General features: G+C 65.2%; 56 protein-coding genes and 1 tRNA gene (1 of these 57 cut by a window edge). 24 read left to right on the top strand and 33 right to left on the bottom strand.

All coding sequences use genetic code 11. The features are described 5' to 3' along the window. Window positions 1-5 precede the first annotated feature (5 nt). Window positions 6-662 carry a CinA family protein gene (locus tag LV476_RS01690; protein ID WP_250072645.1) on the bottom strand — a complete coding sequence of 219 codons (657 nt, stop codon included), beginning with the start codon at window positions 660-662 and terminating at the stop codon, window positions 6-8. Between the two features lie 72 nt (window positions 663-734). Between LV476_RS01690 and mutS the strand changes: the two genes are divergently transcribed. Genes mutS through LV476_RS01670 form a run of 4 tightly spaced genes read left to right on the top strand, consistent with a single transcriptional unit; the run spans window position 735 to window position 5,661 of the window. Beyond that, the gene (gene mutS, locus LV476_RS01685) at window positions 735-3,392 is read left to right on the top strand and encodes a DNA mismatch repair protein MutS (RefSeq protein WP_250072644.1); all 2,658 of its coding nucleotides are present in this window, start codon (window positions 735-737) and stop codon (window positions 3,390-3,392) included. A gap of 33 nt (window positions 3,393-3,425) precedes the next feature. Further along, entirely contained in the window at window positions 3,426-3,881 is a 456-nt protein-coding gene (locus LV476_RS01680; protein ID WP_250072640.1) for an NUDIX domain-containing protein, read from the top strand. Continuing rightward, window positions 3,878-5,005: a tRNA 2-thiouridine(34) synthase MnmA gene (gene mnmA / locus LV476_RS01675; RefSeq protein WP_250072638.1), complete on the top strand. Its 1,128-nt coding sequence runs from the start codon at window positions 3,878-3,880 to the stop codon at window positions 5,003-5,005. Before LV476_RS01680 ends, mnmA begins: the two co-directional genes overlap by 4 nt. A 29-nt stretch (window positions 5,006-5,034) precedes the next feature. Then, window positions 5,035-5,661: a lysogenization protein HflD gene (locus LV476_RS01670; protein WP_250072637.1), complete on the top strand. Its 627-nt coding sequence runs from the start codon at window positions 5,035-5,037 to the stop codon at window positions 5,659-5,661. Window positions 5,662-5,738: 77 nt separating this feature from the next. Here the strand turns inward: LV476_RS01670 and LV476_RS01665 are convergent, their stop codons facing one another. From LV476_RS01665 to LV476_RS01550, 24 genes are all read right to left on the bottom strand, one after another. After that, window positions 5,739-6,056 carry a DUF2818 family protein gene (locus tag LV476_RS01665; RefSeq protein ID WP_250072635.1) on the bottom strand — a complete coding sequence of 106 codons (318 nt, stop codon included), beginning with the start codon at window positions 6,054-6,056 and terminating at the stop codon, window positions 5,739-5,741. Window positions 6,057-6,084: 28 nt separating this feature from the next. Continuing rightward, complete coding sequence (nuoN, locus tag LV476_RS01660) at window positions 6,085-7,521, bottom strand: NADH-quinone oxidoreductase subunit NuoN (RefSeq protein ID WP_250072634.1); 1,437 nt, start codon at window positions 7,519-7,521, stop codon at window positions 6,085-6,087. A 10-nt stretch (window positions 7,522-7,531) separates the two neighbouring features. Further along, window positions 7,532-9,052, bottom strand: a complete 1,521-nt coding sequence (locus LV476_RS01655; protein ID WP_250072632.1) for an NADH-quinone oxidoreductase subunit M — start codon at window positions 9,050-9,052, stop codon at window positions 7,532-7,534. A gap of 35 nt (window positions 9,053-9,087) precedes the next feature. Beyond that, window positions 9,088-11,049, bottom strand: coding sequence for an NADH-quinone oxidoreductase subunit L (nuoL, locus tag LV476_RS01650; RefSeq protein ID WP_250072631.1), 1,962 nt, complete (start codon window positions 11,047-11,049; stop codon window positions 9,088-9,090). 4 nt (window positions 11,050-11,053) lie between these two features. Next, on the bottom strand, window positions 11,054-11,359 hold the full coding sequence (nuoK, locus tag LV476_RS01645; RefSeq protein ID WP_058575727.1) for an NADH-quinone oxidoreductase subunit NuoK: 306 nt from the start codon (window positions 11,357-11,359) through the stop codon (window positions 11,054-11,056). After that, window positions 11,356-12,012 carry an NADH-quinone oxidoreductase subunit J gene (locus LV476_RS01640; protein WP_250072630.1) on the bottom strand — a complete coding sequence of 219 codons (657 nt, stop codon included), beginning with the start codon at window positions 12,010-12,012 and terminating at the stop codon, window positions 11,356-11,358. The genes nuoK and LV476_RS01640 overlap by 4 nt, the downstream gene beginning before the upstream one ends. A gap of 117 nt (window positions 12,013-12,129) precedes the next feature. Beyond that, complete coding sequence (gene nuoI, locus LV476_RS01635) at window positions 12,130-12,618, bottom strand: NADH-quinone oxidoreductase subunit NuoI (protein ID WP_058575725.1); 489 nt, start codon at window positions 12,616-12,618, stop codon at window positions 12,130-12,132. Window positions 12,619-12,630: 12 nt separating this feature from the next. Continuing rightward, window positions 12,631-13,686, bottom strand: coding sequence for an NADH-quinone oxidoreductase subunit NuoH (gene nuoH / locus LV476_RS01630; RefSeq protein WP_434062807.1), 1,056 nt, complete (start codon window positions 13,684-13,686; stop codon window positions 12,631-12,633). Beyond that, complete coding sequence (gene nuoG, locus LV476_RS01625) at window positions 13,683-16,076, bottom strand: NADH-quinone oxidoreductase subunit NuoG (RefSeq protein ID WP_250072628.1); 2,394 nt, start codon at window positions 16,074-16,076, stop codon at window positions 13,683-13,685. Before nuoG ends, nuoH begins: the two co-directional genes overlap by 4 nt. A gap of 28 nt (window positions 16,077-16,104) precedes the next feature. Continuing rightward, window positions 16,105-17,412, bottom strand: coding sequence for an NADH-quinone oxidoreductase subunit NuoF (gene nuoF, locus LV476_RS01620; RefSeq protein WP_250072626.1), 1,308 nt, complete (start codon window positions 17,410-17,412; stop codon window positions 16,105-16,107). Window positions 17,413-17,416: 4 nt separating this feature from the next. Continuing rightward, window positions 17,417-17,914, bottom strand: a complete 498-nt coding sequence (gene nuoE, locus LV476_RS01615) for an NADH-quinone oxidoreductase subunit NuoE (RefSeq protein WP_250072624.1) — start codon at window positions 17,912-17,914, stop codon at window positions 17,417-17,419. Then, window positions 17,914-19,167, bottom strand: a complete 1,254-nt coding sequence (locus LV476_RS01610) for an NADH-quinone oxidoreductase subunit D (RefSeq protein WP_250072622.1) — start codon at window positions 19,165-19,167, stop codon at window positions 17,914-17,916. Before LV476_RS01610 ends, nuoE begins: the two co-directional genes overlap by 1 nt. Window positions 19,168-19,170: 3 nt before the next feature. Beyond that, the gene (locus tag LV476_RS01605; protein WP_250072621.1) at window positions 19,171-19,866 is read right to left on the bottom strand and encodes an NADH-quinone oxidoreductase subunit C; all 696 of its coding nucleotides are present in this window, start codon (window positions 19,864-19,866) and stop codon (window positions 19,171-19,173) included. 34 nt (window positions 19,867-19,900) lie between these two features. Further along, window positions 19,901-20,380 carry a NuoB/complex I 20 kDa subunit family protein gene (locus LV476_RS01600; protein ID WP_058575719.1) on the bottom strand — a complete coding sequence of 160 codons (480 nt, stop codon included), beginning with the start codon at window positions 20,378-20,380 and terminating at the stop codon, window positions 19,901-19,903. After that, on the bottom strand, window positions 20,371-20,727 hold the full coding sequence (locus LV476_RS01595; protein WP_250072620.1) for an NADH-quinone oxidoreductase subunit A: 357 nt from the start codon (window positions 20,725-20,727) through the stop codon (window positions 20,371-20,373). Before LV476_RS01595 ends, LV476_RS01600 begins: the two co-directional genes overlap by 10 nt. Window positions 20,728-20,863: 136 nt before the next feature. Continuing rightward, window positions 20,864-20,948, bottom strand: a tRNA-Leu gene (locus LV476_RS01590). Window positions 20,949-21,003: 55 nt separating this feature from the next. After that, complete coding sequence (gene secG, locus LV476_RS01585) at window positions 21,004-21,426, bottom strand: preprotein translocase subunit SecG (protein ID WP_250072619.1); 423 nt, start codon at window positions 21,424-21,426, stop codon at window positions 21,004-21,006. A gap of 3 nt (window positions 21,427-21,429) precedes the next feature. Further along, window positions 21,430-22,194 carry a triose-phosphate isomerase gene (gene tpiA, locus LV476_RS01580; protein ID WP_250072618.1) on the bottom strand — a complete coding sequence of 255 codons (765 nt, stop codon included), beginning with the start codon at window positions 22,192-22,194 and terminating at the stop codon, window positions 21,430-21,432. A 112-nt stretch (window positions 22,195-22,306) separates the two neighbouring features. After that, window positions 22,307-22,810: a 2-C-methyl-D-erythritol 2,4-cyclodiphosphate synthase gene (gene ispF / locus LV476_RS01575; RefSeq protein ID WP_250072617.1), complete on the bottom strand. Its 504-nt coding sequence runs from the start codon at window positions 22,808-22,810 to the stop codon at window positions 22,307-22,309. After that, on the bottom strand, window positions 22,803-23,582 hold the full coding sequence (gene ispD / locus LV476_RS01570; protein ID WP_284047392.1) for a 2-C-methyl-D-erythritol 4-phosphate cytidylyltransferase: 780 nt from the start codon (window positions 23,580-23,582) through the stop codon (window positions 22,803-22,805). The genes ispF and ispD overlap by 8 nt, the downstream gene beginning before the upstream one ends. After that, a complete protein-coding gene (locus LV476_RS01565) occupies window positions 23,575-23,937 on the bottom strand; it encodes an FtsB family cell division protein (protein ID WP_250072615.1) in 363 nt (120 codons plus the stop codon). Before LV476_RS01565 ends, ispD begins: the two co-directional genes overlap by 8 nt. A gap of 22 nt (window positions 23,938-23,959) precedes the next feature. Beyond that, window positions 23,960-25,237 (bottom strand): phosphopyruvate hydratase, encoded by a 1,278-nt coding sequence (gene eno, locus LV476_RS01560; RefSeq protein ID WP_250072614.1) that lies wholly within the window; start codon window positions 25,235-25,237, stop codon window positions 23,960-23,962. 93 nt (window positions 25,238-25,330) lie between these two features. Further along, window positions 25,331-26,179: a 3-deoxy-8-phosphooctulonate synthase gene (kdsA, locus tag LV476_RS01555; RefSeq protein ID WP_250076200.1), complete on the bottom strand. Its 849-nt coding sequence runs from the start codon at window positions 26,177-26,179 to the stop codon at window positions 25,331-25,333. A 2-nt stretch (window positions 26,180-26,181) separates the two neighbouring features. After that, complete coding sequence (locus tag LV476_RS01550; protein ID WP_250072612.1) at window positions 26,182-27,831, bottom strand: CTP synthase; 1,650 nt, start codon at window positions 27,829-27,831, stop codon at window positions 26,182-26,184. Window positions 27,832-28,109: 278 nt separating this feature from the next. Here LV476_RS01550 and LV476_RS01545 point away from each other — a divergent pair, with 278 nt between their 5' ends. From LV476_RS01545 to LV476_RS01505, 9 genes are all read left to right on the top strand, one after another. Further along, window positions 28,110-28,562 (top strand): MarR family winged helix-turn-helix transcriptional regulator, encoded by a 453-nt coding sequence (locus LV476_RS01545; protein WP_250072610.1) that lies wholly within the window; start codon window positions 28,110-28,112, stop codon window positions 28,560-28,562. A gap of 127 nt (window positions 28,563-28,689) precedes the next feature. Continuing rightward, the gene (locus LV476_RS01540; RefSeq protein WP_250072608.1) at window positions 28,690-29,244 is read left to right on the top strand and encodes a DUF2062 domain-containing protein; all 555 of its coding nucleotides are present in this window, start codon (window positions 28,690-28,692) and stop codon (window positions 29,242-29,244) included. A 393-nt stretch (window positions 29,245-29,637) separates the two neighbouring features. Beyond that, window positions 29,638-33,333, top strand: coding sequence for a methionine synthase (gene metH / locus LV476_RS01535; RefSeq protein WP_250072607.1), 3,696 nt, complete (start codon window positions 29,638-29,640; stop codon window positions 33,331-33,333). Window positions 33,334-33,433: 100 nt separating this feature from the next. After that, window positions 33,434-34,213, top strand: coding sequence for a cell division protein ZapD (gene zapD / locus LV476_RS01530; RefSeq protein ID WP_250072605.1), 780 nt, complete (start codon window positions 33,434-33,436; stop codon window positions 34,211-34,213). A 52-nt stretch (window positions 34,214-34,265) separates the two neighbouring features. After that, a complete protein-coding gene (gene minC, locus LV476_RS01525; RefSeq protein ID WP_250072603.1) occupies window positions 34,266-35,063 on the top strand; it encodes a septum site-determining protein MinC in 798 nt (265 codons plus the stop codon). A gap of 148 nt (window positions 35,064-35,211) precedes the next feature. Then, window positions 35,212-36,027, top strand: a complete 816-nt coding sequence (gene minD, locus LV476_RS01520; RefSeq protein ID WP_250072601.1) for a septum site-determining protein MinD — start codon at window positions 35,212-35,214, stop codon at window positions 36,025-36,027. Window positions 36,028-36,030: 3 nt separating this feature from the next. Then, a complete protein-coding gene (gene minE, locus LV476_RS01515) occupies window positions 36,031-36,318 on the top strand; it encodes a cell division topological specificity factor MinE (protein ID WP_250072599.1) in 288 nt (95 codons plus the stop codon). A gap of 142 nt (window positions 36,319-36,460) precedes the next feature. Continuing rightward, window positions 36,461-36,982, top strand: coding sequence for a YeeE/YedE family protein (locus tag LV476_RS01510; RefSeq protein ID WP_250072597.1), 522 nt, complete (start codon window positions 36,461-36,463; stop codon window positions 36,980-36,982). A 3-nt stretch (window positions 36,983-36,985) separates the two neighbouring features. Then, a complete protein-coding gene (locus LV476_RS01505) occupies window positions 36,986-37,411 on the top strand; it encodes a DUF6691 family protein (RefSeq protein WP_250072595.1) in 426 nt (141 codons plus the stop codon). Between the two features lie 13 nt (window positions 37,412-37,424). On the opposite strand, the gene LV476_RS01500 is transcribed toward LV476_RS01505, so the two are convergent. Next, complete coding sequence (locus LV476_RS01500; RefSeq protein ID WP_250072588.1) at window positions 37,425-38,090, bottom strand: glutathione S-transferase family protein; 666 nt, start codon at window positions 38,088-38,090, stop codon at window positions 37,425-37,427. A 92-nt stretch (window positions 38,091-38,182) separates the two neighbouring features. Between LV476_RS01500 and LV476_RS01495 the strand changes: the two genes are divergently transcribed. The 3 genes from LV476_RS01495 (at window position 38,183) to LV476_RS01485 (ending at window position 39,652) form a co-directional block, all read left to right on the top strand. After that, window positions 38,183-38,611 carry an RNA-binding S4 domain-containing protein gene (locus LV476_RS01495; RefSeq protein ID WP_250072586.1) on the top strand — a complete coding sequence of 143 codons (429 nt, stop codon included), beginning with the start codon at window positions 38,183-38,185 and terminating at the stop codon, window positions 38,609-38,611. Between the two features lie 92 nt (window positions 38,612-38,703). Next, entirely contained in the window at window positions 38,704-39,306 is a 603-nt protein-coding gene (locus LV476_RS01490) for a nitroreductase family protein (protein WP_250072585.1), read from the top strand. A gap of 133 nt (window positions 39,307-39,439) precedes the next feature. Further along, window positions 39,440-39,652, top strand: a complete 213-nt coding sequence (locus LV476_RS01485) for a hypothetical protein (protein WP_250072583.1) — start codon at window positions 39,440-39,442, stop codon at window positions 39,650-39,652. Between the two features lie 88 nt (window positions 39,653-39,740). On the opposite strand, the gene mltF is transcribed toward LV476_RS01485, so the two are convergent. Then, window positions 39,741-41,135 (bottom strand): membrane-bound lytic murein transglycosylase MltF, encoded by a 1,395-nt coding sequence (gene mltF / locus LV476_RS01480; protein ID WP_434062806.1) that lies wholly within the window; start codon window positions 41,133-41,135, stop codon window positions 39,741-39,743. A 108-nt stretch (window positions 41,136-41,243) separates the two neighbouring features. Here mltF and LV476_RS01475 point away from each other — a divergent pair, with 108 nt between their 5' ends. After that, window positions 41,244-42,452 carry an APC family permease gene (locus LV476_RS01475; RefSeq protein ID WP_250072581.1) on the top strand — a complete coding sequence of 403 codons (1,209 nt, stop codon included), beginning with the start codon at window positions 41,244-41,246 and terminating at the stop codon, window positions 42,450-42,452. Between the two features lie 584 nt (window positions 42,453-43,036). Here LV476_RS01475 and LV476_RS01470 read toward each other — a convergent pair. The 4 genes from LV476_RS01470 to LV476_RS01455 form a co-directional block, all read right to left on the bottom strand. Next, the gene (locus LV476_RS01470) at window positions 43,037-43,663 is read right to left on the bottom strand and encodes a phosphoribosyltransferase (RefSeq protein ID WP_434062805.1); all 627 of its coding nucleotides are present in this window, start codon (window positions 43,661-43,663) and stop codon (window positions 43,037-43,039) included. 47 nt (window positions 43,664-43,710) lie between these two features. Further along, window positions 43,711-44,052 carry a zinc ribbon domain-containing protein YjdM gene (locus LV476_RS01465; protein ID WP_250072580.1) on the bottom strand — a complete coding sequence of 114 codons (342 nt, stop codon included), beginning with the start codon at window positions 44,050-44,052 and terminating at the stop codon, window positions 43,711-43,713. Between the two features lie 82 nt (window positions 44,053-44,134). Continuing rightward, window positions 44,135-45,586: an HDOD domain-containing protein gene (locus LV476_RS01460; protein WP_250072574.1), complete on the bottom strand. Its 1,452-nt coding sequence runs from the start codon at window positions 45,584-45,586 to the stop codon at window positions 44,135-44,137. Window positions 45,587-45,697: 111 nt separating this feature from the next. Next, entirely contained in the window at window positions 45,698-46,651 is a 954-nt protein-coding gene (locus LV476_RS01455) for a LysR family transcriptional regulator (RefSeq protein ID WP_250072572.1), read from the bottom strand. A 441-nt stretch (window positions 46,652-47,092) separates the two neighbouring features. On the opposite strand from LV476_RS01455, the gene LV476_RS01450 reads away from it, so the two are divergent. Beyond that, window positions 47,093-48,760, top strand: a complete 1,668-nt coding sequence (locus LV476_RS01450; RefSeq protein ID WP_250072570.1) for a proton-conducting transporter transmembrane domain-containing protein — start codon at window positions 47,093-47,095, stop codon at window positions 48,758-48,760. Window positions 48,761-48,817: 57 nt separating this feature from the next. After that, window positions 48,818-51,289 carry a YbcC family protein gene (locus LV476_RS01445; protein WP_250072569.1) on the top strand — a complete coding sequence of 824 codons (2,472 nt, stop codon included), beginning with the start codon at window positions 48,818-48,820 and terminating at the stop codon, window positions 51,287-51,289. A gap of 101 nt (window positions 51,290-51,390) precedes the next feature. Here the strand turns inward: LV476_RS01445 and LV476_RS01440 are convergent, their stop codons facing one another. Beyond that, window positions 51,391-51,792 carry a hypothetical protein gene (locus LV476_RS01440; RefSeq protein WP_250072568.1) on the bottom strand — a complete coding sequence of 134 codons (402 nt, stop codon included), beginning with the start codon at window positions 51,790-51,792 and terminating at the stop codon, window positions 51,391-51,393. Between the two features lie 185 nt (window positions 51,793-51,977). Here LV476_RS01440 and LV476_RS01435 point away from each other — a divergent pair, with 185 nt between their 5' ends. Next, window positions 51,978-52,724, top strand: coding sequence for a carbonic anhydrase (locus LV476_RS01435; RefSeq protein WP_250072567.1), 747 nt, complete (start codon window positions 51,978-51,980; stop codon window positions 52,722-52,724). A 110-nt stretch (window positions 52,725-52,834) separates the two neighbouring features. On the opposite strand, the gene cynS is transcribed toward LV476_RS01435, so the two are convergent. Beyond that, the gene (gene cynS, locus LV476_RS01430) at window positions 52,835-53,278 is read right to left on the bottom strand and encodes a cyanase (protein WP_250072566.1); all 444 of its coding nucleotides are present in this window, start codon (window positions 53,276-53,278) and stop codon (window positions 52,835-52,837) included. Between the two features lie 367 nt (window positions 53,279-53,645). On the opposite strand from cynS, the gene LV476_RS01425 reads away from it, so the two are divergent. From LV476_RS01425 to LV476_RS01405, 4 genes are all read left to right on the top strand, one after another. Further along, a complete protein-coding gene (locus tag LV476_RS01425) occupies window positions 53,646-54,209 on the top strand; it encodes an OsmC family protein (protein WP_250072563.1) in 564 nt (187 codons plus the stop codon). Window positions 54,210-54,313: 104 nt separating this feature from the next. Further along, window positions 54,314-55,465 (top strand): acyl-CoA dehydrogenase family protein, encoded by a 1,152-nt coding sequence (locus LV476_RS01420; protein ID WP_250072561.1) that lies wholly within the window; start codon window positions 54,314-54,316, stop codon window positions 55,463-55,465. A gap of 5 nt (window positions 55,466-55,470) precedes the next feature. Further along, the gene (locus LV476_RS01415) at window positions 55,471-55,647 is read left to right on the top strand and encodes a hypothetical protein (RefSeq protein ID WP_250072558.1); all 177 of its coding nucleotides are present in this window, start codon (window positions 55,471-55,473) and stop codon (window positions 55,645-55,647) included. Further along, window positions 55,634-55,724: the beginning of an FAD-dependent oxidoreductase gene (locus LV476_RS01405; RefSeq protein ID WP_284047390.1), read on the top strand. It continues 1,316 nt past the right edge of the window; 91 of the gene's 1,407 nt are visible here — the first part of the coding sequence; its start codon is at window positions 55,634-55,636; its stop codon lies beyond the right edge, outside the window. The genes LV476_RS01415 and LV476_RS01405 overlap by 14 nt, the downstream gene beginning before the upstream one ends.

The raw sequence follows: 55,724 nt of genomic DNA, 5'->3' as shown, positions 1-55,724 counted from the left end.
AGCTCCTACATTTTCAGGCCGGCGGTGGGCCAGAACGCTTTCGACCAGCGAGCGGCCGCCGCCTCGTCCCATGTCTCGCCGGAAAGGTGTGCGCACAGGCCGCGAAGCGCCACGTCCACGGCGGACTCGCGCACGGCAGCACGATCGCCATCGAAACGGAAACGGGCCGCGAACGTGCTCAGCGGTTCCCGATGCCCCCCGTCGGCAGCGGCCGGCGACCAGTAGCCCCAGCCGATCCAGACGGTGCCGACCGGCTTGGCCTCGCTGCCGCCCGAGGGGCCGGCCACGCCGCTGATCGCCACCGAGTAGGACACATCCGCCCGACGGATCGCCCCGACGGCCATCGCGGTGACTACCTCACGAGAGACCGCGCCCACCTCGGAGAACAGCGCGCCGGGCACATTCAGGTCACGCTGCTTGGCGCGATTGCTGTAGGTAACCCAGCCGCCCTCGAACCAGCCCGAGCTGCCGGACTGTTCTGTCAGGGTCGCCGCCAGCAGACCGCCGGTGCAGGACTCCGCGACGGCCAGCCGCCGGCCGCGCGCCTCGAGGGCATCACCCAGACGAGCCACGCGAGTCGTGCGGTCCATGCCTACCTCGGTCATTCGCTCGGTCGACCAGCTTGGTGGTGTCTCCCCCGCCCCGGTATCGCGTTGACTCATTCGGCGGTGCTCCCTGCCCCGAGCTCCCCACGGCTCCCCGTCGAAAGCCCGCTTTTGGTTACAATGCGGCCCATGACGACGCAGCCTCAAACCCGCCCGGACCGGACCGGCGAAACCGACGCCTTTGCCGCACATACGCCCATGATGCAGCAGTTTCTCCGGATCAAACAAGAATACCCGGACGTGCTGCTGTTCTACCGCATGGGGGACTTCTACGAGCTGTTCTTCGAGGATGCGCGTCATGCAGCACGGCTGCTCGACCTGACCCTGACACAGCGCGGGACCTCCGCCGGCGAACCCATCCCGATGGCCGGTGTGCCCGTGCATGCCTACGAGTCCTATCTCGCCCGACTGCTCAAGGCCGGCGAGTCGGTCGCCATCTGCGAGCAGGTCGGCGACGTGCAGGCCAAGGGGCCGATGAAGCGCGAAGTGGTCAAGGTGGTCACCCCGGGCACGGTCACCGACGAGGCGCTGCTCGAGCAACGCCAGGCGCACCGGCTGGTGGCCGTCCACCGCCAGCGAAAGCGCGGTCGCGAACGCCTCGGGCTCGCGCACCTCGATCTGTCCAGCGGACGCTTTGCCATCATGGCGCCGGCCGGGCCCGACGAACTGGCCACCGAACTCGCCCGGGTCGATCCGCGCGAGCTGTTGCTGGCCGAAGGGCTGAACCTCGAGACCCTGACCGACAGCCTGTTTGCCGATCGCGGACTGTCGCGCCAACGCCCGGTCTGGCACTTCGCCGCCGACACGGCTGTGGAGCAGCTCTGCGCCCAGTTCGGCACGCGCGATCTCGCCGGCTTCGGCGTGCACGCCGACAACCGCGAGGCGCTTGATGCCGCGCTCGGGGCCGCCGGTGCCCTGTGGCAGTACGTCAACGACACGCAAAAGACCCGCATCGGCCATATAAACGGGCTGTCCGTCGAACAGACCAACGATGCGCTGCTGCTCGACGTGCACACCCGCCGGCACCTGGAGCTGTTCGAGGACAGCCAGGGGCGCCCCGAGGGCGCGCTGATCGGCCTGCTCGACCGCACTGCCACCGGCATGGGTGCCCGGCGGCTGCGCGAATGGCTCGCCAGGCCGCTGCGCGAGCACGGCCGGCTGGCCGCCCGCCACCAGGCGATCACCGAACTGCGCGAGCGCGACCTGCCCGCCCCGTTGTTCGAGGCGCTGCGCCAGGTCAACGACATCGAGCGGATCACCACCCGCATCGTGCTCGGCACCGCCCGCCCCCGGGACTTGGCCGCCCTGCGCGACTCGCTGCACCAGCTTCCCGAACTGACCGCCACCCTGTCGGCCTGCCAACAGCCGCTCCTGACCGGACTGGTGGAGAACCTCGCCGATCTGCCGGAGGTGCGCGAACTGCTGGATGCCGCCATCGCCGAGAAGCCCTCGGTGTGGCTGCGCGACGGTGGGGTGATCGCCAGCGGCTTCGACGAGGAGCTCGACCGGCTGCGCGGGCTGTCGGAACGCGCCGACACGACGCTCACGGCCATGGAGGAGGATGCCCGCCGCCAGTCCGGCATCGAGAACCTCAAGCTCGCCTACAACCGCGTTCACGGCTACTACTTCGAGGTGCCGCGCAGCCAGTCGGCGCGCATGCCCGAGACCTTCACCCGCCGCCAGACGCTCAAATCGGTCGAGCGCTACACCAACGAGACCCTCAAGACCTTCGAGCAGGAAGTACTGACCGCCCGCGACAAGGCGCTGGCCCGCGAGCGCGAGTGCTTCAACGATCTGCTTCACCGACTGACCACCTGCCAGGCCGAGCTACGCCGTCGCGCGGATGCCCTGGCCGACCTCGACACGCTCGCCGCGCTGAGCGATGTCGCCGAGCGCCAGCAGTGGACCGCGCCACGCTTCTGGGACGAGGTCGGCATCGAGATCGTGCAGGGCCGTCACCCGGTGGTCGAGGCCAACAGCGACGCCGTGTTCGTCCCCAACGATGCGGGTCTGGGCCCCGACCGGCGCATGCTGTTGATCACCGGCCCGAACATGGGCGGCAAGTCGACCTACATGCGCCAGACCGCGCTGATCGTGCTGCTGGCGCATGCCGGCGCCCACGTGCCGGCCCAATCGGCGACCATCGGTCCGATCGACCGGATCTTCACCCGCATCGGTGCCTCGGACGATCTGGCCTCGGGACGATCGACCTTCATGGTCGAGATGACCGAGACCGCCGAGATCCTGCATCACGCCACCGATCGCTCACTGGTGTTGATCGACGAGATCGGCCGCGGCACCTCGACCTTCGACGGGCTGGCGCTCGCCTGGGCGGTCGCCGAGCACCTGCTCAACAAGAACCGGGCGATGACGCTGTTCGCTACCCACTACTTCGAGCTGACCACACTGGCCGAGCAGTTCGAGACACTGGTGAACGTGCATCTGGAGGCGATCACCCACCAGGGCGAGCTGGTGTTCCTGCACGGGGTGAAGGACGGCCCGGCAAACCAGAGCTACGGCATCGATGTCGCCAAGCTCGCCGGGCTGCCCCGTCCCACCATCCGCCGGGCGCGCGGGCTGCTTGAAAAACTGGAATGGCAGTCCCATGCCGGGACCGAGGCGCCGCAACTCGACCTGTTCGCCGCCGAGCCGGTCGCGGAGACCGTCGAGCCGGAACCCGACCCCTTGCTCGAGGCGCTGGACGAGTTGGATCCGGACGGTCTGACCCCGAAGGCGGCACTGGACCTGCTCTACGACTGGAAGGCCCGCCGCGAGCAGGACCTCTGACCCGCCCTCTTCCCCGGACGATATACTGATCTCATGCCTGTATCCGCCGACCGCCCGCTCGTCTCGCTAACCGTCGCCGGCATCGCCCGCCGCGACGACGAATACCTGATCGTCGAGGAGACCGTCCGTGGCCAGCGCTACCTCAACCAGCCCGCCGGCCACGTCGAGCCCGGCGAGACCCTGATCGAGGCGGTAATCCGCGAGGTACGCGAAGAGACCCGCTTTGCCTTCGAGCCGACCGAACTGCTCGGGCTGTACCACGACAACCCCGGGGAGGGGCGACGCGTGCTGCGCGTGGCCATCGTCGGCGAGATCGGCGAGGCGGACGACGAGCCGCTCGACGAGGGCATCCTCGCTGCCCACTTCATGGGACGCGAGGCGATCGAGCGCTCGGCCCTGCCGCATCGCTCGCCGTTCGTCACCGCGGCAATCCGCGACTTCGAACAGGGGCGCCGCTACCCCCTCGACCTGCTGCACTCGATCCGATGACCGACACGACTCTGGAAAACCTCATCCCGCCGGCCCCGGCCGACGCCCCGCGCATCATGGTGGGCATGTCTGGCGGCGTGGATTCCTCCGTGGCCGCCCTGCTCCTCAAGGAGGCCGGCTACCGCGTCGAGGGCCTGTTCATGAAGAACTGGGAGGGCGACGACGATGACGAGTACTGCGCGGCCAAGGAGGACATGCTCGATGCCATGGCGGTGGCCGACAAGCTCGGCATCGAGTTCCACTACGTCAACTTCGCCAGCGAGTACTGGGACCGGGTATTCGAGCATTTCCTCCACGAATACCAGGCCGGGCGCACGCCCAACCCGGACATCCTCTGCAACCGCGAGATCAAGTTCCGCGCCTTCCTCGACCATGCGCGATCGCTGGGCGCCGATGCCATCGCTACCGGCCACTACGCCCGGCGGCTCGAAGGCCCGGCCGGCCCGCGCCTGGGCCGCGGCCTGGACGAGAACAAGGACCAGAGCTACTTCCTGCACGCCCTGACCCGCGAACAGGTCGGATCGGCCTATTTCCCGGTGGGCGAACTGGAAAAGCCCCGCGTGCGCGAGATCGCCGCCGAGCACGACCTGATCACGGCGGGCAAGAAGGACTCGACCGGGATCTGCTTCATCGGCGAGCGGCGTTTCGCCGATTTCCTTAAGAACTACCTGCCTGCTCAGCCGGGACCGATCGAGACACTCAACGGCGAGCGTCTCGGCACCCATCAGGGGCTGATGTACCACACCATCGGTCAGCGCCAGGGCCTGGGCATCGGCGGCACCAAGAGCCACGGCGACGCGCCCTGGTACGTGTCCGGCAAGGATCTCGACAGCAACACCCTGCTGGTCGTGCAGGGCAAGAATCACCCAGCCCTGTTCGCCCACCGGCTCGAGGCCGAACAAGTGCACTGGATCGAGCCCCCGCCGAACGACCGTCCGCTGACTGCCAAAATCCGCTACCGGCAGCCCGACCAGGCGGTGAGCTTCGAGCAACAAGGCGACCGCCTGGTCGCCACGTTCGAGCAGGCGCAGCGGGCGATCACCCCCGGCCAGTCCGTGGTGTTCTATGATGGGCCGGTGTGCCTCGGCGGCGCGGTGATCACCCGCGCCCTGCCCGACGGCTGAATTCATTCCCCACGACACGAACCGAATCGATGGCGCGAAATATCGACGACCACATCATCGCGATGGCCGGAATGACACAGGCCGTCCAGCTGATCCAGACGCTCGCCTACGAGGGGCGCGTCGCCGACCGCGATGCGTTGGAAGCCAGTATCGGCTCGCTGTTCGCCTTCGATGCACCGGACACGGCCAGCATCTACGGCGGCCTCTCGGGCGTGCGCTTCGGCCTGAAACGGCTGGCCGAACTGCTCGCCGGCAATTCGCGCGCGCCGCGTGACCTCGAGCTGACACGTTACGTCGTCACCCTGTTCGCGGTGACCAAGGCATTCCGTAACGACGCCGAGATGGGCGGGAAGCTGTTCCAGCGGCTCGAAGAGCTTGAGCCGAGCTACCGCGAGCACGGCGCGGACACGGGCCTGCTTTCCGACCTGAACAACCTCTATCGGTCGACGCTCAGCCAGTTGCCACAGAAGTTCGTCATCAACGGCGAGAAGCACCACCTCGAGGACATGCAGGTCTCATCCAGCGTTCGCGCCCTGCTGCTCGCCGGCGTACGGGCGACCATCCTGTTCGACCAGGTGGGCGGACGTCGCTGGCGCCTGCTGTTCCAGCGCGGCAAGTACGTCGAGGGCGCGCAGCGGCTGTTGCGACAGGCCTGACGCCCCCACTCGGACAGCAAAAAGGCGGCCCGCGTCATGCGTCGGCCGCCTTTTTCGTTGCTCGCTCCCCTGGAAATCTAGATCTGCAGGTGCTTTCGTAGCTGGTACTGCCAGATGAAGCCCACCACCGAGAACACCGCGAAGATGCAGGAGGAGATCGCCCAGAACTCCCAGCCTTTCGGCTCGATGCCACCGATGGTGTACTCGATATACAGGCCGGCGCTCATGCCCAGCACGAAGTAGATCAGCCACTCGACGATGCGCCACCAGAACGACTTCTGCCGGCCCGGTTCGGCGACACGGATAACCAGGAACAGGCGCTGGTTGACGAACGGCAGGTTCGCCAACACGAACAGCCCGATCAGATAGCTGATGACGATCGAGTCGGCAATCATGGGAACCTCGTCGCGTTTGCGCGGTGAATCAGAGCCCGAAAGCGCCGGCAGTCAGCGCCGTCAGGCCGGTCGGATAGAGGCCGAAGATGAGCATGGACGCCCCGCTCAGCGCCAGAACACCACGCACGTTGGCATCGGCCTGGATCGGGCTGGTATCGGCGGGCTGGTCGAAATAGACCATCTTCACGGCACGCAGGTAGTAGAACGCCCCGATGACCGCGGTAATCACCGCGAAAATCGCAAGCCACCACAGACCGATACCCACAATCGACTGCAGCACCGCAAGCTTGGCCCAGAAGCCGAAGGTGAACGGGATGCCGGCCATGGAGAACATCAGCAGCAGGAAGACGAACGCCATCACCGGGCTGCGGTCGTTCAGGCCCTTGAGGTCCTCGAGGCTCTCGGCCTCGAAGCCCTGGCGAGCGAGCAGCAGGATGATGCCGAAGCCGCCGATGGTCATCACCGCGTAGGCGATGGTGTAGAACAGCGCCGCAGCGTAGCCCTCGTTGGTGCCGGCGAGCACGCCCAGCAGGATGAAGCCGACGTGACCGATGGTCGAGTAGGTCAGCATCCGCTTGAAGCTGGTCTGCGCGATCGCGACCACGTTGCCGATCGCCATCGACAGCATCGCCACCACGATCAGCATCGGCTGCCAGTCACTGAACAGCGGCCCCATGCCATCGACCAGCAGGCGCATGACCAGCGCCAGGGCGGCAATCTTCGGTGCGGCGGCCAGGTAGAGCGTCACCGCGGTCGGCGCGCCCTCGTAGACGTCCGGCAGCCACATGTGGAACGGAGCGATACCCATCTTGAACACCGCACCCACCACGATCAGCACCACGGCGGCCTTCAGCGCCATCGAGTCCTCGCCGCCGGCTACACTGTCGGCGATGGCGGTCAGGGTGAGGTCACCGGTGACGCCGTAGAGCAGCGACATGCCGTACAGCAGGATGCCCGACGCCAGCGCGCCGAGGACGAAGTACTTCATCGCCGCCTCGGAGGCACGGCCATCGTCGCGCTTGAAGGCCGTCATCGCGTACATCGCCAGCGAGAGCAGCTCGAGGCCGAGGTAGAGCAGCAGCAGGTGATTCGAGGAGATGGTGATCATCATTCCCAGCACGCCGAACAGGCCGAGCATGTAGTACTCGCCCTTGTCGATGCCGCGCTGGCGCAGGTAGGTGCGAGACATGACCAGCACGGCGGCAACCAGCACGTAGATCGCGAGCTTCATCACGTCGGCCATCGGATCGTTGACCACCATGCCGCCGAAACTCATCCGCACGCTGTCGTCCATCTGCAGCAGCGTGATGACGAACAGGGCGACGAGCGTCAGCAGCGACAGTGCATAGCTGACCGTAGGACCGCGCTTGGGCAGAAACGGGTCGACGAGCAGAATCAGGCAGGCCATCGCCGCGAGGACGATTTCGGGCAGGACCGGTTGCAGGTTCAGTGAGGCGAGTGTCATAGGGAACGTCTTACAACTTGGTGGTCAGCGCCTGTTGCGCCAGGTTCTCGATCGAGGCATGCATGACCTCGACCAGCGGGTTCGGCCAGACGCCGATCAGGACGATCAGGAAGGCGAGCACGCCCAGCACCCAGGCCTCGCGGAAGTTGAGGTCGTCGAGCGTCTTGACGCCCTCGTTCTTCACCTCGCCGAAGATGACGCGCTTGACCATCCACAGCGTGTAGGCCGCGCCGATGATCAGGGTCAGCGCCGCGATCAGGGCGATCCAGAAGCTCGCCTTGAACGAGGCGAGGATCACCATGAACTCGCCGACGAAGCCCGAGGTGCCCGGCAGGCCGACGTTGGCCATGGCGAACACCACGACCAGCGCGCCGAACCACGGCATGGTGTTGACCACGCCGCCATAGGCGGAGATCTCGCGACTATGCAGGCGGTCATACAGGACGCCGATCGAGAGGAACATCGCCGCCGAGATCAGGCCGTGCGAGATCATCTGCACCATCGCGCCTTCCAGCGCCAGGGTCACGCCGCTGGCCGAGGTGTTGGCCGGGTTGGCGACGATCATGAAGATCACGAATATGCCGAGCGTGACGAAGCCCATGTGCGAGATCGACGAGTAGGCGACCAGCTTCTTCATGTCGGACTGGACCATGGCGACGAAGCCGATGTAGACGATCGCGACCAGGGACAGGAAGATCATCAGCCAGTCGAGCTCGGCGGCCGCGTCTGGCGTCATCGGCAGCGAAAAGCGCAGGAAGCCGTAACCGCCGATCTTGAGCATGATCGCCGCCAGGATCACCGAACCGCCGGTCGGCGCCTCGACGTGGGCATCCGGCAGCCAGGTGTGCACCGGCCACATCGGGATCTTGACCGCGAAGGCAATCAGGAACGCCAGGAAGATCAGGATCTGCTCGGTCAGGGTCAGCGGCAGATCGTGGAGCACCGGAATGGCGAAGCTGCCCGACTGGAAGTACATGTAGATCAGCGCGACCAGCATGAACACCGAGCCGAGGAAGGTGTACAGGAAGAACTTGATCGTCGCGTACACCCGGCGCGGACCGCCCCAGATACCGATGATGATGAACATCGGGATCAGCATGCCTTCGAAGAAGAAGTAGAAGACGATGGCGTCCATTGCGGCGAAGGTGCCGTTCATCATCCCTTCCATGATCAGGAAGGCCGCGAGGTACTGGTGCGCCTTGTCCTTGATCACTTCCCAGGCGGCAACGACGACCAGGATGGTGGTGAAGGTGGTCAGCACGATCAGCGGCATGGAAATGCCGTCGATCCCCAGTGCGTAGTTGATGCCGAACGCCGGGATCCAGGGCACGTGCTCGACGAACTGCATCGCCGCGGTCTGCGTGTTGAAGCCCAGGATCAGGCCCAGGCTGATCACGAAGACCGCCACGGACACGATCAGGGCGAACCAGCGGGCGGAATCCGCACGCCGCTCGCCGAACAGCATCACGGCAAGGCCTGCCGCGATCGGCAACCAGACGAGCAGGCTCAGTATCGGCCAGGAGGTCAGCATCGAACCGTTATCCTTCGCTTGTTATCTATGGGGTGTTACGCGCCGACGAACACGATCCAGGTCAACAGCCCGATCAGTCCGAGGATCATGACGAACGCATAGTGGTACAGGTAGCCGGTCTGGATCAGCCGCCAGGTGCGCGCCAGATAACCCACCACGGCAGCCGACCCGTTGACGACGAGTCCGTCGATGGCACGCACGTCACCGACCTGCCACAGGCCACGCCCCAGCAGGCGCGAGCCACCGGCAATCACGGCATTGTTGAACCCATCGAAGCCGTAGCCCTGCTCCATGATCCGCTTGGGCCAGGCGAAGACGCGGGCGAACAGCGGCGGCAGCACCTTCGGCATGGCGAGATACATGACCGCCGCGAGCGCGACACCGCCCAGCGCCATCCAGACCACCGGCGTGACCCAGCCGTGGGTGAACATCGCCCAGGCGCCGTTGAACTTCGCTTCGATCGCCGCCATGGCGCCGTGGGTTGCCAACACGCGCAGCGAGTCGTCGAAGAACGTGCCGTAAAGCATCGGCTCGATCACGATAAAGCCCACGATCAGGGACGGCACGGCCAGCAGCATCAGCGGCACGGTGACCACCTTCGGCGTTTCCTTGACGTGGTCGTACTCCTTCTGGCTCATCCGCGGCTCGCCGAAGAACACCAGGAAGAACATGCGGAAGGTGTAGAAGGCGGTCACGAACACGCCGGCGAACACGGCCCAGTAGGCGAAGGTCGCACCCGGCAGCGTCGAGGCCTGCACCGCGTAGATGATCGACTCCTTGGAGTAGAAACCGGCGGTACCCGGGAAGCCGATCAACGCCAGTGCCCCGATCAGGAATGTGATGAAGGTGATCGGCATCTTCTTCGCCAGGCCGCCCATCTTGCGGATGTCCTGCTCGTGATGCATCGCGATGATCACCGAGCCGGCCGCGAGGAACAGCAGTGCCTTGAAGAAGGCGTGAGTCATCAGGTGGAACAGCGCCGGGCTGTAGGCCGACACGCCCAGTGCAACGGTCATGTAACCGAGCTGCGAGAGCGTCGAGTAGGCCACGACTCGCTTGATGTCGTGCTGGACGATACCCAGCAGGCCCATCGACAGCGCGGTGACCGCACCGATGACGAGGATGAACGACAGCGCGGCATCGGAGAGCTCAAACAGCGGCGAGAAGCGCGCGACCATGAAGATGCCAGCGGTCACCATGGTGGCCGCGTGGATCAGCGCGGAGATCGGCGTCGGGCCTTCCATCGAGTCCGGTAGCCACACGTGCAGCGGCACCTGCGCCGACTTGCCCATCGCGCCGATGAACAGCAGGATCGAGATCACGGTGACCAGCGACCACTCCACGCCCGGCCAGTACTCGACCTTGATGTCGGCCAGCTCCGGCAGCCGCTCAAAGAACGTGGCGTAGTCGAGCGTGTCGGCGTACATCAGGATCGCGGCAATCCCGAGCAGGAAGCCGAAGTCGCCCACGCGGTTGACCAGGAACGCCTTGAGGTTGGCGAAGATCGCCGACTCGCGCTTGTACCAGAAGCCGATCAGCAGGTAGGAGACCAGGCCGACCGCTTCCCAGCCGAAGAACAGCTGCAACAGGTTGTTCGACATCACCAGCATCAGCATGGAGAAGGTGAACAGCGAGATGTAGCTGAAGAAGCGCTGGTAACCGGGATCATCGTGCATGTAGCCGATGGTGTAGATGTGCACCATCAGCGAGACGGCGGTCACCACCAGCATCATCATCACCGTGAGATGGTCGATCAGGAAACCGATCTCGAAGGTGAACATGTCGGAAGCGATCCAGGTGTACACCGCCCCATCGAAGGTCGGCAGCCCACCGAAGACATGCATGTAGAACGCGTAGGCGGACGCGGCCAGCGCAATCGCCACGCCGATGATGGTTACCCAGTGAGCACCGGACCGACCGATCTGTCGTCCGAACAGGCCCGCGATGATCGAGGCGATCAGCGGGGCAAGTACGACGGCAAGATAAACCTTTTCCATTGAATCAGCCCTTCATCTCGGTCAGGTCTTCGACGTTGATCGTGCGCCGGTTGCGGAACAGCGTTACCAGGATCGCCAGGCCGATGGCCGCTTCGGCCGCGGCCACGGTCAGGACGAAGAAGACGAACGCCTGACCGTCGATGTCGCCGGAGAAATGCGAGAACGCCACGAAGTTCACGTTCACCGCCAGAAGCATCAGCTCGATCGCCATCAGCAGCACGAGCACGTTCTTGCGGTTGAGGAAGATGCCGGCGACGCTGATCGAGAACAGCAGGCCGCCGAAGATCAGGAATTCGGACAGGCTGATCATGACGTTTCCTTATCCTGTTGGTCTGAAGTCTCGCCGGACAGATCGCCACGACGGGTCTTGTCGGCATCCAGCTCGGCAATACGGACGCGATCCTCGGCACGGACCCGCACCTGCGCGTCGATGTCCTGGTAATGCACGCCCGGGCGACGGCGATGGGCCAGCGCGATGGCCGCGACGATCGCCACCAGCAGGATGAACGCGGCGATCTCGAACGGATAGACGAACTTGGTGTACAGCACCTGGCCGATCGCCAGCGTGTTGCCCGTACCGGCCGGGGCCGCCTCGGGCGCCGGATAGATATCGAGACCGAAGCTCGCCGGACCAAGGATCAGCGCCAGTTCGACGATCATGACGAGCGCGACGAACACGCCCACCGGCAGATTCTTGATGAAGCCTTCACGTAGCGGCGCGATATTGACGTCGAGCATCATCACGACGAACAGGAACAGCACCATCACGGCGCCGACGTAGACCAGCAGCAGCACGATACCGAGGAACTCGGCCTCCATCAGCACCCAGACGAGCGCGGTGGAAAAGAAGGTCAGCACCAGGAACAGCGCGGCATGCACCGGGTTCCTGACCGTCACCACCCGGATCGCGGCAATCACCGCGACCGAGGCGAACACGTAGAAAAGGATCTGATAGAGCGACATGACTATCCTTCTGCTGGGAGCGGGTGCACCGCCCCAAAGCCGGTTGACCGTTGTTTCATTCGTTATTGTTTCGCCGCAAGCGCGGGCGAGACGTTACCACGCCGCGCCACTCGATGCTTAGCGGTAGGCAGCGTCCGCCAGGCGGTCTGCCGCAATCTGCGATTCCAGGCGATCACCAATCTCGAGGAGCTTGTCCTTGGTCATGATGTTTTCGCCACGATTCTCGAAGTGGTACTCGTAAACCCTTGTTTCGACAATTGAATCTACCGGACAGGCCTCCTCGCAGAAGCCGCAGTAAATGCACTTGAACAGGTCGATGTCGTAGCGGGTCGTCCGGCGGGTACCGTCGTCGCGCTGCTCCGACTCGATCGTGATCGCCAGTGCCGGGCAGACCGCCTCGCACAGTTTGCAGGCGATGCAGCGCTCCTCGCCGTTGGCGTAGCGACGCAGGGCGTGCAGGCCACGGAAACGCGGCGATTGCGGGGTCTTCTCTTCCGGGTACTGCACGGTGTACTTGTGACCGAAGAAGTACTTGCCGGTCACCGACATACCGAGGAACAGCTCCCAGAGGAACCAGGTCTTGAAGAAATGCTTGATGGCGTTCATTGCATCGCCCCCTTAGAACCACGGACCGACTTGGAAATAGTGGAAGACACCTTCCACCGCGATCCACAGGATCGTCACCGGGATGAATACCTTCCAGCCCAGTCGCATGATCTGGTCGTAGCGGAAGCGCGGGAACGTCGCACGGAACCAGATGAACACGAACAGCAGGAATGAGATCTTGAGCAGGAACCAGACGATCCCCGGCACGAAGGAGAACATCGGGCCGAGGAATGTGCCCTGGAACGGCGACAGCCAGCCACCCAGGAACATCACCGCAGCGAGAGCTGAGATCAGGATCATGCTCGCGTACTCGGCCAGCATGAACAGCGCAAACGCGATGCCGGAGTACTCGACGTGGAAACCGGCGACGATCTCCGACTCACCCTCCGAAATATCGAACGGCGCCCGGTTGGTCTCGGCCACGCCGGAGACGAAGTAAACGACGAACATCGGCAACAGCGGCAACCAGTACCAGTGCAGGATGCTGCCTTCCTGACCGCGCACAATCTCGGAGAGGTTCAGGCTGCCGGATGCCATCAGCACGCCGACCAGCGCGAAGCCCATCGCCAGCTCGTAGGCGACCTTGTGTGCTGCCGAGCGCATGCCGCCGAGCAGCGCGTACTTCGAGTTGGAAGCCCAGCCGGCGAGTATCACGCCGTAGACACCGGCCGCGCCGATCGCCAGCACGTACAGCAGACCGGCGTTGATGTCGGCCAGCACCCAGCCGTCGTCGAACGGAATCACGGCCCAGGCGACCAATGCCGCGACCAGGATCAGGATCGGGGCGAGATAGAAGATGAACTTGTTCGCGACTGACGGCGTGATGACTTCCTTGAACATCAGCTTGAAGACATCCGCGAACGGCTGGAACAAGCCGCGCGGTCCGACCCGGTTGGGGCCGATGCGCACGTGCATGTAGCCGATCACCTTGCGCTCGGCGAGCGTCAGGTAGGCCACCGCGACGATGATCGGCATCATGATCACCAGCGTCAGCAGCACGTGAACCACGAGGTACTGCCAATCCGGCGACATCCAGCCGATGACCGGGGAAAGCCATTCGGTGATCATGCGGCGACCTCCACGTTGATTTCGACCTTGCCGGCGCGCGGCGCCAGTTCACCGGCGTGCGCGCCACTGAAGACCACCACGCTGCCCGGCGTGACGCGATAATCGACGCGGATCGGCAGTTCGACGCGTACGCCATCCTGCTCGATCGCCGCTGTCATGTCGTCTTCCCAGCCCTCGCGCTCGGCATCGGCCGGGTTGACCAGCACGTGGCGCTGCAGCTCGGCCTTCTCGGTGGCCTGCAGCGCGCCCGACCGGCGGATGACCGGATCGATACCGTACATCGCCACCGGTGCGATGCGTTGGTAGCCGCCCTGCCCGGCCGGCTTGGCGGGCAGCTTGAAGTGCGCTTTGTCGAGGCCTGCTGTCTTGTTCTCGAGTGCGACTTCCTGGCAATGCGACTGGATCTCGCGACGCACCTCGGTTGCGGCCATGTAGTCGAAGCCGTTGAGGTCGAGAAGGTTGCCCAGCACGCGCAGGATCTTCCACGCCGGACGGGATTCGCCCAGCGCACGTACCGTGCCGTTGACCGACTGCCAGCGACCCTCGCCGTTGACCCAGGTGCCGGCCGTCTCGACGGCCGTGCCCATCGGCAGCAGCACGTCCGCATACCGCTTCATTGCCGGCGTCACGTAGCTGGTGATGGCGATGACGCACTCGGCTTTCTCGAGGCTTGCGAGTGCCGCCTGGCCAGCGGCGGAATCATGCTCGGGCTCGATCCCTTCGAGGATCATCGCCTGACACGGTTCTGCCAACAGTTCCGCGGCATTGCGACCCTGGCCGACCGCCTCGGCACCACCGGCCGCGCGATGCGGCACGGCACCGGCGAGCCAGGCGCCGGCGGCGTTCCCGCCCTGAGCGACCAGGCCGAGCTGGGCACCGGCCAGGCGCGCCAGTTCGGTAGCCACGGCCCGGATCGCAGCGAACTCCGGCGCGTTCTGCGCGACTGCGCCGAGGAAGATCGCTGCCGATTCGCCGTCCTTGAGTTCGGACACGATGGCGCTCGCGTCTTCAACGTTCGCCACCGGGTAGTCGGCCAGGTTGGCCGGGATCTCGCCGCCGGCCGCCTTGACCAGCGCCAGCAGCGTACCCAGTTCGCCGCCCTCGTCCATGCGACTCGGGACCTGGCGGGCCGGGAATGTCAGGCCCTGCTCGAACGGGTGCACCAGCGTCAGCTTCGCGCCCTTGTTCAGGGCCGCCTGGCGCAGGCGATGACCGAACAGCGGCACCTCCTCGCGGACAGCCATACCGACCGTCAGGCCGGCGTCGAGCTCGGCGATCGCCGGGATGTCCATGCCAAGCCACGGCATGACCGGATCGTCGGCGTCACCGGAGAAGTCGACCTGACGCAGGCGGTGATCGATGTTGTTAGACCCCATGCCGCGCACGATGCGGGCAGTAAGGTACTGCTCCTCCAGGCTCGCATTCGGAGAGACCAGCGCACCAAAGGCGGACGGCCCCTGTTGGTTGACGATTTCCTGAATGCCGCGGGCGGCGGTTTCCAGCGCCTCTTCCCAGCTGGTGGTGACCCACTCGCCGTCACGCTTGACCATCGGACGGGTCAGGCGGTCCTCGGTGAACAGTCCCGTGTACGCAAAGCGATCACGGTCGGCGATCCAGGTCTCGTTGACCGCGTCGTTGTCGCGCGGGACGGTCCGCATCACCTGCCCTTCACGGGTGTGAACGTAGAGGTTCGAGCCGAAGGCGTCATGCGTGGACAGGTGCTTGTGCTGCACCAGCTCCCACGGGCGATGGGTGTAGCGCGACGGCTTGGCGGTCAGCGCACCGACCGGGCACAGGTCGATGACGTTCCCCGAAAGCTCGGAGGTCACGCTCTTGGAGATGTAGGTGCCGATCTCCATCTGATCGGAACGACCGGTTGCCCCCAGCTCCTTCAAGCCGGCGATCTCCTCGCCGAAGCGCACGCAACGGGTGCAGTGGATGCAGCGGGTCATGTCGGTCGCGATCAGCGGGCCAATGTCCTTGTCCTTGACCACGCGCTTGGCCTCGGAGTACTGACCGACGCCTTCGCCGTAGCCCATGGCCACGTCCTGCAGCTCGCACTCACCGCCCTGGTCGCAAATCGGGCAGTCCAGCGGGTGGTTGATCAGCAGGAACTCCATGGTCGAACGCTGGGCGCTGATCGCCTTGGGGCTGCGCGTGGAGACCTTCATGCCCTCGGAGATCGGCGTCGAGCAGGCCGGCAACGGCTTGGGTGCCCGTTCGACCTCCACCAGGCACATGCGGCAGTTGGCCGCGATCGAGAGCTTGCGGTGATAGCAGAAGCGCGGGATGTTGATCCCCGCCTTGTCGGTCACCTCGATCAGCATGTCTCCAGGACTGCCCTGGAGGCTCATGCCGTCGACTTCAAAGGTAATCTTCTCGTCACTCATACCGGGAAACCTGCTCGCATGGCCGGACTCAGGCCGCCTGGGAGGTGCGGTCCACCATGCTGTGGCCGTGCTTGATGTAGTACTCGAATTCCGGTCGGAAGTGCTTGATGAAGCTCCGAACCGGAGTCGCTGCCGCATCGCCGAAGGCGCAGATGGTGCGTCCCTCGATCTTGCTGGCCACGTCGTCGAGGCGATCGAGGTCCTCCGACGTGCCCTTGCCGTCGATGATGCGGTTGAGCATGCGGTACAGCCAGCCGGTGCCTTCACGGCACGGCGTGCACTGGCCGCAGGATTCCTTGTAGTAGAACTGCGCCACGCGACGCAGCGCCTTGACCATGCAGGTGTCCTCGTCCATGACGATCAGCCCGCCCGAGCCCAGGAACGTGCCCGATTTGGCAATCGCGTCGTAGTCCATGTTGGTCTCGAGCATGATCTCGCCCGGAATCACCGGCGACGAGGTGCCGCCCGGGATCACGGCCTTGCACTTCTTGCCGCCGCGCATGCCGCCGGCCATCTCCAGCAGGTCGGCGAACGGGGTGCCCATGGGGATCTCGAACACGCCCGGCTTCTTGACGTGGCCGGAGACCGACCAGATCTTCACGCCACCGCTGTTCGGCACGCCGAGGTCGGCGAACCACTGGCCGCCGTTGCGCATGATTGCCGGCACCGAGGACAGGGTCTCGGTGTTGTTGACCGTGGTCGGTCGGCCGTAGAGGCCGAAGTTGGCCGGGAACGGCGGCTTGAAGCGCGGCTGGCCCTTCTTGCCCTCGAGCGATTCCAAGAGCGCGGTTTCCTCGCCGCAGATGTAGGCGCCCGCACCCAGCGAGCCCCACAGGTCGAAGTCGATGCCCGAGCCCTGGACGTTCTCGCCCAGCATGCCGTACTCGTAGGCTTCCTTGACGGCCTGCTCGAAGCGCTGGAAGACCAGGTCCGAGAACTCGCCGCGCATGTAGTTGTAGCCCTTGGTGGCGCCGATGGCGTAACCGGCGATGGCCATGCCCTCGACCAGCGCGTGCGGGTTGTTCATCAGGATCTGGCGATCCTTGAAGGTGCCCGGCTCGGATTCGTCCGAGTTGCAGACGATGTACTTCTGGCCCGGGGCGTTGCGCGGCATGAACGACCACTTGAGGCCGGTGGGGAAGCCCGCCCCGCCGCGACCACGCAGGTTGGAGGTCTTGATCTCCTCGATGATCAGCGCCGGGTCGGTCTTCTCCTCGAGGATCTTCTTCCAGGCCTGGTAGCCGCCGGACTCGAGGTAGGCCTCGAGCGACCAGGGCTTCTCGTGGCCGAGTGTGGCGAAGCAGACCGCAGTGGAACTCGCGTAGTTGAAACTCATGGCGTCAATCCAGCTTGTCGAGAATCTCGTCGACCCGCTCCGGGGTGAGGTTCTCGTAGTAAACGTGATCGACCTGCATCATCGGCCCGCCGCCGCAGGCCGCGAGGCATTCCTCTTCCTTCTTGAGCAGGATTCGGCCGTCCGGCGTCGATTCGCCGGTCTTGATGCCCAGTTTCTTCTCGCAGTGGTCGACGATCTCGTCGGAGCCCATCAGCGAGCAGGCAATGTTGGTGCATACCGAGACGTGATGACGCCCGCAGGGCTTGGTCTCGATCATGGAGTAGAACGATGCCACCTCGTAGATCGAGATCGGCTCCATCTCGAGGTACTCGGCAATCGCGTCCATCAGGTCGACGGTGACGTGACCGTCGTTCTGGTGCTGGACGATCCGCAGGGCGGCCAGCGAGGCGGACTGCTTCTGGTCCTCGGGATAACGAGCCAGCCAGCCGTCGATCTCCTCGCGGGTGTGATCGGTCAGCAGGTGGAGTTTGCTCTCGGTCATCAGCGGTCGACCTCTCCGAATACGATGTCCTGGGTGCCGATGATCGCCACGACGTCGGCCAGCATGTGACCGCGTGACATTTCGTCGAGACCCGACAGGTGCGCGAAGCCCGGCGCACGGATCTTGAGGCGGTACGGCTTGTTGGCCCCGTCGGAGACCAGATAGATGCCGAACTCGCCCTTCGGGTGTTCAACCGCGGCATAGGCCTCGCCGCGCGGCAAGGTGTAGCCCTCGGTGAACAGCTTGAAGTGGTGAATCAGCGACTCCATGTCCGCCTTGAGCTCCTCGCGGCGCGGCGGCGCGACCTTGTGGTCGTCGGCCATGACCGGGCCCGGGTTCTTGCGCAGCCAGTCGATGCACTGGCGGATGATCCGGTTGGACTGGCGCATCTCCTCGACGCGCACCAGGTAACGGTCGTAGCAATCGCCGTTCACGCCCACCGGGATGTCGAAGTCGAGCTGGTCGTAGACCGCGTACGGCTGGTGCTTGCGCAGATCCCACTCGACGCCGGAACCGCGGAGCATCGGGCCGGTAAAGCCCATCTGCAGCGCGCGCTCCTTGGAGACGACGCCGATGTCGACGGTACGCTGCTTCCAGATGCGGTTGTCGGTCAGCAGGGTTTCGTATTCGTCGACATACTTCGGGAATCGGTCGGTGAAGTCCTCGAGGAAGTCGAGCAGCGAGCCCTGCCGCGCCTCGTTCATCCGAGTGACTTCGCGCTCGCTGTGCCACTTGGATGCCTGGTACTTGGGCATCGAATCCGGCAGATCGCGCGCTACGCCGCCCGGACGGTAGTAGGTCGCGTGCAGGCGCGCCCCGGAGACCGCCTCGTAGCAGTCCATCAGGTCCTCGCGCTCGCGGAAGGCATACAGGAACACCGCCATCGCACCGATGTCGAGCGCATGCGCGCCCAGCCACAGCAGGTGGTTCAGGATGCGGGTGATCTCGTCGAACATCACGCGGATGTATTGCGCCCGCTCGGGGATCTCGAGATCCAGCAGCTGCTCGATGGCACGCACGTAAGCGTGCTCGTTGCACATCATCGAGACGTAGTCGAGCCGGTCCATGTAACCGATCGACTGGTTGTAGGGCTTGCTCTCGGCGAGCTTTTCGGTCGCACGGTGCAGCAGACCGATGTGCGGATCGGCGCGTACCACGGTCTCGCCGTCCATTTCCAGGACCAGACGCAGCACGCCGTGAGCCGACGGGTGCTGAGGACCGAAATTCAGGGTGTAGTTGGCGATCTCCGGCATCTATCAGCCCTCGTCGAGGTCAATGTAGCGGCTGTCGTCGCGGTGCACCTTCGGCACCAGCACCCGCGGCTCGATCGACACCGGTTCGTAGACGACACGCCCCTTCTCGGTGTCGTAACGCACCTCGACGTGCCCGATCAGCGGGAAGTCCTTGCGGAACGGGTGACCGACGAAGCCGTAGTCCGTGAGGATCCGGCGCAGGTCCGGATGACCGTCGAACAGGATGCCGAACAGGTCGAACGCCTCGCGCTCGAACCAGTTGACGCCGGCCCAGACGGACACCACCGACGGCACCGCCGGCGCCTGGTCGTCCGGGCAATAGATCCGGACGCGCAGGCGCCAGTTGTGCGTATAGGAAAGCAGGTGCGCCACGGCGGCGAAACGCGGCCGACCAAGGTCGCCGGTATCCGGCTCGTCGCCGAACTTGAGCCAACCGCTGGTGTTGGGCTCCACGCCCCGGCTGTAACCGGTATAGGAAACGGTCTCTTCACCGGCCCACTCGTCGCGGCCGTATTCCAGGTAGTCGATACCGCAGATATCAACGCACTGCTCGAAGCGGGTCGCCTCACTCTTCTCGAGACGTTCCGCCACCTCGCGCCAGTGCTTCGCCTCGACCTCGATGGTCAGCTCGCCACGGTCGATGGTCTGGTCGACGATGTACTCGCCGATGGTTTCCTTGAGGGCCGTTTGCAGGTTCATGGATGAAGGCTACCCCTGTGCTTGCCGGTACCCGTCAGGCACGCGCGATGGTGTTGGTGCGGCGGATCTTGTTTTGCAGCTGGATGATCCCGTACAGCAGCGCCTCCGCCGTGGGCGGGCAGCCGGGCACGTAGATATCCACGGGGACGATGCGATCGCAACCGCGCACCACCGAGTAGGAATAGTGGTAGTAACCGCCCCCGTTCGCACAGGACCCCATCGAGATGACCCAACGAGGCTCGGCCATCTGGTCGTAGACCTTACGCAGTGCCGGAGCCATCTTGTTGACCAGCGTACCCGCCACGATCATGACGTCCGACTGGCGCGGACTGGGACGGAACACAACACCGAAGCGGTCGAGATCATAGCGCGCCGCGCCGGCATGCATCATCTCGACGGCACAGCAGGCCAGACCAAAGGTCATTGGCCACAGCGAACCCGTGCGCGCCCAGTTGATCAGCTTGTCGGCCGAGGTGGTGACAAAGCCCTTCTCAAGAACGCCTTCTACTCCCATTCCAGCGCCCCCTTCTTCCACTCGTAAATGAAGCCGACCACCAGAACGCCAAGGAAGATGGCCATCGCCGCCAAGCCGAAGCCGCCGATGTGATCCAGCGCCACGGCCCACGGAAACAGAAAGGCGATCTCGAGATCGAAGATGATGAACAGGATCGCCACCAGGTAGTAGCGGATGTCGAACTTCATGCGGGCGTCCTCGAAGGGCGCAAAACCGCACTCGTACGCATCCAGCTTGGCCGCATCCGGACGGTTGGGTGCCAGGACCTGACCGACGACCAGGAGCCCCAGAGAGAACAGGGTGGCCACACCGAAGAAGATCAGGATGGGAATGTAGCCTTCAAGCATCTGACACCCTCTTGCTCGAAACCCGGCCGGGCCACCCGACCGGTCTTTTTTCAGCGCGTTCGACTGCCTTGCGCGTGCCGGGCAATAAATCCACGGCAACGTACAAGAATAGCGAATCGAACCGGAAAAGTGTGTTTGGTGCGGACGGTGGGACTCGAACCCACACGGCTTTCGCCACTACCCCCTCAAGATAGCGTGTCTACCAGTTCCACCACGTCCGCTTTGATTGTCAGCCGAGCCATCGCCTGACCCGGCCGTAACGGCGATTGCTCGTCGTTACTGTCCGGGCACGTCCGACGGCGATTGGGTGCTGCCGTCTTCCTCCTGCCCAGAGGGTGCCGCCGAGTTCGGGGATGGGACGTCGGTCGGCTTGTCTGCCGGCTTGTCGGACGGGGTGCGTCCGTCTTGCTCGGCCACGTTTCCGCTCTCGGAAACGGGTGCAGAATCTACCACGCTCGAGGGCTCCTGGGAAGTGTTAATCACGTAGGCAAGCAACAGACTGGTGCCAAAAAAGGCCACCACCAGCCACCCCGTCAGTTTCTGCAGGGTGTTTGCCGGCCCACGAGCCCCATGAACGGTGCCGGAGGCGCCTGAACCGAACGCGGCGCCGGCATCCGCCCCCTTGCCGTGCTGAATGAGCACCAGACCGATCAGGGTCAGGCCCAGCAGCACGTGGACGATGATCACGAATGTCGTCATTGTTTAACCTACCGTGTCTGCCGCTGCGCGACAGATGCCAAGAAAATCCTCGGACTTCAGCGACGCGCCGCCGATCAGGCCGCCGTCGATGTCCGGCTGCGCAAGCAGCTCGGCCGCGTTGCCCGGCTTCATCGAGCCGCCGTACTGGATGCGCACCGACTGCGCGACGTTCGCGTCGTGGTCGGCGAGCTGGCCACGAATGAAGGCATGAACCTCCTGAGCCTGCTCCGGCGAGGCGGTGCGGCCGGTGCCGATCGCCCAGACCGGCTCGTAGGCGATCACGATGTGCTCGAAGGCCTGGATGCCGTTGCCGCTGATGACCGCGGCCAGCTGCTGACGCACCACCGCTTCGGTCTCGTCGGCCTCGCGCTGCTCGAGCGTCTCGCCAACGCAGAGGATCGGCGTCAGCCCGGCGGACAGCGCCGCCTTGACCTTGTCGCTGACCATCTCGTCGGTCTCGCCGTACATCGCCCGGCGCTCCGAGTGACCGAGAATCACGTAGCGTGCGCCGATGTCGTGCAGCATGCGCGGGGCGACTTCGCCGGTGAACGCGCCGCTGTCGTGCTCGGAGCAGTTCTGTGCGCCAAGACCGAGGTCGGTTGCCTCGGCCAGCTTCTCGACCTGCGGCAGGTAAACGAACGGCGGGCAGACGCCCACGTCGACCCCGTTCAGTTCACGCATGCCGTCGATGACGCCGAGCACGAGCGACTCGTTGTCTGCCGACGACCCGTTGAGCTTCCAGTTTCCAACAACAATCGGTTTACGCATCCGATGGTTCCACTTCAATGTTCAAGAGCGTTGCTTATCTCCGGGGCCGGATCGATGCCTCTCGATCACCCCGGGAAACGGGCGACAAGCCTACTTGGCCGCCCCCCATAAATCAATCCGAAACGGCCGACCGGCACAGCATCGCCACGGCCTCGGCAGCGATACCCTCGCCTCGTCCGGTGAAGCCGAGCCGCTCGGAGGTAGTGGCCTTCACGTTGACCCGGTCGACCGGCAAGCCACTCGCCGCGGCGATCGCCTCACGCATCGGCACGACCCAGGGAGCCAGCTTCGGCGCCTGCGCGATGACCGTTGCATCGACATTCACAACCGACCAACCGGACGCCAACAGCTTCGCGACGACTTCTCGCAGCAGCTCCCGGCTGTCGGCGTCGGCATAAGCCGGGTCAGAATCCGGGAAGTGCTGGCCGATGTCGCCCAGCGACGCTGCCCCCAGCAATGCATCGCAGATCGCGTGCAGCAGGACGTCGCCGTCGGAGTGCGCTCGAAAGCCACGCTCGAACGGGATCCGGCAGCCGCCGATGCAGAGGTGATCGCCCGCCTCGAAGGCATGCACGTCGAAGCCATGGCCGACACGCAGAGATAGTGGGTCAATCATCGAGCACTCCCTGGCGGGCGAGAATCGCCCGAGCCACTGTCAAATCCTCCGGGTGGGTGATCTTGAGGTTGTCCGCCGCACCCACGACCGCGCGGGGCCGCAGCCCGGCCCGCTCCACCGCCGAGGATTCGTCGGTCACCTCGAAGCCCGCCGCCAGAGCGCCCTCGAGCGCCTCGAGCAGCACCCCCGCCGGAAAAAGCTGCGGGGTGAGCGCGTGCATCAACGGGCTGCGATCAACCGTCTCGGCCACCCGGCCGTCGCGATCGACGCGCTTGATCGTGTCACGCACCGGCGCGGTCAGCAGCCCACCGTCCGGGGCACGCACCAATGTCAACAGCTGCTGGACATCTTCCGGGCGAACACAGGGACGTGCCGCATCGTGAACCATCACCCACTCGCCCTGCCCGCTTTGGGCCGGCGAGGACGACAGCTCCGTCCAGCGGTCCCGGAACATCGCCAGGCCGTTGCGCACACTCTCGGCGCGAGTCGCCCCGCCGTCGACCCGATGCACCGGCACGCCATGGGCGGAAAGCGCATCGCTGACCGCCTGCGGGATCGGGCCGGAGGTGACCAGGATCACGCCAGCCAGTCCGGGCAGATCGACAAATCGCGACACGGCAAGCTCGAGCACCGAGCGCTCGCCCAGTCGCAGATACTGCTTGGGAACATCGCTCCTCATCCGCTGCGCCGAACCCGCCGCAGGAATGAGAAGCCACCATCGGCCAATAGCAGCCTGCGTCGGCCCGCCCGGGCTCACCGCCCCTTCACTCATCGGTCAGGGGGCTGGAGGACCGGGAGGGAGCGACCGTCGGCGGCATGATGGTGTCGGGCCGGACGGCCTCGATCACCTGATAGAAATGCTCGTCAGGACGAACCAGGCCGAGGTTGAGACGGGCCTGCGCTTCGACCGCGTCAACCCCCTGCCGGAGACTCTCGACTTCGGCGGCCAGGGTCTCGTTGCGCCGCTCCAGACGGGTCTGTTCGGCCTCGAGATGGGCAAGACGCGCCTCCTTGTGGCTGATCTCGCCCATGGAGGCATCACCGAACCAGACACGCCACTGCAGGCCGGCCAGCATCAAGACCAGCACCACGGTCAACCCGCGAATGCCGCCTATCCGCTGCCGCATGGCCATGGTCGCGGCGCTCGCCTTACTGGCCGAACGCCGACCGCCCCGGGAAGCGGGCCTTGTCGCCCAGACGCTCCTCGATGCGCAGCAGCTGGTTGTACTTGGCGATCCGGTCGGAGCGCGACAGCGAGCCGGTCTTGATCTGGCCGGCGTTGGTCGCCACGGCCAGATCGGCAATGGTGGTGTCCTCGGTCTCGCCGGAACGGTGGGAGACGACGTTGGTGTAGCCGTTCTCCTGCGCCAGGCGCATGGCGGCCAACGTCTCGGTCAGGGTGCCGATCTGGTTGACCTTCACCAGCATGGAGTTGGCGATCTTGCGCTCGATACCCTCGCGCAGGATCTTCTCGTTGGTGACGAACAGATCGTCCCCGACCAGCTGGCACTTGTCGCCCAGACGCTCGGTCAGCAGCGCCCAGCCGTCCCAGTCGTCTTCGGCCATGCCGTCCTCGATCGACAGGATCGGGTACTTGTCGACCCACTCGGCCAGCAGGTCAACCATGCCGGCCGCATCCAGCGTGCGGTTCTCGCCAGTCAGGACGTACTTGCCGTCCTTGATGTACTCGGAGCTGGCCGCATCCAGGCCCAGGAACACATCCTTGCCCGGCGTGTAGCCGGCCTTCTCGATCGCCTCCATGATCGCCTCGATGGCCGCCTCGTTGGACGGCAGATCCGGGGCGAAGCCGCCCTCGTCGCCGACGGCGGTCGACAGGCCACGCGCGGCGAGAACCTGCTTGAGCGCATGGAAGACCTCGACGCCGTAGCGCAGCGCCTCGGAGAAGGTCGGCGCGCCGGCCGGGATGATCATGAACTCCTGCATGTCGATGGAGTTATCGGCGTGCTCGCCACCGTTGATGATGTTCATCATCGGCACCGGCAGCGTGACCGCGTCGTCACCGCCGAGGTAGGAGAACAGCGGCTCGCCGCGCTCGAGAGCACCGGCCTGGGCGGCGGCCAGCGAGACGGCCAGGATGGCGTTGGCACCCAGGCGCGACTTGTTCTCGGTGCCGTCGAGCTCGATCATCTTGTTGTCGATGTCGGCCAGGGCGTGAACGCTCATACCCTTGATCGCTTCGTGGATCTCGCCGTTGACGTTGGCGACTGCCTTGGTCACGCCCTTGCCGAGGTAGCGCGACTTGTCGCCGTCGCGCAGCTCAATCGCCTCGCGAGCACCGGTGGAGGCGCCGGAGGGCACGATCGCCCGCCCGATCACGCCACCGGCCAGTTGGACCTCGGCCTCGACGGTCGGATTGCCGCGTGAATCGATGACTTCGCGTGCGTGCACTCGCTCGATGGCTGCCATGCAGTGTTCTCCCAGTTATTCAGTTCAATTGTTTCGGTTGCGAACCGGCACGTTCGGATGCCGGCCCCATGATTCGTTCGTCGAGCCCGCGGCTCAGTCGCCCAGCCCCAGCCACGCGTTCTCCGGGAAGCCGGAGGCCTTGACCGTCCGGTCCAGCGTGGTCAGCGTCAGCAACAGGTCCGCCATCTCGTCGAGCGGCCAGGCGTTCGGCCCGTCGGACAGGGCCACGTCCGGGTCGGGGTGGGTCTCCATGAACAGCCCGGAGACGCCGGCGGCAACTGCGGCACGCGCCAACACCGGCACGAACTCGCGCTGGCCGCCCGAGGCCTTGCCCTGCCCACCCGGCTGCTGGACCGAATGGGTGGCATCGAAGACCACCGGTGCGCCCGTCTGGCGCATGATCGCCAGGCCGCGCATGTCCGACACTAGGGTGTTGTAGCCGAAGGACACGCCGCGCTCGCAGACCATCACCTGATCATTGCCCACCGCGCGGGCCTTCTCGACCACGTTGGCCATGTCCCAGGGGGCGAGGAACTGCCCCTTCTTGATGTTGACCGGCTTGCCCTGCCGGGCAACGTTCTGGATGAAATTCGTCTGGCGGCAGAGGAAGGCCGGCGTCTGCAGCACGTCGACCACCGAGGCAACTTCCTCGAGCGGCGTGTCCTCGTGCACGTCGGTCAGCACCGGCAGACCGAACTCGCGCTTGACGTCCTCGAGGATCGCCAGCCCCTTTTCCATGCCGGGGCCGCGATAGCTCTCGGTCGAGGAGCGGTTCGCCTTGTCGAAGGAGCTCTTGTAGATCAGCCGGATGCCGGCGGTGTCCGCCATCTCCTTGAGTCGTCCGGCGGTCTCCTGCGCCAGCGTCTCGGACTCGATCACGCAGGGACCGGCGATCAGGAACAGCGGCTGGTCCAGCCCCACCTCGAAGTCGAGCAGTTTCATCGTCATTCGTTATCCATGGCCTCGGACTTGCCTACCCGCTGGGCGTGGGCGGCGTTGACAAAGGCGATGAACAGCGGGTGCCCATCGCGCGGCGTGGAGCGGAATTCCGGGTGGAACTGGCAACCGAAGAAGAACGGGTGATCGGCCAGCTCGACGGTCTCGACCAGCTGGTTCTCCGCCGACCAGCCGCCGAAGATCAGGCCCGCTTCGGCGAGCGGCTGCTGGTAGCCGTTGTTGAATTCGTAGCGATGGCGATGCCGCTCGCTGATTTCGTCCGAGCCGTAGACGCGATGGGCCAGCGTCTTCGGTTCGATCCGACAGCGCTGCGCCCCCAGGCGCATGGTGCCGCCCAGATCCGCGTCCTCGCTGCGCTCGATACGATTGCCGTGCTCGTCGCGCCACTCGGTGATCAGGGCGATGACCGGGTGCTTCGCCTCGCGCTCGAATTCGGTCGAGTGGGCACCCTCGAGACCCGCGACGTTGCGCGCGTATTCGATGACGGCCACCTGCATACCGAGACAGATACCGAGATAGGGTTTGCCCGACTCGCGCGCATACTTCACGGCCGCGATCTTGCCCTCGACGCCGCGCGAGCCGAAGCCGCCCGGCACCAGGATGGCATCCATGCTCTCAAGTCGCGCCACGCCATCGTGCTCGAAGGACTCGGAGTCGAAGTAGTGGATATTGACCCGGGTGCGGGTCTGGATGCCGGCGTGCAGCAGTGCCTCGTTGACACTCTTGTAGGCATCGACGAGGTCGACGTACTTGCCCACCATCGCAATGTCGACGATCCGGTCCGGCTTGGTCTGCGCCTCGACCACGCGATCCCACTCGGTGAGATCCGCCGCCCCGGCGCTCATGTGCAGCTTTCTCAGCACGGTCTCGTCGAGCTTCTGCGCGTGCAGCAGGCGCGGGATGCGGTAGATGGTGTCCGCGTCGATCGAGGAGATGACCGCGTCGTGCTCGACGTTGGTGAACAGCGCGATCTTGCGACGCTCCTCTTCCGGCAACGGCACCTCGGCGCGGCATACCAGCACGTCCGGCTGGATACCGATCGAGCGCAGCTCCTTGACCGAGTGCTGGGTGGGCTTGGTCTTGACCTCGCCAGCCGCCTTGATGAACGGCACCAGCGTGAGGTGCATGAAGATGGCACGGTCGCGCCCCATCTCCACGCCCAGCTGACGGATCGCCTCGAGGAACGGCAACGACTCGATGTCACCGACGGTGCCGCCGATCTCGATCAGGGCGACGTCGTAGCCCTTGGAGCCCTCGACGACTCGGCGCTTGATCTCGTCAGTGACGTGCGGGATGACCTGGACGGTGCCGCCGAGGTAGTCACCGCGACGCTCGCGGCGAATGACCGTCTCGTAGACCCGGCCGGTGGTGAAGTTGTTGCGCCGACCGACCGGGGAGCGCACGAAGCGCTCGTAGTGGCCCAGATCGAGATCCGTTTCCGCGCCGTCGTCGGTGACGAACACCTCGCCGTGCTGGAAGGGGCTCATCGTGCCGGGGTCGACATTGATGTACGGATCGAGCTTCATCAGCGTCACGCGCAGCCCACGCGATTCGAGCAGCGCGCCCAGCGAGGCAGCGGCGATTCCCTTGCCCAGTGACGAGACGACCCCACCGGTAACGAAGACGAACTTGGTCATTAACGAACCATATCGAGAGGAGGTTGATGGCGGACCGACGGGCCCCGTTTCAGGGGCCGAATGTTACCGCAAACCGCCTGCTGCGGCAATCTGCACAACCGCCCCGACCGCGCGCTCGCCCGGCCGTGCGACGGCGAATCGATCCTGCCGCCACGGACCGCCGAGCCGGGTTGTGCCCATCACCCCGGGGCGGGTCGCAAACTCCACAGGATGGCGAAAACCCGCGTGTAATGCGACCATATGCGTATTCGATTTTAATGACAGCCACGCCGATCCCAATGACCGACTCGCAAGACTCCATCCAGCAACGCGAAGACGAATTCACTCGACTGGTGTTCGACGTGTCACGCCTGTGGCGCGTCCAGGTTAACGAGACTCTCGGAGCGTTCGACCTGACGGCATCGGCTTGGGCCGTGCTGCGCATCCTGCGTGACGAGGGCGAAGGCCGCACGCAGAAGGACCTTGCCGGCGAACTCGCGATCGAGGGCCCGACGCTGGTCAAGCTGCTTGACGGGCTGGAAAAGGGAGACTGGATCGAACGACGCGTCTCGGAGGCCGATCGGCGGGCCAAGACCATCTGGCTCAAGCCGGGCGCGCGACCACGCATCGAGGAGGCCGAGCGCGCCCTCGCCCGCTTCCGACACGGCGTGATCGGCGAGCTTTCCGACGAGGAAAAGCAGAGCTACATGACATTGAGCCGCAAGCTGCGCGATCTGCTCAAGAGCCGCTAGACTCGGCTCACCTGCCCGGTGCGACTGGATGCGCCGGGAACAAACGCGATGGACCGCCTCGCTCCATGAGAGTCGGCACCCAGCCGACTAGACTCGCTCTCCCGAGTCGACGTTCGATGAGGCCTGCATGCCACGAAAGTTCTTTCGTCGCCTGACACCGAACCGCCACCGGATCGTGAACCAGCCGTTCCTCCGACCGGTCGCCCAGTTCCTTGGTGACCCGAACCTCTGGCATCTCAATCGCCGGTCCGTCTCCGGCGGCGTGGCACTCGGCCTGTTTCTCGCCTTCATCCCCCTCCCCGGCCAGATGCTGATCGCGGCGACCGGCGCGATCTTCATGCGGGTCAATATTGCGCTGGCCGTCGCCATGGTCTGGGCGACCAACCCGATCACCATTCCGCCACTGCTGTGGCTTGCCTACAAGGTCGGCGCAACCCTGACCGGCTGGCACCTGCCGCCGCCTGCCGGTGGCGAAATGAGCATCGGCTACGCCATGGGGCAGCTGCCACATATCTGGTTGCCGCTCGGGATCGGCCTGCTGACCATGGCGTTCGTCAGCTCGATCGCCGGCTTCGCCATCATCCGGCTGCTCTGGCGACTCAATATCGCCGCCCACAAGCGGCGTCGGCAGGCGCAGCGACGCCTGCGGCTGCGCCGCACGCATTCACAGCACCGGCGCTGAGCCGCCTCCGCCCGGAGCGCGCCTTCCCTGCGTTATACTTCCGGGCTTTTAGGGGAAACTCTGCACGAATGCCATACCGCTCTGCGTGCCTTGAGCCGGGCGGATGCAAGGCGACCGTCCGCCGCGGAAGAGTCATTCTCTTTCCAAGGACGGCAACGCAGCAGATGCCCGGCTCAAGACACGCCCAACGGGGCCAGGCGAGCCGCCCGTGCTCGGTGTTGCGTCGTCTTGCCGTGGCCACCGGCACGCCGGCGACAACGCGCCTTGATCACGAACGGCTCGCCTGGCCAGAGTGACATGGCATTCGTGCCGAGCTTCCCTACCATTCACCCATCGTCCCGGCGCCACGTCCGCTGCGTGGCTCGCCGGGCGATTCAGGACGCCGCGTCGCCCATGACTTCGATCGACCGAGACCATCCCGTTTTCGACCAGCTCCGTGACCTGATGCGCCAGCGCATCCTCGTGCTCGACGGCGCGATGGGCACCATGATCCAGAACGCCCAGCTGTCCGAAGACGACTTCCGCGGCGAGCGCTTCGCCGAGTGGCCGGTCGACCTCAAGGGCAACAACGACCTGCTGGTGCTGACCCGCCCGGACGTGATCGAGGACATCCACCGCCAATACCTCGATGCCGGCGCAGACATCATCGAGGCGAACACCTTCTCGGCCACGCGCATCGCCATGGCCGACTACCAAATGGAGGAGCTGTCGCGGGAGATCAACGTCGTCGCCGCGCAGATCGCCCGCAAGGCCGCCGACGCCAAGACCGCCGAGACCCCGGACAAGCCGCGCTTCGTCGCCGGCATCCTCGGCCCCACCAACCGCACCGCCTCGATTTCACCGGACGTCAACGACCCCGGCTACCGAAACACCAGCTTCGACGAACTGGTCGATGCCTACCGCGAGTCGGCCGAGGCGCTGCTCGAAGGCGGCGTCGACATCTTCCTGATCGAGACCATCTTCGACACGCTCAACGCCAAGGCGGCGGTGTTCGCGCTCGAGGAGCTGTTCGCCGACCGCGGCCAGCGCTGGCCGGTGATGATCTCCGGCACCATCACCGACGCCTCCGGACGCACCCTCTCGGGCCAGACCACCGAGGCCTTCTACAACAGCCTGCGCCACGCCCGGCCACTGTCGATCGGCCTGAACTGCGCGCTCGGCCCGGACCTCTTGCGCCAGTACGTCTCCGAACTCTCGCGGGTGAGCGAATACTTCGTCTCCGCCCACCCCAATGCCGGCCTGCCCAACGAGCTGGGCGAGTACGATCTGGAAGCCGACCCGATGGCCGCCTCGATCGGCGAGTGGGCCGAAGCGGGTCTGCTGAATATCATCGGCGGCTGCTGCGGCACCACGCCGGCGCACACCGCTGAGATGGCCCGCCGCGTCGAGGGCGTCGCCCCGCGCAAGCCGGTCGAGCCGGAGGTTGCCTGCCGGCTGTCGGGCCTCGAGCCGTTCAACATCACCCCCGACTCGCTGTTCGTGAACATCGGCGAGCGCACCAACGTCACCGGCTCGGCCCGCTTCCGTCGCCTGATCAAGGAAGGCGACTACGACACCGCACTGGACGTTGCCCGCCAGCAGGTCGAGAACGGCGCGCAGATGATTGACGTCAACATGGACGAGGGCCTGATCGACGGCGTCGAGGCAATGCAGCGTTTCCTGAATCTCGTCGCCGCCGAGCCGGACATCTCGCGGGTGCCGATCATGATCGACTCCTCGAAGTTCGAGGTGATCGAGGCGGGCCTCAAGTGCGTCCAGGGCAAGGCCGTGGTCAACTCGATCTCGCTCAAGGAAGGCGAAGGGTCGTTCCTCGAGCAAGCGCGCATCGTGCAACGCTACGGCGCGGCCGCCGTGGTAATGGGCTTCGACGAAGACGGCCAGGCCGACAACCTCGAGCGGCGCAAGGAGATCGCCCAGCGGGCCTACGATCTCTTGACCGGCATCGGCTTCCCGCCTGAGGACATCATCTTCGACCCGAACATCTTCGCGATCGCCACCGGCATCGAGGAGCACAGCAACTACGCGGTCGACTTCATCGAGGGCACCCGCTGGATCAAGGAGCACCTGCCGCACGCGCTGGTCTCCGGCGGTGTCTCGAACGTCTCGTTCTCCTTCCGCGGCAACGAGCCGGTGCGCGAGGCGATCCACAGCGTCTTCCTCTACCACGCCGGGCGCGCCGGCATGGACATGGGCATCGTCAACGCTGGCCAGCTTGCCGTGGTCGACGAGATCCCCGACGAGCTGCGCGAGGCGGTCGAGGACATCGTCCTAAACCGGCGGGATGACGCCACCGACCGCATGCTGGAGATCGCCGACAAGTTCCGCGACTCCGGCGGCGAGAAGTCGAGCGGGCCAGATCTCGCCTGGCGCGAGTGGCCGGTGGAGAAGCGTCTCGAGCACTCGCTGGTCAAGGGCATCGACGAGTACGTCATCGAGGACACCGAGGAGGCGCGACAGAAGGCCGAACTGCCGCTGCACGTGATCGAGGGCCCGCTGATGGACGGCATGAACGTCGTCGGCGACCTGTTCGGTGCCGGCAAGATGTTCCTGCCGCAGGTGGTCAAGTCCGCCCGCGTGATGAAAAAGGCGGTCGCCCACCTCCTGCCGTTCATGGAAGAGGAGTCCTGCAACGCCCAGTCGGCCGGCAAGATCGTCATGGCGACGGTCAAGGGCGACGTCCACGACATCGGCAAGAACATCGTCGGCGTGGTGCTCCAGTGCAACGGCTTCGAGATCATCGACCTGGGCGTGATGGTGCCGACGCAGAAGATCCTCGACACCGCCCGCGAGGAGAACGCGGATCTCATCGGCCTCTCGGGGCTGATCACCCCGTCGCTCGACGAAATGGTCAACGTGGCCAGCGAAATGCAGCGCCAGGGCCTCGACATCCCGCTGATGATCGGCGGGGCGACCACCTCCAAGCTGCACACGGCCATCAAGATCAACCCGGCCTACGACCATCCGGTGATCCACGTGCTCGACGCCTCGCGCGCCGTGGGTGTGGCCAGCAAGCTCCTGGGCAAGAACAAGCAGGCGTTCGTCGACGAGGTCGAGGGCGAATACGACAAGGTGGTCGCCCGCCGCCAGGCCAACCAGAAGGAAGCCAAGCGTGTTTCCATCCAGCAGGCACGCGACAACCGCCAGCGAGTCGATTTCGAGGACTACACGCCGGTCGCACCAAAGCAGCCCGGCGTACACCTGCTCGAGGACTATCCGCTCGAGGAGATCGTCGAGCGCGTCGACTGGACGCCGTTCTTCCAGAGCTGGCAGCTGTTCGGCAAGTTCCCGGCCATCCTCGAGGACGAGAAGGTCGGCACCGAGGCGACCAAGCTCTACAACGACGCCCAGGCGATGCTCAAGCAGATTGTCGAGGAGAAGTGGCTCACCGCCAATGCCGTCTACGGCTTCTGGCCGGCCGCCTCGGTCGACGACGACATCCGCGTGTTCACCGACGAGTCGCGCCAGGGCGTGCTGACCACCCTGCACCACATCCGCCAGCAGATGCCCCGTTCTGGCGGCAAGCCCAACCAGTGCCTGGCCGACTTCGTCGCGCCGACGGGCGGCAAGGTAAAGGACTGGATCGGCGGATTCGCCGTGACCACCGGCCTGGGCATCGAGCCGCACGTCAAGCGGTTCGAGGATGCGAACGACGATTACAAGGCCATCCTGCTGCAATCGCTGGCCGACCGGCTGGCCGAGGCCTTCGCCGAGCGCCTGCACGAGCTAGTACGCAAGGAGTTCTGGGGCTACGCCGCCGACGAGGATCTGTCCAACGACGAACTGATCGCCGAGAAATACCAGGGCATCCGCCCGGCGCCCGGCTACCCGGCCTGCCCGGATCACACCGAAAAGGGACTTTTGTGGGAACTTCTGGCGCCCGAGCGTGTCGGAATCGAATTGACCGACTCGTATGCCATGCATCCGGGCGCTGCCGTGTCGGGCTGGTACATGGCCCATCCGGAAGCGCGCTACTTCGGCGTCGGCCGGATCGGGCCGGACCAGGTCGATGACTATGCCCGCCGCAAGGACTGGAGCCGGGCGGAGGCCGAAAAATGGCTGGCGCCGATCCTGGGGTACGAGCCGGACTGACCGCCCTCGCCCCGGCCGCACCGCGGGAGTTGAGTTATTCCGCGGGCAGGCAGAGAATGGCGAAGACGGCCGACTCACTCTCGACCAGCACCGGCATCCAATGGATCGGAACGCACCTCTGAAAATCTTCGAGCAACCGCTTAACGAACGGATCCGGGCCTGCCTGAGGCTCGATCATCTGTTCTCGCGCATCGATCACCACCTGCAGAGCACCTCGCGGGACGACACCCTCTGCACGGTGCTCCTGCTGCTCGAGGCATCCGACGTTCTCTCGCGCATCGACATCAAGCGTGAACTGATCAAGGAGCTCGAGCGCCAGCAGGCACGACTGATGAAGGTGCCCGACTCCCCCGGTGTCGACCGCGAGAAGCTCAACGCACTGCTGGAAAAGCAGGACGGCCTCATCCAGGCCCTGCACGCCTACCATGCTCAGCCGGGCGCGCACCTCAAGACGCACGAGCTCCTCAACGCGGTGCGCCAGCGCGCCTCGATTCCGGGCGCATTGTGCGAGTTCGACATCCCCGGCCTGCACTACTGGCTGAACCTGCCGGACGAGGAGCGCCGCGAAGACATCGACGTCTGGCTCGAGCCGTTCGCCGACATCCGTCACGCCAATGAACTCGTGATCGGCCTGATCCGCAACAGCGTCGACACCATGTCCGTCGTTGCCGAGGAAGGCTTCCTCCAGCAGAGCATCGAGAGCGCCACTCCCTACCAGTTGCTGCGCGTGATGGTCGACGAGGACACCGTCTCATATCCCGAGATCAGCGCCGGCAAGCATCGCTTCACCGTGCGCTTCATGACGCTGGACCGAGAGAACGGTCACCCCAGACAGGTTCACGAGGATATCGAATTCCGTCTGGCTCTCTGCCGCCTGTGACGGCGAGAGAACCGGCATTCCCCTAACGTTCAGGATGAAACCCGAGCCGTACATGACCACAACAACACGCAAGGCCGACCGGACCGGCACCCCGGCCCTCGACATCGACCAGCGCCCGCTCACACTCACCCACGTCCACCTGTTCGAGACCCACCTGCTCAAGCTGACCCGCAGCCTGAGCGATCGTTTCGGCAACCCGGGTGTCGGTGACGAGCGCGAACCTTGTGTGATCGATCTGGCAGTTATCGCCGACAGCGGCAAGTGGATCGACTTCCCGGCCCTGGTCAGCCTGTTGCGCAACTACCGGCTCGAGCCGGTTGGCGTGGTGCACGGCAACGAACAGCAAAAGACCCAGGCCCGCGGAGCCGAGCTACCGGTATTCGACGATCAGCAGGCCGCTCCCCCTGCCCCGCCGGCGGCCGCCGAACCGGCACCGAAGCCGGAACCGCAGCCCGAGCCCGAACCGGTAGCAGCCCCCGAACCGAAACCCGAGGCACCGGCCCGCCCGGCCGGCCCGGTCGCACCGATGATCCTGCGCCACCCGGTACGCTCCGGAACCGAACTGTACGCTCAGGGTCAGGACATGGTGGTGATGAACACGGTGGGCGCGGGTGCCCGCGTGGTTGCCGACGGCTCGATCTACATCCACGGCGCGCTCAAGGGCACGGCGGCGGCCGGCGCCGGCAACCAGACCGAGGCCCGCATCTTCTGCGAGTCGTTCGAACCCGAGATCATCGCCATCTGCGGCACGTTTCTGGATGGCGAACAACTGGCCCGACACCCGGCTTGGGGAAAGCGAGTCGTGGTGGAACTGAAGGACGGCCAATTGGTGGTTCAGACGTTCGACTGAGGCGCAGCGCGCACCGGCCGAACGGGATCGTTGGGAAAGACGTGGCTTTGTGGCACAGTCCGGCCACCCTGACGATCCGAAGCCTGTCGGCGACAGACCGGCAGGACAGGCAAACGTCAACAATCTTTCGCGAGTAGGGAGACAATCCGTGTCCAAAGTCCTGGTGGTAACTTCCGGTAAGGGCGGCGTTGGCAAAACAACGACCAGTGCGGCCATTTCAAGCGGGCTGGCAATGGCCGGCAAGAAGACCGTCGTGATCGACTTCGATGTCGGTCTGCGCAACCTCGACCTGATCATGGGCGTCGAGCGACGGGTCGTCTACGACATCGTCAACGTCATCCACGGCGAGGCAGGCCTCAACCAGGCCCTGATCCGCCACAAGGAAGTGGACAACCTCTACGTGCTGCCCGCCTCCCAGACCAAGGACAAGGACGCGCTCACCGAGGAAGGCGTCGGCAAGGTGCTCGACGAGCTGCGCGAAGAAGGCTTCGAGTACATCGTCTGCGACTCGCCCGCCGGGATCGAGCGCGGCGCCCAGCTGGCGATGTACTACGCCGACGAGGCGATCGTGGTTTCCAATCCGGAAATTTCCTCGGTACGCGACTCCGACCGCATGCTCGGCATCCTGGCCAGCAAGTCGCGCCGTGCCAAGGAAGGCGAAACGGCCATCAAGGAACACCTGCTGATCACCCGCTACGCCCCGGATCGCGTCGGCACCGGCGAGATGCTCTCGGTGGAAGACATGATGGAAATCCTCGCCGTGCCGCTGCTCGGCGTGATTCCGGAATCCAACGCGGTGCTGCAGGCCTCCAACGCCGGCCGCCCGGTCATCCTCGACGATTCCACGGATGCCGGTCAGGCCTACGCCGATTCGTGCGCCCGTCTCCTCGGCGAGGATCGACCCATGCGTTTCATCGAGACCGAGAAGAAGTCGTTCCTCGGTCGCCTGTTCGGCCGGAGTTAAGCCATGGGACTGCTCGACATCTTCCGCACCCGATCGAACGAGCCCTCGGCCAAGATGGCCAAGGAGCGCCTGCAGATTCTCATCGCGCACGAGCGTGCCCAGGGGCAGCACCGAACCCCGAACTACCTCCCCGAGATGCAGAAGGAGATCCTCGAGGTAATCCGCAAGTACGTCCATGTCGAGGACGATGCGGTCAAGTTCGAGGTCGAGCACAACGAGCAGTTCGAACTGTTCGAGCTCAACATCACCCTGCCCGAGAAGCTCGAGGCAGGAGAGCGCGATTCGGACTGACCTCGGCCCGCTCCACCGCGCCAGCCACACCCCCGCCCAGCCGGGGGTGTTTCTCGTTATGGGCACAGAAAAACATCTGCTGGCGCCCATGCCGCATCCCCGTTAAGGTGCGGAATTTCCTCGACAAGCGGTACCCACGGAGATGATGGACCTGCTCGACACGCTGATCGATGCCTTCTTTGCGCCACTCTGGCCTCCGGTTCTGGCCGGCGCCCTAATCGCCCTGCTGGCCTTCGGACAGCGCTGGCTCGCGGACCAGCCCCTGTCCTGCTCGACCGGGTTCGCCAACCTCGCCACCTGGCTTCGCCCGGGGGCGCAACGCGATCGCGATGGCGACTGGCGGGTCGTCTTCCTGCTCGGCATCGTCCTTGGCGGCCTGCTCGCGGCACTCACCGACGGTGCACCGGCCTGGCAGGGTACTGCCGCCGAGTTCGGTCGCTTCTATTCGGCACTCGTACCCGACTCCAGTATCGGCTCGGCGGTCTGGTGGCTGGTCGGCGGCCTGATGATCGGGCTGGGCGCACGACTGGCCGGTGGCTGCACCTCCGGACACACCATCGCCGGCGTTGCCATGGGCGCGCCGGCCAGTATCGTCGCCTCGGCCGTCTTCTTTGCCGTCGCGGTAGGCAGCGCCCAGCTCGCCGCCTGGATGCTGGGGGTCTGAGCCATGATCAATCGACGCAACACGCTGTTCCTGGCCTTCGGCGTCGGCTTCGGCTTTCTGCTCAGCCGTGCCGGGGCAACCAGCCCGGCGATCATCAGCGAACTGCTGCTGTTCGACGACCTGCGACTGCTGTGGGTGATCGCCACCGCCGTTGCCCTGGGCGGTGCGCTCACCTGGCTCGCCTGGCGGCGGCAGTGGCGCGCAAGAAACACCGGCGAGCCGATCACCATCCAGCACAAACCGTTCAAGCGCGGTCTGATCGTCGGTGCGGTCCTGTTCGGGCTAGGCTGGGCGGCCACCGGCGTCTGCCCGGGCACGGCACTGGCGATGCTCGGCGAGGGCAAGTGGTTTGCCGCCTGGGTGGGCGCCGGCATCGTTCTCGGCGCCGGCATGGGCAGCTGGATCAATCAGCGCCTCGCCAGCCGCTGAGGCGCCCTCCTCCCTACTCGGGGAGATGCTGACGCGCGTACCAGCCGTTCTGTTTCCTGAGCATCATCGGGAACAACTCGTCGAAGCCCTCGGGCAACGAGTCGCGCACTACCGGCTCCTCGACCAGCCGCTCGGCCCAGCGCTTGACGGTCGGCACCGTGTCCCAGTCGAGAATCGACTCGGGCAGCGCGAACAGGCGCTGGAACAATGGTGCGAACGCGGCATCCACCAGGGAGAGCGTCGCGCCGGAGAAGAAAGGCGCCGGCGGCACCTTGGCCATCTGCCGTTCGAGGTGGCCGAACAGCTTGGTCAACTCCTGGCGCTTGGCCGTGCTTCCCGCCTCTTCCGGTGCGGTGATCGCCCCGAACATCGCGAACAGGCACGCCGAACCGAACTCGATCCACGCCCGCTGCTGGGCACGCTCGAGGGCATCGTCGGAGAGCATGCGCTCGCCGAAGGACTCGTCGAGAAATTCGTTGATCACGGCCGACTCGAACAGCACCGCACCATCGACCTTCAGTACCGGTACCTTGCCCAACGGTGAGATCTCATCGAACCAATCCGGCAGATCGTCCAGGCGGATGAAGGTGGTGTCGAACGGCACACCCTTGTGGTTGAGGGTAATCACCGAACGCTGGACGAAAGGACAGAGCTTGAAGCTGATCAGTTCGAGTTGCATGATGCCTCCACATCGAAACGATTCCACGGGCGCAAACCGCCCGACGAGACGTCAAGCCTATCCCAACGCCGCCCTGCAGTGTCACCAGCGACGTGAAAAAACGCCCCGAAAAAACCCGCGCTTCCACCGCATCGACTGCGTCCGACAGCCAGCGCCTTGATACCTGGCTCTGGGCCGCGCGTTTCTTCAAGACTCGCCAGCTCGCCTCGGCGGCGATCGACGGCGGCAAGATCGAGCTCAACGGCCAGACCGTGGGAAAGCGTGGCAAGTCGATCCGCCCGGGCGACCGCCTGACCATCGGCAAGGCTGGCATGCGCTTTGTCGTCGATGTCGAGGGGCTGAATCCCAAGCGTGGGCCCGCAAGCGAAGCCCAGGCGCTCTATCGCGAGACACCCGAGAGCGTCGAGCAACGACGCCTGGTCGCCGAGCAGCGCCGGGCCGAGCGCGAACTCAACCCCCACCACAAGCCAGCCAAGCAGGCCCGCGCCCTGCTGCGCGCCCTGCGCGGCAAGTCGTTCTGATGCTACCCCCACGCCCTTAGCGCGCCTCCGGCAGCCCGCCAACTGGGTGCCTATACTTCCCGTGCCAAACCACTCTGAACACGGGAGAAAGCATGCAAGTCAGCGAGGCGATTGAATCTCGACGTGCCATCAAGCAGTTCGATCCGGAGCACGAGTTGTCGGTAGCCGAGCAGGACCGACTGATCGAACTGGCAATGAAATCCCCCACCGCCTTCAATCTGCAGCACTGGCGTTTCGTCGTGGTGCGTGACCCCGCGCAGCGGCAGGCAATCCGTGAAGTGGCCTGGGACCAGTCGCAGGTAACCGACGCTTCCATGCTGGTTATCCTCTGCGGTCGTCGCGATGTATGGCAGCAAGATGCCCAGCGTGTCTGGCGCGGCGCTCCGGCCGAGGTGCGGGAAATGATGCATGGTGCCATCGACGCCTACTACCGCGACCAGCCGCAGGTCGAGCGCGACGAGGTGATGCGCAGCTGCGGCATCGCCGGGCAGACTCTGATGCTGGCTGCCCGTGAGATGGGGCTGGACTCCTGCCCCATGGACGGCTTCGATTTCGACGCCGTGGGGCGGGTCATCAACCTGCCTGACAACCACGTAATCAGTTTCATGGTCGCCATCGGCAAGAAGGCGGCCGACGTCTGGCCCCGTCCGGGCCAACTGGGGATCGACGAGGTCCGATTCGTCGATCAATTTTGAAACTTGTCCCTTTCCGGCGCCTCAAAAGGGCCGAGGATGCGATGGAAGCCCACCGGACGCTCACCCATCGCATCGATGTTTGGAAAATCCGTGCCGGATCGATCCGGCCAAACGACGAGAAGGAGAGCAGACAATGACTGCCAGAAACGCACTTATCGCGCTGATGATGGCCCTCGGGCTGACCCTGGCCGGCTGTTCCGACAACGACGGCCCGGCCGAGGAAGCCGGCGAGCAGATCGACCAAACCATGGAAGAGGCCGGTGACGAAATGGAAGAGGCCACCGACGAGATGGGTGGCGAAGCCGAGGAGATGGGCGATTCCGCCGAGGAATCCACCGACTACTGATCGCCCGGCTGTCCCGACAGCCCAGCATGGTTCAAGGCCCCGTCGACCGGGGCCTTTTACGTTGTGGGAATTGCATCGGGGACGACGGTCAGTCGGAATCCAGTGCCCGCGCGATCACGTCGCGGTAGTTGCGGATGCGCTGCACGTAGTGAACCGGCTCATAACCGCGCGCGTAGCCGTACTTGGTCTTCGGGTAGTAGCGCTTATCGGCCTTGAGCGGCAGCACCTCGCGCATGTCGCTCCAGGAGTCCGGATCGCGACCCAGCTCACGGGCGAGTTTGCGGGCATCCAGCACGTGCGCCCGACCAATGTTGTAGCTCGCAAGCGCCAGATAGGTCCGGTCGGGTTCGGGGATGTCCTCCGGCAGACGCTCGAGGCGGTCGGCAAGGTAACGCGCACCACCCATGATCGACTCGCTCGGATCAAGCCGATCCGCAACGCCGAGGGACTCGGCCGTCGGCCGGGTGAGCATCATCATCCCTCGCACCCCGGTCGGCGAGGTCGCCAGGGGGTCCCAGTGAGATTCCTGGTAGGCCATTGCCGCCAGCAGATCCACCGGCAACCCGGTGGTCTCGCCGGCCCGCTCGAATTCGTCCAGGTAACGGGGCAGGCGTTCGTCCAGACGGCGGTTGAGTGCCCTGAGATCGACGAAGTCGAACTCGCCGATATAGGCGTAATACTGTTCGCGCATCGCGGCGACGGCCGTCAGCCCTTCGCCGGTTGAGCGCCAGCTCCGGGTCGCCTTGGCCAGATCGCCCTGCGACGCCGCCGCGTACCAGCCGATCGCCTCCGGTTCCGCCAGATCAAACGCCACCTCGAGGTGCGGCCAGTGACGCCGCACGACCTGCACGATGGTCGAATCGGCCACCGTGCAACCGATATCCCGTTCGGCCACCCGGGTGAGCAGCACCTCGGTGCTGACGTCGGGATGGGTCTCGAAGCCCAGTCCCTCCACGTCCTCGGCCAGGGATTCCAGTCGACTGACGTAGCTCGAATCGCCGGTGACATGAAGATCGACGCCGGCCAGCTCCTCGACCGTATCCGGCAGCGGACGATCCTCACGGTGGCAGACGACCTGCTGCACCACCTCGCCGTGCGTGAGCCCTTTGCGGAAACGCTCGTCGCGTGCCGGCAGGTGGGTCAACCCAGCGGCCGCGAGGTGCGCGTCGCCGCGCTCCAGGGCGGCGAGTACGGCCGCGGTGGAATCATGTACCTGCCAGTCAACGGTCCAGCCCTTCGACTCGGCAAAGGCCTCGACCAGGTCATGTTCCGGCCCCGCCGATGCCTTGTCGGGACCCACATACCAGGTCGTCGGGCCATTGCGGGTGGCCACGACCAGCACACCCTCCTCTTCCGGGGGTGCCGCGCCGGCTACCGGGCCTTGATCGCAACCAGACAGAACAAGCGGGAGGGAGAGGAAAACGGGAAACAGGTGACGAAACATAGAGTCGGTCGATGCGGGTTCGCATTCAGGATAGTACATATAGCCTCTGGCCCCTCATCGGCCGATGGCTACACTGGCACCATGAATCGGTCACGTCGCCATCGATCCTCGCAGCCGCCGAAGGGTCTGCCCGCCCCAAGGCAGGCGATGCTGCAACGCGAACTGGGGCCGGTGCTGCTGACGCTCTACGGGCTGGGCACCATCCTCGGCGCGGGAATCTACGTGGTCATCGGCGAGGTTGCCGGTGCCGCCGGCGTGCTTACGCCGCTCGCCTTCGTGCTCGCCGCACTGGTCGCCTCGCTGACCGCCCTGTCGTTCAGCGAACTGACCGCACGCATCCCCGATGCGGGCGGACCGATCGACTATGCGCGGGAGGCCTTCGGCCGGCGCCGGCTATGCATCGCGATCGGCTGGGGGCTCACGGCCACCGGCGTGGTTTCGGCAGCAACCATCCTCACCGGCTTCGAACGCTACGCCTCGCTGTTCATCGATGTCCCGGCCATGCTCACGATCGCGCTGGTCACCCTGGCGCTGGGTGGCGTGGCCATTGCCGGGATGCGCGAAAGCGCCTGGTTCATGGCGGTGACGACGCTGCTGGGGATCGGCGGGCTCGCCTACGTGGTCTGGGTGGCGGCCCCATCGATGGGCGACGCGCCGATCACGCTCGCAACCAGCCTCGCCGACCTCGAGGCCGGCCTGTTGCTCGGCCTGTTCCTGGGCGCGTTCCTCGCCTTCTACTCGTTCATCGGCTTCGAGGACATGGCAAACCTCGCCGAGGAGGTGCGGGACGTCAAACGCAATCTGCCACGCGCGATCATCGCCGCGGTCATCATCTCGCTGGTGATCTACGCCCTGGTCGCCGTGGCGGCCACCAGTGTGCTCTCCCCCGACGATCTCGCTCTGGCACATGCACCGCTGGTCGCGGTGGTCGAGGCACGAGGCCATCCGGGCGAACCGCTCGGCCTGATCAGCCTGTTCATCATCGTCAACGGCGCGCTCGGGCAGATCATCATGGCCACCCGCCTGGTCATGGACATGGGCCGCGACCGCCGTGGAGCACCGTCGATCCTCGGCCGGGTCCATCCACGCACGCACACCCCGGTGATCGCCACGGTGCTGATTACCGGCACGGTCCTGCTGCTCGCCCTGTTCCTGCCGCTCAAGACGCTCGCCAACCTGACCAGCGCCATCATGCTGGCCGTCTTCGTCACCGTGAACGCCTCGCTGATCTTGCTCAAACGCCGCGGCCAGCCGGAGGACGTACCCAACGTCCCGCGCCTAGTCCCGTGGCTCGGGCTTGCCCTCTCGGCCGGGGCGTTGATCGCTCAGGGGGCTATTATCGGGCTAGGTGAATGATCAGGACCGACTCAACGGCAGGAAGACACACCAAATGAGAGCGTGCCTGTTGATTGCTCTTATCAGCGCGACCCTGTCCGGCTGCGCCCATGTCTCGCGAATCGACGTCGGTCCCCTTACCGCTTTCGGGGAACCCCCCGGGCAGACCGACACGCAGCTCTACTACCTTATCCGGCTGGACGCGCGCGGCCTCCCCTCGGGCAAGCTACCGCCACTTGCTTTACAGCTGTCGAAGACCAAAAGTCCGGTACCGGTGGACGCACTGACCCCCGACCTTGCAGCCCAGTATCTGCCTCGCTTCGTCCCACCGCCACAGTGGCCGGATACCTGGAAGAGCAAGGCCCGTGAGCACCCAAGTTTCCAGGGCGGGGGGTTCTACATAGGCTTCGATGACTCGGGACTCGGCTTCGTGAGCCTCTGCTCACATTGTCACGGAGGACGGCAGGAGCCCGCCCTCTGCTCTGCAGATGGGAGCGTCTGTCACGTGCTTCCGCTGACGCGAGAACAACTTCGGGAACTGACCGGCCCTCCCGATCGCATAAGGAAAGTGCGCGAGGTCACCTACTGACCCGTCTGCTCTGTGATCATTCCCCGCCCAATGACAGGTCATGGAAATAGAGCACCCGGTCAATCTCGGCCTCGCTCAACTCAAGGCCATGCAGGTCCTTGAGGCGCGCCAAGGCCTCCTCCCGGGTGGCCGACCGCGGATGGATCTCGCGCAGGAACTGGCCCACATCCTCGACCACCGCCCAGGGGTAGAGGATCCAGCGCCACTCGTCGATCGTCTCGGCGACGAAATCGGCGCGGCAGGCGGTGTTGGCCTTCTCGTGCAGCACGGCGGTGCGGATGGCTGCCGGTTCGAGCCCCTCTAGATAGGGACGCGCGGCCTCGAGCGTCTCGCCGCTGTCGTTGACGTCGTCCACCAGCAGCACGCTCGCGCCGCGGATCGAGCTGCCTAGTGGCTCGGTCACCTCGGCGCGCGGCTGGGCCTGCGCCCCGGCACCATAGTGCTGGATCTTGAGGCTCAAGAGTCGTGAGATGCCGAGGAAATCGCAGACGAAACGGGCCGGCATGAACCCGCCTCGGGCCACGGCAATCACCGTGTCGGGTTCGAAGCCGCTCTCGCGGACCCGGCGCGCCAACTGGTCGCTGGCACGGACCACGGCCTCGACGGATATCTTCTGGACCGGCATTGCCTCGCGTCGACTCATCCTTTCCTCCCTGTCGCTACGGGCTCACGTACCTGCGAACGGACGGCCTAGGCCTTCTTGACGAACTCGGACTTGAGCTTCATCGCCCCGATCCCATCGATCTTGCAGTCGATGTCATGGTCGCCGTCGACCAGGCGGATGTTCTTCACCTTGGTGCCCACCTTGACCACCGACGAGGAGCCCTTGACCTTCAGATCCTTGATCACGGTCACGGTATCGCCGTCGGTCAGCGGGTTGCCATTCGCATCGCGCACCGTCGGCTCGCCGGCATCCGCGGCTGCGTCCGCCTCGCCGGACCACTCGTGTCCGCATTCCGGGCAGACGAACAGCGTGCCGTCATGATAGGTGAAGGCCGAATCACATTCGGGGCAGCGAGGCAGGTCTGTCATCGAAGGGGTCCTGGTCGGTGAAAACGACATGGTAACCCGGACCACACCGCCGACACGCCCGCCTCGGCGGGCAACCACTCTCCTAGCGCCGCGAACGCGACTTGATCGCCAGCGCAGCCTGGTTGCGCAGGGTGCGCAGGCTGTTGACGTTGCCCTCGGTGAATACCGACCGTCGGCCCTCGAGGTAGAAGACGCCGAACGGCGCGCGGTTGACCTGCAGCGGGTAGATCATGGCCACGTCGGCCGCCCCGCCGAACTGCCAGCCGAGGATATCGTCGCCGGCCTGTTTCGGCCGCGTGATATTGCGGTCTTCCCCCGTCTGGAACAGTTGGGCCAGACGGCTGTTGTGGGACAGCGAAACTGTCATTTCCCCCTTGTGGCGGGCGTAGAGGGGCCCACCACCCATGCGCGGATCCAGCTTCCAGGCCTTGCGATCCAGCATGAAGAGTACGGCCAGGTCGAGATCCAGCCCCTCGCGCATGGCCTCCAGCATTCGACCGAACAGGTCGGCGAGCGCGTAATCGTCGGTGAGATCCTGCGTTGTCTGCTCGATGCACCGTATGAGCCGCTCCGAGCGTTCCTCGGGCTCCTCGTCCGCCGCCGCGAAGTCGGCCGGCATCGGCGTATCCTCGTCGGCCTCGAGACGCTGCAGGAAGGCGGGACGTCCGTCCGAATGGCTCAGCAGTTCCTCGTAACCGAGCATGTGCTCACGGGCGCTGGCAGATGCCTGCTCGAATACCTGAGGGCCGATGTCGCAGCGACGCGCCAGCTCGAGCGTGTCGCGCCGGATTGCCTCGGCCGACTCGCCCCGGGCGATCACCTCGCCACTCTCGCGCGCCAGCTGCGCCATCCGCAGGGCCCGGGCCTCCGGCGTCAGGCGGGTGATCTTGCCCGAGGCGCGCGCTGTGGTCAGAAAACGGCGCGCCGATTCGGGCAGGCCCCACTGGCGACAGACGTCGCGGGCGAGTGCCGCCGGCAGCACGCCCACGACCTTCTGGATCGCCGTGTCCTCGTCCATGCCCTCCTCGCGACGAGCCCGCTCGATCTCGGCGATATGCTCCGGCGCGTGCCGGTAGACGAGCAGCGCACCGAAGTCTTGGAAGAGCGCGCAGAGGAACATCTCCTCGGCTGAGAGACCACCAAGTTCGCGCGCCAGGTCCTGGGCGAGAAATGCCTGGTAGAGCGCCTGCAGGAAGCGGCTCTGCAGCACCCGGCTGTGTTCACGGCTCTCGATCTGCTCGAACAGCGACAGCGCCAGGGCGGCCAGACGCACTTCCTCGAAGCCGAGCACCGTCACCGCCCGGGTCACCGTATTGATCTGCCCACCGAGGTGGCGGAAGTGTGCCGCGTTCGCCAGACGCAGGATGCGATGGGTGAGCGCCGGGTCGCGCAGGATCAGCGCGGAGAGATCGTTGGCCGAAGCAAGTTCGTCGTCCGTGATCCGATACGCTTCCTGCACCGTGCGCGCGAAGGCCGGGAAATCCGGATTCTGGACAATCCGTTTGATCAGGGTGGAGCGGAAGCTTTCTTTCACGTCTGGGGCGAGATCCCGGTGCATGCGTTTGGCGGGCGAGACTTTATCACGAGGGCGGCACCGAATGACGCCAGCGGCGCGCACCATCCTGCCCTCTGTAGTCGGCATCGGTCAGCCGATCTTGAGATAGTCCCCGCCGTGCTCCTTGAGAAAGGCGAGAAACTCGCGAGCGATGACGGACAGCGACTTGCCGCGCGGGTAGACGATGTTCCAGTAACGCTCCAGCGGAAAGCCCTCTACATCGAGCTTCACCAGCGGACCGGCCTCGCTCTCCAGGTTCAGGGCATGCTCCGAGACGATCGAGATGCCCAGCTGTCCGACCACGGCATGCTTGATCGACTCGTTGCCCTCCAGCACCAGCCGCTGCTTGAGGCGCAGGCCGTGCTGAGCGAAATGCTCCTCGACCTTGTGACGGATGCCGGAGCCGGGCTCGCGCATGATGAACGGCTCCTCGGCGATGCGCTCCAGGGGAATGGCACGTTCGCGGGCCAGCGGATGATCACGGTGCGCGATCACCACCAGCGGGTTGGGCGCGAAGGGGATCAGTTCGAGATCGAGCCCGCTGTCGGGCACGTGACCGATGATGTAAAGGTCGGAGAGGTTGTCCTCGATGCGCTTCAGAAGCGTATCCCGGTTGGAGACCTTCAGCTCCATGTCGATATCCGGAAACTGCTTCGCAAAATCGCCCATCGCCAGTGGCGCGAAGTACTTGGCGGTGGTGATCACCGACAGTCTCAGCCGGCCCTTCTTCAGCCCCTTGAGATCGTTGAGCGACATCTCGAGGTTCGACAGCGAATCGATGACGTCGCGACAGCCACGCGCGACCAGGCTTCCCGCGTCGGTGAGGTAGATCTTGCGCCCGATCTGCTCGAACAGCGGCATGCCGACCGTCTCCGAGAGGCTCTTTACCTGGGCCGACACCGTCGGCTGGGTGAGAAACAGCTCCTCGGCCGCCCGCGTGAAGCTCCCCAGTCGCGCGACCGCCTCGACGATTTCGATCTGCCGCAACGTCGCATGCCGCAGGAGATAGCGCGCTTCCGTCTGTCGTGAGTCCTCAACCATCATGCCTCCCCGAACCATTCTCTTGCTCTTGCATAGAGTAGATACTATGCAACACCCCGGCGAATGACGATCCGACCGCTGCCTTGCCGGCGTGTTGGCCGCAGGAAAACCGGTTTGTGGTGACGGCCGATCACATCCATTGCATTGGAATTTCCTGGGTTATGCATTTATTCAGACCTATGCATTGACCACGACCGGCCATTCCATTGGCTTTACCCCATGGATCTGCCGGGCCCCGTCGTGGCGCGATTTCCCGGTCATTCCACCCAGGCGAACGCCTCTGCATTGGGCGGGAAACGCCCGCGCCTCACCAACCATAGACTTTTATCAATAGGACTCTTCGGGAATTCGTATTGGTGATCACTCCCAGTCGTCACTACGGTGCGTTTCACCGGCGGGACCGCGCCTTGCGGTTCCGGTCAACAGAATTACCGGAGGGACACCATGGACATGTTCACCAACTGGCCGATTGCGGGCACCTTGCTCTTGCTCATGCCACTGTTGCTGCTCGCGACAGCAATCCCGGCGCCGAAAGCGGGCGTCGCGGCGGCTCGGGCGTATCGCCAGCGCGTGCGTTCAGCAGCAGTCATTGCACTGTCGCTGGCGCTCGCCGCCGTGGTCGCCTATCTGACCGGTAGCCGCGAGGGCCTGACCGTCGCCGCCCTCCCCCTGCCGGGCGGCTTCGGTGCGCTCGCCCTGTCGATCCAGGTCGACCAGCTCACCCTCGCGCTGGCCGTGTTGGTCGCCCTGGTCGTGACCCTGATCGCCCGCTACAGCGAGCAGTATCTTGATGGCGACCCGCAACAGGCACGCTTCTTCCGCCTGCTCGCACTGACCGCCGGTTTCTTTCTGCTGGTCGTGATCGCCGGCAATCTCGGCCTGTTCACCCTCGGCATCTTCCTGACCGGCTTCTCGCTGCACAAGCTGCTGCTGTTCTACCCGGACCGCCCGCGTGCGGTGATGGCGACCCACAAGAAGTCGCTATTCAGCCGCACCGCGGATGCCTGCCTGGTCGGCGCCACCCTGCTGATCGGCCACCAGGTCGGCAGCCTGCAGTTCGACGCGATCGCCAGCTGGGCGAACAGCCAGGAGAACGGCATGCCGCTGGGCATGCATGCCGCGGCGTTCCTGATCGTCCTCGCGGCGATCCTCAAGAGCGCACAGTTCCCGTTCCACGGCTGGCTGCTGCAGGTCATGGAGGCGCCGACGCCGGTATCCGCGCTGATGCACGCCGGCATCGTGTACAGCGGCGCGATCATCGTGCTGCGCACCAGCGAGTTCCTGCTCGCGCAGGGAAGCGCCCTCTATCTGCTGGCCATCGTCGGCCTGGCCACGCTGGTGATCGCATCCTTGGTCATGCTCACACAGACAGCGGTGAAGTCGTCGCTGGCCTGGTCGACCACTGGCCAGCTCGGTTTCATGCTGCTCGAACTGGGTCTGGGCCTGTTCGCCCTGGGTCTGCTGCACCTGGTCGGCCACTCGCTCTACAAGGCGCACGCCTTCCTCGCCGCCGGCAGCATTCCGGATCAGCTGCGCCAGCCGAAGCCAGCCGCCCGTCGGCGCGTCGGCATCGGCACCTGGCTGATGACGATGGTCGCCTCGCTTGGGCTGACCGCGGCCCTGGCCGCCGCTCTGGGCATGCACATCGCCGAGGAGCCAGCCCTGATCGCCCTGATCGCGATCGTCGCCCTGGCCGTGGCGCAGCTGGTGCTCAAGGCGATCGCCCTCGCCCCGACAGGCGCAGGCGTGGCCCGGGCCTCGGCACTGGCTGCCGGCATGGCCGTGATCTATTTCGTCCTGCACGAGGCGTTCATGACCCTGTTCGGCCCGACCGTGGCAGCGATTCCGGACAGCCTGACGCCGGCCTATGGCCTGATGCTCGCCCTGACGATCGCAAGCTTCCTGTTGCTGGCCTGGCTGCAGGGACCCGGGCGCGAGCACTTCAACGGCACGGGCCGCAAGGGGCTGTTCGTGCACCTCTACAACGGGCTTTACGTCGACCTGCTGGTCGAGCGCGCCTCACACCGCCTGTGGCCGCACAAGGTCGGCCAGCACCGGTCGCGACACGCTCGCCTCGAGGCGCACATGTCCGTTACCAGCACGCAAAGCTGATACGCAATCCTTACTCGTAACCCTCAAGGGCCGGTCACATCCGGGGAGGACCCTGCCATGACACAGGCAACCCAAGTACAACCTGTCACCAACCAGACGACGTCCGGGCTCGGCCATCTCGATGTCGAGCAGGTGCGCCAACTGGCCGATGCTGCCGGGCGCAAGATCGCCCCGCTCTGGCCGCTGGATTCGTTCGTCGCGGTCAATCCCTACCTCGGCCTGATCGACCAGTCGTTCACCCAGGCCAGCGGCTATCTGGGCGCGATCGCCGGCGAGCGCACGGTCATGGATCACGAGTGGTACGCCGCACAATGGCGTGACGGTCGCCTGACCCGCGAGCACATCGAGCGGGCCGTCGAGCACCTGGGCCGTCCGGTAGCCGTGGAGACCGTCATCGACGCGCTCGAGTCACCGGGCTCGCGAATCACCCCGGTGCCCATGCTCGTCGAGGCGCTCGACCGCCCCGGTGCGGCGCCGATCTCGATCTTCGTCGTCGACCAGATCAGCCACTTCCTTGCCGCACACTTCGACCGCGGCCAGGCGATCTGGAGTGCGCCCGACGAGGATGCCGCACTGTTCACCGCCTGGCGCGAGTACACCCTGATCGACCGCAGCGCGCAGGCGGCCGGACTGGGCAAGGCGCGCCGCTACCTGCGTGACGTGCCCACCGATCCGATCGAGGCGATCGCGTGGGCGATCGAGACCTTGAAGCTGCCCGAATCGGTGCACGCGGACTACCTATTCGCCGCGCTGAAGTCGATCAACGGCTGGGCCGCCTACTGCCGTTACCGTCAGTGGGGTGCAGAGCTCAACGGCGGGCGCTGCGACGACCTGACAGACCTGCTCGCCGTGCGACTGGTCTGGGAGGCGCTGGCGCTCGAGGCCACCGACGGCAGCGACGCGATCCGACGCGAATGGCAGAGGGAGATCGAACGCCACCACGAGGCGATCGCCGCCGCCGAGAACGAGGCGCTTATCGACGAGGTGATGCTCACGGCCACCGAGATCGCCTTCCGTGACCCGGTCGTCCGTCATTTCCGCACGGCCGACGAGGGCCGTGACGCCACCGCGGGTCGCCCGCCGGTCCAGGCGGCCTTCTGCATCGACGTGCGCTCGGAGGTCTTTCGTCGCCACCTGGAAACGAGCTTCCCCGGCGCGCAGACCATCGGCTTCGCCGGCTTCTTCGGCGTGCCGCTGGCCTACAGCCGTCTGGGTGAGTCCAAGTGCCGCACGCACACACCGGTACTGCTCAACCCGGGCGTCGAGGTCGCCGATCGTGTCGAGGGTAACGAGGATCTCGCCACGCGCCGCGAGAAGCGTATCGGCGCGGGCCTGTCGTGGAAGCAGTTCAAGCTCTCCGCGGCATCCTGTTTTACTTTCGTCGAGTCGGCCGGCCTGTCCTACCTGCCCAAGCTGATCGGCGACACCCTCGGCTGGCATACCCCGGCCCCACCGCCGGATGAAGCCGGGCTGACCGATGAGGAACGCGCACAGGTGCACCCGAGCCTCGCCGGCAGCCCGTCGCTCGGACAGCGGACCGACATGGCCGAGGGCATCCTGCGCGGGCTGGGCCTGACCGGCGATATCGCGCCGATCGTGGTGTTGGCCGGGCATGGCAGCACGACCACCAACAACCCGCATCGGGCCGGGCTGGACTGTGGTGCCTGCGCCGGACAGACCGGCGAAGTCAGCGCCCGGGTGGCCGCCGACCTGCTCAACGATCCGGCGATCCGGCCGGGGTTGGCCGAGCGTGGCATCGAGCTCCCCGAGGACACGCGCTTCGTTGCCGCACTGCACGACACCACCACGGACGAGGTCGACCTGCTCGACATTACCGAGGGGTCCGTGGAGCGGGCGCGACTCGACGAGCTGCGTCAGGCATTGGTCCAGGCGGGCGATCTCACCCGGCTGGAACGACTGGTGACCCTGCGGGAGCAACCGAGCGACCGTGAGGCAGCCCGCAAGGCCGCCAACCATCGTGGACGGGACTGGTCCGAGGTGCGCCCCGAGTGGGGGCTGGCCGGCAACGCGGCCTTCATCGCCGCCCCGCGCGAGCGCACCCGCGACCTGGATCTCGGCGGCCGGTCATTCCTGCACGACTACGACTGGCGTCAGGACGAGGGCTTCGGCGTGCTCAACCTCATCCTGACCGCACCGCTGGTCGTCGCCAGCTGGATCAACCTGCAGTACTACGGCTCAACCGTGGACAACGAGCGCCAGGGATCGGGCAACAAGGTGCTGCACAACGTGGTCGGCGGGCTCGTTGGCGTGCTCGAAGGCAACGGCGGCGACCTGCGCGTCGGCCTGTCGATGCAGTCACTGCACGACGGCGAGAACTGGCGGCACGAGCCGTTGCGCCTGTCGGCATTTATCGAGGCGCCCGCAAAGGCAATAGACGAGATCATCGCCGGCAACGAGACCCTGCAGCACCTGATCGACAACCGCTGGATCACCCTACTGCGGATTGCCGACGACGGCGAGGTACAGCGCCGCCGCGCGCATGGCGATTGGGTAGCAGAAGCCGGCTGACGTGCTTTTTCAACCCCGTAAACGACGAACGGCGCGGACTCCTCCGCGCCGTTTTTTGTTGATCATCTGTCAGCCAAGCTTGGGCCGGGCTCGGGCCGGCCTCAGTCGGCCACGCTGCCACGCACCGGCGCCGAGATGAACCGCAGCCAAACCAGTCGCCACGTCAGCGGCTCTCGTCGATTCCAGGGAAAGAGCGAAACCAGTCGCGCCATGGTGCAGTAGCCCACCAGCACCTGGGCCCAGGTGCCAATCATGGGAATCCAGAACAGCCACCGCATGGGTTCGGGCAGCGCGACCAACAGCAGAAGCAGATAGAAAAACCGCACCTGTACCGGAAAGGCGGTCAGGCGATCCGCCCTCACCACGAAGTGCGACAGGTTGATCACGGTCAGACCGACTGCCAGGAACAATCCCAGCGGGTCAACCAGAACCCCGTAGGTCAACAGCACGGCCGTCACCAGCCAGTACCACCAACCGACGTCCTTCACCTCCAGCATCAGCATCGTCACGCTCCTTGTCATGGATTCCGAGTGTCGTGGCCGAGCATAGCCGCCTTTTCATTAGCCGTCTATGTATGCAGTGGCCAACCCGAAAACATCCTTTTTCTATGCTCTTGGGAACTAGTAGCATTGCTACCTTGTCGCACCGATCGCCCATCAACCAGAAACCAAGAAACAAGGAGACCCTGATGCGCATTGCTCCCAGAACCCTCGCCGTACTGGTCACGGCATTCGGCTTTTCCCAGCACGCCTTGGCGGCCGACACGCCGCACTGGAGTTATGAGGGCGACACCGGCCCGGCGAAATGGGAAACCCTGGATGCGTCCTTCGAGACCTGCGGCGAGGGCGTAAACCAGTCGCCGGTCGACCTGCGCAACCCGGTATCCGCCGACCAGAAGGCTCCGGTCTTCGACTACAGCGCTGGCGGCACTAACGTCGTCAACAATGGTCATGCCGTCCAGGTCGATTACCAGAAAGGCAGCACCCTGACGATCGACGGCCGGGACTACCAGCTCAAGCAGTTCCACTTCCATGCCCCGAGCGAGCACACCATCGATGGTGAACATTTCCCGCTGGAGGCGCATTTTGTCCACGCCGATCCTGACGGCAACCTGGCCGTAGTGGCCGTGCTCTTCAAGAAAGGGGACACCAACGAGGCACTCGAGTCGCTGGTAGAGAAGCTCCCCGGCTCGGCGGGCGACGAGGTACAGCTGGATACCGCTTTCGATGCCGCCACGCTGCTGCCCAGCGAGGGCGAGCATTACCGCTACAACGGCTCGCTGACCACGCCGCCCTGCACCGAGGGGGTTCGCTGGGTGGTCATGCAGCAGCACCCCTCTCTGTCCGAGAAGCAGATCAAGGCGTTCGAGAAAGCGATCGGTATGGACAACAATCGCCCGGTACAACCGGTCAATGCCCGCATGCTGATCGACTGATTGAATCCGTGCACAGGCCCTGCCCGACGGAGTTCATCGCCGGGCAGCAAAAAGGGCGCGTATCGACGCGCCCTTTTTTTGTGCTGTCGACAGAGCCGACGCGAGCACCGTTACCAGGATTTGTAGGGCAGGAACTTGCCGTTCATGGTGATCACGACGCGATCACCGGCCGGGTTGGCCTCGCGATCGACGCCCAGGGTGAAGTCGATCGCACTCATGATGCCGTCACCGAATTCCTCGTGAACCAACTCCTTGATGGTCGGACCGTAGACGCCCATGACCTCGTAGATGCGATAGATCAGCGGGTCGGTCGGCACCGTCTGCTCCCAGGTCTTCATCGGGCAGGCCTCGATCGCGGCCTTGGCCTCGGCCGGCAGCTCCAGGATCGCGACCAGCTTGTCGGCGAACTCGGGCTTGAGGCTGTTCATGCCCAGACAGGCCGAGGTGACGAATGTCGGCGAGAGCCCCACGCCGCTCGCGATGTCGGCCCAGGACAGGCCCAGTGCGTCCTTCTTTTCCAGAATCAGGTCGGTCAGTGCTTGCTTGGTCATCATGGCGAATGCCTCCGCGGATTTTCATGGTTTGATGCCGGTGACGACCGGTTACGGCCGTCGCCTGACTCAAACCCGTATCAAGAAGCCTGCCAGACCGCTCGTTTCCTTGTATTTCAGTCTATTACCCTCTTCCACTCACACTTGACCCACCGCCAAACGGACATTGTCCGCCTCCCCGCTCCCCATCGATGGACATTGTCCGCCAATGCCCGCACCACCACGGGGCGCCCTGCACCCATGAACCGACGAAACGGCGTCACAGCGCGGTTTTCGATAGTTGGCACAGCCCCTGCAGTTCAGGAGGCGACGGCGGGATCGCTGCAGACGATCCCCGTCCCATTCAAGCCAACCATCGGAGTAACCATCCATGAGCACTGCAACCGCCCAACCCGTCGCCCCGTCCTGTGTCCGCCAGGCCCTCAAGGAAATCGATGCCGACGGCCTAAAGGCCCTGGGCGAGAAGGGCAAGGCCAACCCGGAGGCCATCGTCACGCTCAAGGCAAAGACCGTCTGCGAAGGCCGCTTCCGCAACCTGACCTACATCCGTGATCTGGATCCGGTCGTGGTGGACGAGCCGCCGCACCTGCTCGGTGACGACACCGCACCGAACCCCTCCGAGGCCACGCTGGCCGCCTTGGGCGCCTGTCTGGCCGTCGGGGTGCAGGCGAACGCCACCGCTCGCGGCATCAAGCTCGCCAAGCTCGAGCTTTCCATGGAAGCGGACATCAACGTCACCGCCGTCTGGGGCACGGGCGATCTCGACGAATCCAAGCCTCTGGGCTTCACCGCGATCCGCGTCTACTTCGACGTCGAGCCGGTCGAGCCGATTCCCGACGAGGAACTGCAGGACCTGCTGGATACCGCCGAGAAGTGGTCGCCGGTGGCTAACACCATGACCCGCCCGGTCGACCTCTCCTGCCACCTGGCCTGAACCGGACCGACGAGCGGGCGGCCGCTCCATCAAGGCTCACGACACCGCCCGCCTTGTCACCGACCCTTGCCCGGCCCGGCCGGGCCTCTTCCAGGAGGTGATTCATGACCCTTGTCACTCCCAACGACGTGGCGAGCCCGCATTCCCCATCGACGCCGCCGATACCGGCGTTCCTGCGCGAGGCGACGGCACCGGATCTCGATACCGTTATCCGTCGCGCCCTCAAGCCGCAGGTGATCGCCATCGACCATGGCGAGTACCCCGCCGACGTGCTGCACGAGCTGGGCGCCGCCGGCGCCTACCGCCATCACGTGGCATCCCAGAACCCCGATGGCATGGACATCGCCGCCGCCATCGATGCCATGGACCGCATCTCCGCCGAGTGCATGTCCACCGGCTTCATGACCTGGTGTCAGGATGCCGTGGCCTGGTACGTCGAGAACTCCGACAACCACTACCTCCGCGAGACCGTCCTGCCCAAGCTAGCCAGCGGCGAGCTGCTTGGCGGCACCGCCCTCTCCAATCCGATGAAGTACTTCGCCGGCATCGAGGACATCCTCCTGCACGCCGAGGAGACCGAGGACGGCTTCATCGTCAACGGCAACCTGCCGTGGATCTCGAACCTGGGCGAATCGCACGTGTTCGGCTCGATCTTCCGCGTCGAGGGCGACAACCCGCGCGACGTGATGGCTCTGATCCACACCGACATGCCCGGCCTCGAACTCAAGCAACTGGTGGAGTTCTGCGGGATGGAGGGCACCGGCACCTACGCCCTGTTCTTCGACAACGCCTTCATTCCCAAGCGCGACGTGATCGCCGACCCGGTCGGCCCGTTCCTCAATCGCATCAAGGCCGGATTCGTCCTGCTGCAGGCCGGCATGGCAACCGGCGTGATCGAGGGCTGCATCCGGCTGTGCGAGGACGTCGAACCACGCCTCGGCCACGTCAACTGCTACCTCGACGACCGACCTGAGGAGCTGCGCGAGGCGCTCGAGGATGCCCGCGCCCTGGTGCGCGAGCTGGCCGACGACGTCCACAACCCCGACCCGGCCTATTTCCGCCAGGTCCTCGAACTGCGACTCGCCGGCTCGGAACTGGCTCTGCGCGCGGCCAATAGCGCGATGCTGCACACCGGCGCGAACGGCTACCTGGCCGACGCCCCGGCACAGCGCAAGCTACGCGAGGCGTACTTCGTCGCGATCGTCACCCCGGCGATCAAGCACCTGCGCAAGGAGATCGAGTCGCTGATCGACTGAACGCCATGCCCTGCCCTACCCGCCAACTCGCGCTCCACGCCTGCCAGCTGATGCTGGTGGCCACCCTGCTGCTGCGGGCGGGACTGGAGTTGAACCAGGCGACCCGACCCAAGCCGGACCCGCGCTTCCCGGCCCTGACCGAACTGACCGAATCGAGAGTGACCCGCCATGAGCACATCTGACCAGGACATCCGCTGGATCTGCACCGTCTGCGGCTGGATATACGACGAGGACGAGGGCGACCCGGACAGCGGCATTG

This window comes from Guyparkeria hydrothermalis (assembly GCF_023555385.1).
GTDB classification, from domain to species: domain Bacteria; phylum Pseudomonadota; class Gammaproteobacteria; order Halothiobacillales; family Halothiobacillaceae; genus Guyparkeria; species Guyparkeria hydrothermalis_A.
Note: the sequence above shows the minus strand (reverse complement) of the source record. Positions and strands in the feature narration are given on the sequence as shown.

Excerpts from the sequence above, each read along its gene's own strand:
- LV476_RS01690 (WP_250072645.1), bottom strand. The coding sequence starts at position 662 with ATGAGTCAACGCGATACCGGGGCGGGGGAGACACCACCAAGCTGGTCG.
- mutS (WP_250072644.1), top strand. The coding sequence starts at position 735 with ATGACGACGCAGCCTCAAACCCGCCCGGACCGGACCGGCGAAACCGAC.
- LV476_RS01680 (WP_250072640.1), top strand. The coding sequence starts at position 3,426 with ATGCCTGTATCCGCCGACCGCCCGCTCGTCTCGCTAACCGTCGCCGGC.
- mnmA (WP_250072638.1), top strand. The coding sequence starts at position 3,878 with ATGACCGACACGACTCTGGAAAACCTCATCCCGCCGGCCCCGGCCGAC.
- LV476_RS01670 (WP_250072637.1), top strand. The coding sequence starts at position 5,035 with ATGGCGCGAAATATCGACGACCACATCATCGCGATGGCCGGAATGACA.
- LV476_RS01665 (WP_250072635.1), bottom strand. The coding sequence starts at position 6,056 with ATGATTGCCGACTCGATCGTCATCAGCTATCTGATCGGGCTGTTCGTG.
- nuoN (WP_250072634.1), bottom strand. The coding sequence starts at position 7,521 with ATGACACTCGCCTCACTGAACCTGCAACCGGTCCTGCCCGAAATCGTC.
- LV476_RS01655 (WP_250072632.1), bottom strand. The coding sequence starts at position 9,052 with ATGCTGACCTCCTGGCCGATACTGAGCCTGCTCGTCTGGTTGCCGATC.
- nuoL (WP_250072631.1), bottom strand. The coding sequence starts at position 11,049 with ATGGAAAAGGTTTATCTTGCCGTCGTACTTGCCCCGCTGATCGCCTCG.
- nuoK (WP_058575727.1), bottom strand. The coding sequence starts at position 11,359 with ATGATCAGCCTGTCCGAATTCCTGATCTTCGGCGGCCTGCTGTTCTCG.
- LV476_RS01640 (WP_250072630.1), bottom strand. The coding sequence starts at position 12,012 with ATGTCGCTCTATCAGATCCTTTTCTACGTGTTCGCCTCGGTCGCGGTG.
- nuoI (WP_058575725.1), bottom strand. The coding sequence starts at position 12,618 with ATGAACGCCATCAAGCATTTCTTCAAGACCTGGTTCCTCTGGGAGCTG.
- nuoH (WP_434062807.1), bottom strand. The coding sequence starts at position 13,686 with ATGATCACCGAATGGCTTTCCCCGGTCATCGGCTGGATGTCGCCGGAT.
- nuoG (WP_250072628.1), bottom strand. The coding sequence starts at position 16,076 with ATGAGTGACGAGAAGATTACCTTTGAAGTCGACGGCATGAGCCTCCAG.
- nuoF (WP_250072626.1), bottom strand. The coding sequence starts at position 17,412 with ATGAGTTTCAACTACGCGAGTTCCACTGCGGTCTGCTTCGCCACACTC.
- nuoE (WP_250072624.1), bottom strand. The coding sequence starts at position 17,914 with ATGACCGAGAGCAAACTCCACCTGCTGACCGATCACACCCGCGAGGAG.
- LV476_RS01610 (WP_250072622.1), bottom strand. The coding sequence starts at position 19,167 with ATGCCGGAGATCGCCAACTACACCCTGAATTTCGGTCCTCAGCACCCG.
- LV476_RS01605 (WP_250072621.1), bottom strand. The coding sequence starts at position 19,866 with ATGAACCTGCAAACGGCCCTCAAGGAAACCATCGGCGAGTACATCGTC.
- LV476_RS01600 (WP_058575719.1), bottom strand. The coding sequence starts at position 20,380 with ATGGGAGTAGAAGGCGTTCTTGAGAAGGGCTTTGTCACCACCTCGGCC.
- LV476_RS01595 (WP_250072620.1), bottom strand. The coding sequence starts at position 20,727 with ATGCTTGAAGGCTACATTCCCATCCTGATCTTCTTCGGTGTGGCCACC.
- secG (WP_250072619.1), bottom strand. The coding sequence starts at position 21,426 with ATGACGACATTCGTGATCATCGTCCACGTGCTGCTGGGCCTGACCCTG.
- tpiA (WP_250072618.1), bottom strand. The coding sequence starts at position 22,194 with ATGCGTAAACCGATTGTTGTTGGAAACTGGAAGCTCAACGGGTCGTCG.
- ispF (WP_250072617.1), bottom strand. The coding sequence starts at position 22,810 with ATGATTGACCCACTATCTCTGCGTGTCGGCCATGGCTTCGACGTGCAT.
- ispD (WP_284047392.1), bottom strand. The coding sequence starts at position 23,582 with ATGAGTGAAGGGGCGGTGAGCCCGGGCGGGCCGACGCAGGCTGCTATT.
- LV476_RS01565 (WP_250072615.1), bottom strand. The coding sequence starts at position 23,937 with ATGCGGCAGCGGATAGGCGGCATTCGCGGGTTGACCGTGGTGCTGGTC.
- eno (WP_250072614.1), bottom strand. The coding sequence starts at position 25,237 with ATGGCAGCCATCGAGCGAGTGCACGCACGCGAAGTCATCGATTCACGC.
- kdsA (WP_250076200.1), bottom strand. The coding sequence starts at position 26,179 with ATGAAACTGCTCGACTTCGAGGTGGGGCTGGACCAGCCGCTGTTCCTG.
- LV476_RS01550 (WP_250072612.1), bottom strand. The coding sequence starts at position 27,831 with ATGACCAAGTTCGTCTTCGTTACCGGTGGGGTCGTCTCGTCACTGGGC.
- LV476_RS01545 (WP_250072610.1), top strand. The coding sequence starts at position 28,110 with ATGACCGACTCGCAAGACTCCATCCAGCAACGCGAAGACGAATTCACT.
- LV476_RS01540 (WP_250072608.1), top strand. The coding sequence starts at position 28,690 with ATGCCACGAAAGTTCTTTCGTCGCCTGACACCGAACCGCCACCGGATC.
- metH (WP_250072607.1), top strand. The coding sequence starts at position 29,638 with ATGACTTCGATCGACCGAGACCATCCCGTTTTCGACCAGCTCCGTGAC.
- zapD (WP_250072605.1), top strand. The coding sequence starts at position 33,434 with ATGGATCGGAACGCACCTCTGAAAATCTTCGAGCAACCGCTTAACGAA.
- minC (WP_250072603.1), top strand. The coding sequence starts at position 34,266 with ATGACCACAACAACACGCAAGGCCGACCGGACCGGCACCCCGGCCCTC.
- minE (WP_250072599.1), top strand. The coding sequence starts at position 36,031 with ATGGGACTGCTCGACATCTTCCGCACCCGATCGAACGAGCCCTCGGCC.
- LV476_RS01510 (WP_250072597.1), top strand. The coding sequence starts at position 36,461 with ATGATGGACCTGCTCGACACGCTGATCGATGCCTTCTTTGCGCCACTC.
- LV476_RS01505 (WP_250072595.1), top strand. The coding sequence starts at position 36,986 with ATGATCAATCGACGCAACACGCTGTTCCTGGCCTTCGGCGTCGGCTTC.
- LV476_RS01500 (WP_250072588.1), bottom strand. The coding sequence starts at position 38,090 with ATGCAACTCGAACTGATCAGCTTCAAGCTCTGTCCTTTCGTCCAGCGT.
- LV476_RS01490 (WP_250072585.1), top strand. The coding sequence starts at position 38,704 with ATGCAAGTCAGCGAGGCGATTGAATCTCGACGTGCCATCAAGCAGTTC.
- LV476_RS01485 (WP_250072583.1), top strand. The coding sequence starts at position 39,440 with ATGACTGCCAGAAACGCACTTATCGCGCTGATGATGGCCCTCGGGCTG.
- mltF (WP_434062806.1), bottom strand. The coding sequence starts at position 41,135 with ATGTACTATCCTGAATGCGAACCCGCATCGACCGACTCTATGTTTCGT.
- LV476_RS01475 (WP_250072581.1), top strand. The coding sequence starts at position 41,244 with ATGCTGCAACGCGAACTGGGGCCGGTGCTGCTGACGCTCTACGGGCTG.
- LV476_RS01470 (WP_434062805.1), bottom strand. The coding sequence starts at position 43,663 with ATGAGTCGACGCGAGGCAATGCCGGTCCAGAAGATATCCGTCGAGGCC.
- LV476_RS01465 (WP_250072580.1), bottom strand. The coding sequence starts at position 44,052 with ATGACAGACCTGCCTCGCTGCCCCGAATGTGATTCGGCCTTCACCTAT.
- LV476_RS01455 (WP_250072572.1), bottom strand. The coding sequence starts at position 46,651 with ATGATGGTTGAGGACTCACGACAGACGGAAGCGCGCTATCTCCTGCGG.
- LV476_RS01450 (WP_250072570.1), top strand. The coding sequence starts at position 47,093 with ATGGACATGTTCACCAACTGGCCGATTGCGGGCACCTTGCTCTTGCTC.
- LV476_RS01445 (WP_250072569.1), top strand. The coding sequence starts at position 48,818 with ATGACACAGGCAACCCAAGTACAACCTGTCACCAACCAGACGACGTCC.
- LV476_RS01440 (WP_250072568.1), bottom strand. The coding sequence starts at position 51,792 with ATGCTGATGCTGGAGGTGAAGGACGTCGGTTGGTGGTACTGGCTGGTG.
- LV476_RS01435 (WP_250072567.1), top strand. The coding sequence starts at position 51,978 with ATGCGCATTGCTCCCAGAACCCTCGCCGTACTGGTCACGGCATTCGGC.
- cynS (WP_250072566.1), bottom strand. The coding sequence starts at position 53,278 with ATGATGACCAAGCAAGCACTGACCGACCTGATTCTGGAAAAGAAGGAC.
- LV476_RS01425 (WP_250072563.1), top strand. The coding sequence starts at position 53,646 with ATGAGCACTGCAACCGCCCAACCCGTCGCCCCGTCCTGTGTCCGCCAG.
- LV476_RS01420 (WP_250072561.1), top strand. The coding sequence starts at position 54,314 with ATGACCCTTGTCACTCCCAACGACGTGGCGAGCCCGCATTCCCCATCG.
- LV476_RS01415 (WP_250072558.1), top strand. The coding sequence starts at position 55,471 with ATGCCCTGCCCTACCCGCCAACTCGCGCTCCACGCCTGCCAGCTGATG.